Genomic DNA, 45,590 nt, shown 5'->3' on the forward strand with positions numbered 1-45,590 from the left:
TCTGAGGACCCTGCGCCTACTACGCGGCACTCGACGGGCACCTGCTCGCTACGGCGCAGGGTCCTCAGACCCCCTCTAAGATGTCCGAGTGGGTTCGCTGCTGATCGCCGGTACGACGTCCGACGCCGGGAAGACGACCGTCGTCACGGGGCTGTGCCGGTGGCTGGCGCGCCAGGGTGTGCGAGTGGCGCCGTACAAGGCGCAGAACATGTCGAACAACTCGATGGTCTGCGCGGACGGCACCGAGATCGGCCGCGCGCAGTGGATCCAGGCCGTTGCCGCGGGCGCCGAACCCGAGGCCGCGATGAACCCGGTGCTGCTCAAACCGGGCAGCGACCGCCGCAGTCACGTGGTGCTGATGGGCCGGCCGTGGGGCGAGCTGTCCGCGCGCGGGTTCCTGACCGAGCGTGCCGAGCTCGCCGCGGCGGCGTTCGCGGCGTACGACGATCTCGCGTCCCGGTACGACGTGGTGATCAGCGAGGGCGCGGGCAGTCCGACCGAGATCAACCTGCGGCAGTCCGACTACGTGAACATGGGCCTCGCGCAGCACACCAAGGCGCCGGTGGTCGTGGTCGGGGACATCGACCGCGGGGGAGTGTTCGCGTCGATGTTCGGCACCGTCGCGTTGCTCGACGCGGCCGACCAGGCGCTGATCAGCGGGTTCCTGGTGAACAAGTTCCGCGGTGACGCGTCGCTGCTGCAGCCGGGGATCGACATGCTCACGTCCGTCACCGGCCGGCCGACGTACGGCGTTCTGCCCTGGCTGCCCGATCTCTGGCTGGACTCCGAGGACGCGCTCGACATCCCGGTACGGCGTACCTCGCCGGGCGACCTGTTGACGATCGCGGTGGTGCGGTTCCCGCGGATCAGCAACTTCACCGACCTCGACGCGCTGGCGGTCGAGCCGACGAACAGCGTGTTCTTCACGACCAGCCCGGGCGAGGTCCGCGACGCCGACCTGGTGGTCCTGCCCGGCTCGCGCGCGACCAGCTCGGACCTGGACTGGCTACGCTCGCTCGGCCTCGCCGACGCGGTCGCGGCCCGGGTCGCCGCGGGCCGGCCGGTCCTCGGGATCTGCGGCGGCTACCAGATGCTCGGCACCACAATCTCCGACCCCCACGGCGTCGAAAGCAGCGTCGAACGCGGGGGCGGAGATGGCGTCGAAGGCGGTGGCGAGCGGCGCGGTCTCGGGTTGTTGCCAGTCGCAACGACCTTCGCGCGGGAGAAGACGCTGGCCCGTCCGGCGCCGACGGCGTACGAGATCCACCACGGCGTCGTCGACGTGATCGGGAACGCGGACGAGTTCCCCGGCGGCTGTCGGGTCGCCAACGCCTGGGGCACCATCTGGCACGGCCTCCTGGACGACGACACCGCCCGCCACGCCTTCCTCACCGAGGTAGCCACCCAGACCGGCAAACCGGCCCCCGACGGATCAATCTCCTTCGCCGCCCTCCGCGAGTCCCGCCTGGACCGCCTCGCCGACCTGATCGAAGAACACGCCGACACCAAGGCCCTCCTCCAACTCATCGAATCCGGCGCCCCACCCACCTCCTTCATCCCCCCGGGAGCCCCGTGAAAACGGTCCTGCATGAGTACCTCGAGTCGACCCGGGCGTTGATGCTCGCGAAGCTCGGCGGGCTGAGTGAGTACGACCGCCGGCGCCCGCTGGTCGCCTCCGGGACGAACCTGCTCGGCTTGGTGAAGCACCTGACCGGCATCGAGTACGTGTACCTCGGCACCAGCGTCGGCCGCCCGCCGGCCGAAGTGCTGCCCTGGGAAGCGGACGGTTCGGTATGGCAGGGCGCTGACCTGTGGGCGAAGCCGGAGGAGTCGACGGAGTACATCACCCGGCTGTATCGCGAGGCGTGCGCGCACAGCGATCTCTCGATCGCCGAGCTCGACCTCGAGCATCCGGCCGAGGTGCCGCACTGGCCCGAGGAGAAGCGCCGTACGACGTTCGGCGCGTTGCTGGTCCGGGTGGTCGACGAGACCGCACATCACGCCGGTCACGCGGACATCCTGCGGGAGCTGATCGACGGACAGGGCGGCAAGGACGCCGATCTGCTCGACGAGTCGGGCTGGTCGGAGTACTACGGAACGGTCCAGCGAGCTGCGGAGACGTTTCTGCGTGGATGAGTTCGAGCGGGTACGGGGGCGGTTGTTCGGGATTGCTTACCGGATGACTGGTACGGCGACTGATGCCGAGGAGATTTTGCAGGACGCCTGGTTGCGGTGGCAGGACGCTGATCGGGACGCGGTGCGGGATCCGGATGCGTATCTGGCGAGGGTTGTCACGAACCTCTCGATCAAGGTGTTGACGTCGGCGCGGGCGCGGCGGGAGACGTACGTCGGGGAGTGGTTGCCTGAGCCGGTGCTGACCGGGCGGGCCGAGTTCGACGCGCTCGGTCCGTTGGAGATCGTGGCGGAGCGGGAGTCGGTGTCGTTCGCGTTGCTGCTCCTGCTCGAACGGTTGACCCCGGCCGAGCGGGCGGCGTACGTGCTGCACGAGGCCTTCGCCTACGGGTACCGCGAGGTCGCCGCGCTGATCGGGACGTCGGAGGCGAACGCGCGGCAGCTGGCGTCGCGGGCGGGGAAGAAGCTTGCGGGAGAGCCGCGCCAGGAGCAGCCTGTCGATCGGGCGGGTTGGCGCAAACTTGTCGAGCGGTTCCTCGCGGCCGCGCGGTTGGGTGAGGTCGAGGAGCTCGAGAAGCTGCTGGCCGCGGACGTGATGACCCGCGCCGACAGCGGCGGGAAGGTGTCCGCGGCGCGCAACCTGGTGGTCGGCCGCAACCGGGTCGCGCGGTACGTGACCGGGGCGCTGCAACGGTTCGGCGCCGGCATCGAGGCGTACCTCGCGGAGGCGAACGGCGAACCGGCACTGGTTGCCGTCGGCCCCGACGGCGTGGTCGCGATCTGCTTCATCGGAACCGGCCCGGAGGGCGTGACCGACCTGCAGTTCGTGATGAACCCGGACAAGCTGGCGTTCGCCGCCACCCAGTTGTCACGGCTCCCGGGACCAACCGACTCCGAAACCTGACTTGACGACTGTGACAGTGGCACTGTCACAATAGCCGTCATGGGTCCACTCGCGGGCATCAAGGTGGTCGAGCTGGCCGGGATCGGGCCGGCGCCGTTCGGGTGCATGCTGCTCGCCGAGCTCGGCGCCGACGTGCTTCGCATCGATCGCCCCGGCGGCGGCATCTCGCTCGGCCCGCCCGAGCTCGACCTGGTGAACCGCGGCCGCCGCAGCACCGCCCTGGACCTCAAGCAGCCCGCTGCCGTCGATGTCGTACGCCGGCTTGTCGCGCAGGCCGACGTACTGGTCGAGGGGTTCCGGCCGGGGGTAGCGGAGCGGCTCGGGCTGGGGCCGGAGGACTGTCACGCGGTCAACCCGCGACTGGTCTACGGCCGGATGACCGGCTGGGGCCAGGACGGCCCGCTCGCGCACACCGCCGGACACGACATCGACTACCTCGCCCTGTCCGGCGCGCTGCATCTCATCGGCCGCTCCGGTGGCCCGCCGCAGGTGCCGGCGAACCTGCTCGGTGACTTCGCGGGTGGGTCGCTCTACCTTGTGATCGGCGTACTCGCGGCCCTGCACGAGGCACAGCGCAACGGGCGGGGGCAGGTGGTGGACGCGGCGATCGTGGACGGTTCGGCGCACCTGACGACGATGCTGCTCGGAGCGCTCGCGGCCGGATCCTGGCGGCAGGAGCGCGGGACGAACCTTCTCGACACGGGAGCGCCCTTCTACGACGTGTACGAAACGGCCGATCGCCAGTACGTCGCGGTCGGGGCGCTCGAGCCGCAGTTCTACGCCGAGCTGATCGACAAGCTCGGTCTCAACGCACCGGACCGCAACGACCCGGCGCAGTGGCCGGAGCTGCGGAAGGTCCTGACCGAGACGTTCCGGCAACGCACCCAAGCCGAGTGGACCGAGCTCTTCGACGGGTCCGACGCCTGCGTCACGCCGGTCCTCCCGCTCGCCGCCGACCACCCGCACCTCACGGCCCGCGGCACCTTCGTGGAGCACCACGGTGTCCGGCAGGCAGCTCCGGCGCCGCGCTTCGACCGTACGCCGACCAGCCTGGACCGGCCGCCCGCGCGACCGGGGGAGCACACCCGCGAGGCCCTGACCGACTGGGGCATCACCGACATCGACGACCTGCTGGAGTCCGGCGCCGCCGTGCAGCTCTGAGACCAGTCCTTAATCGAGAGAAGGCCGCCTGTGGAACGTCAGCTGTTCGAGCCCGATCACGACTCCTTCCGGGAGACCGCGCGCGCCTTCTGCGAGAAGGAGATCGTCCCGCACCACGACAGCTGGGAGGAGGCCGGCATCGTCCCCCGTGAGCTGTGGCGGGCCGCCGGCACCGCGGGCCTGCTCGGCTTCATGATGCCGGAGGAGTACGGCGGCGGTGGGGCGCGCGACTTCCGGTTCAACACCGTGCTGATCGAGGAGCTCACCAGGGTCCGCGCCAGCGGGGGTCGGGTTCACCATCCACACCGACATCAACTCGGCGTACCTGCTGGACTATGCGACGGCGGAGCAGAAGCAGCGCTGGTTGCCGGCGTTCTGCTCGGGCGAGACGATCACCGCGATCGCGATGACCGAGCCCGGGGCCGGCAGCGACCTGCAGGGCATCCAGACCACGGCGCGGCGCGACGGCGACCACTACGTGCTGAACGGCCAGAAGACGTTCATCTCGAACGGGATCCTCGCCGACCTGGTGATCGTGGTGGTCAAGACCGACCCGGACGCGGGAGCGCAGGGGATCTCGCTGATCGTCGTCGAGCGCGGGATGCCCGGGTTCGAGCGCGGGCGGAACCTGGACAAGATCGGGCTGAAGGCACAGGACACCGCGGAGCTGTTCTTCGACGACGTCCGGGTTCCGGCGGCGAACCTGCTCGGCGAAGAAGGTCAGGGCTTCATCTATCTGATGGAGAAGCTGCCGCAGGAGCGGCTCACGATCGCGGTCGTCGCCGCGGCTGCGTGCGAGAACATGCTCGACGACACGTTGCGCTACGTGAAGGACCGGAAGGCGTTCGGCCGTCCGATCGGCTCGTTCCAGAACAGCCGGTTCGTGCTCGCCGAGATCGCCACCGAGACGCAGATCGCCCGGGTGTTCGTCGACCGCTGCATTCAGGAGCTGAACGCCGGCACCTTGACCGTGGCCGAGGCCGCGATGGCGAAGTGGTGGACGACCGAGCTGCAGAAGAAGGTCGTCGATCGTTGCCTTCAGCTGCACGGTGGCTACGGTTTCATGACGGAGTACCCGATCGCGAAGGCCTACCTGGACACCAGGATCCAGACCATCTACGGCGGCACCACGGAGATCATGAAAGAAATCATCGGCCGGACGATGGGCGTGTAGTCGCAGGGGGCCGACGCAGGGGAACCGTCGCTCGGTGCGCACACGCGCTACGCCGCGACGGGTCCTGCGCCTGACCACCAGCCAGGCGGTGCGAGCGTCCTGGGCTGGTATCACCGTGTGCCGTGCCCAACCCCTCCAAGCGGCGCGGCAACACCTGGCGCCGGGGTCTTGGGCATGCCCGAACAGGCTCGCTCAGCGTAGACCGCCGAGCGGCTGAGCGCCACAGGTCGGGCCGCTCAGTTCGGGACCAGCGTCAGACGGCCTTGGACGACATCGTCCGCGACCGCGGTCAGGTGGCGGTTGTTGGCCCGCGCGTACGACCGCAGAATGCCGAACGCCGCCTGAACATCGATGTCCAGGCTGTGGCTGAGGAACCCCTTCGCCTGCTCGATCAGGATCCGGCTGTTCAGAGCGTACTGGAGCTGCTCGGTGACGATCTCCTGGCGGGCCAGCGCACGCTGGTGCACGATGCCGATGGTGGCCGCGTCAGCCAGCGCCTGCCCCAGGGCCACGGTGTCGGCATCCAGCTGGCCGGCAGACGTGCTCAAGAGATTCACCGCACCGAGCACGGTGTCGCGCAGCCGCATCGGCAGTGCCTGCACCGAGAGGTAGCCGGCGCCGACAGCGGCGGCGGTGAAGCGCGGCCAGCGGTCGCGGGCGTCCCGCAGATCCGGATGCTGGACCTGGCGGCCGGTGCGGAACGCGTCCAGACACGGGCCCTCGAGGTTCTGCAGCTGGGTGAGCTCGACCAGCCGGGCCTCTTCGGTGGAGGCCGCGACCAGGTTCAGGGCACCGTGGTGATCCGCGAGCAGGATGCCGCACGCCGACACCCCCACGACCTCGCTGCAGTGTCCCGCGAGCCGGTCCAGGAACTCGATGACGTCGAAGTCGTCGACGAGGGTGTCCGACAGTTCGATGAACACTTCGCGCACTCTACGGTTAGATATACTCATCAGTCCTCCTCCTGCTCTTGCTCGGGGTCTATCGGACGCGGCCCGTTCGGCGGTGGGTCACCGTCGGGAGCGCGGTCGTGGTTCAGGTGCAGGCGGTCGGCCATCACGTCGACAGCGACCGTGTGCAATGACAGACCATTGCTGTAGGCGTGGGCGCGCAGCCTGGCCAGCGCGTCGGTGACACTGATGCGCTGCTGGGAGGCGAGCCGGCCGGCAGCTTGGTGGACCTCGGCCCGGCGAGCGCTGAAGGCAGCCTCGATCACCTCGTCCAGATCCGCGTTGATGCCCTGGTGGTGGTCGAGGGCGAGCACGAACACGGCGTCGGCGAACACCAACCCGTCGGCCAATTGCTCAGCCTGCAGCGGTCCCGGTTCCCGGCGGTACACGGTGAGGACGCCGACCTTGGCCGCTCCGGCGGCGACCGGGAACGCGAAGACGCCGCGGATGCCCCGATCCGCACCCGCCGCTGCGAACGCGGGCCATCGCCGACCGGCCTCGGCCCCGGACAGGTCCGGTTCGAGCACCGGTGCACCGGTCTCGACCGCCGTACTGCTCGGCCCGTCACCCAACTCGAACTGGAGCTCGTCCAATTCGCTGATCGCCGGATCGGTGGCGAACACCGGCTCCGGCAATCCGTATCCGCGCGTCATCGCGAGCCCGGCGCCTGCCGCGGAGAGCGCCTGGCCGCAGGCCAACACGGCGTGCGCCAAGGACGGGGCCAGACCATCGCCGTCGCCGACGGACCTGATCGCCCCCCATACTCGCGCGCTGCGTTCGTGATCCACCCAATCCGTCCAGACTCGAACCGCCGCCGGGCGGAAGGTCCACTCCAGCGGCCGGATCGTCGAAGCAATGCCCATCGCGTCGCGCGCCATCCAGTAGTCGCTGTGCCGCGGCTTCAGGCCAGGGCGCTTGATCCGCCGGTCTCGCCGCTGACGACCGGTACCCGACGCTGCGATCTTCACTCGTCGGCCACCGGATCCTTGAGCGGCGGCACCTCCCCTTCGGAGACAAGTGCACTCACGCCGTGGGATCGGGACGCTGCAGTCCGTTTGTCGGTGGCGGTGGACCGTACTGCGTACCACTGGCTCACCAGGGCTCCTCCCGGACACGTCGCGGTGCGCGAGCCGTGGTCCGGGGCAGCGCGTATCCATCACTGTAGTCCTGTTGGCGGCCCGCTGCTCTCCCGGCGCGCAGGGCGGCGTGATTGACTGCCTCCAGGAGCCGAGGAGGTCGTCATGGGGATCGTGTCGCCAGGTTTCAAGGGCCGGCGCGGGGGTGGTGCAAAGCTGCCACCCGGGCAGTACCTGACGCGGGAGTTCCCGGTGCTGTCGGCCGGGCCGACGCCGCACATCCTGACCGACCACTGGGAGTTCACGGTCACGACGGAGACCGGGGAGAAGTACAGCTGGGACTGGGCGGCGCTGATGGCGTTGCCCGCCGAGGAGATCACCAAGGACATCCACTGTGTGACGCGGTGGTCCAAGCTGGAGACGACGTGGAAGGGCGTCCCGCTCGACGCGCTGCTCGCGGACGTCGAAACCGGCGCGGACTTCGCGATGGCGCACAGCTACGGCGGCTACACCACGAACGTGCCGCTCGACGACCTGCTCGACGGGCAGTCCTGGATCGCCTACGAGTACGACGGCGAACCGCTCGATCCAGAGCACGGCGGACCCGCACGGCTGCTCGTTCCGCACCTCTACTTCTGGAAGAGCGCAAAATGGGTCCGCGGCCTCGTGCTGTCCGACACCGAGGACCTCGGCTTCTGGGAGACCGTCGGCTATCACGAGTACGGAGACCCATGGAAAGAACAGCGATACGCGGGCGACTGACGGCGCGGAGGTCATGGCAGGTCGCCACGGTCGCCGACGTACGCCGGGAGACCGCGACGGCCCGCACGATCGTGCTCGACGTCCCGGACTGGCCGGGGCATCTCGCCGGGCAGCACCTCGACGTGCGGCTGACCGCGGACGACGGATACCAGGCGTCGCGGTCGTACTCGATCGCGTCGGCGTGGAACGGGGCGACGATCGAGTTGACCGTCGAGCAGGTGCCGGACGGCGAGGTGTCGCAGTACCTCGTCGAGGTGCTGCGAGCCGGGGATCCGCTGGAGATCCGGGGACCGGTCGGCGGATGGTTCGTGTGGAAGCCCGAGCAGCAAGGCCCGGTGCAGCTGATCGGCGGTGGTTCGGGCATCGTGCCGTTGCGGGCGATGTTGCGGGCAGCGGACGGGTCCGGGACACGCATGCGTTTGCTGTACTCGGTGCGGCGGCCTGATTCCGTGATCTACGTCGGTGATCTGAAGGAGCTGGCCGCGTCGGACGACGTCGACGTACGGCTGGTGTACACCCGCGAGGCGCCGGCCGGGGAGCCTCGGGTCGGGCGGATCGACGCGGACCTGCTCGAGCGGTACGCGTTCAGGCCCGACGAGGGCGCGACGACGTACGTGTGCGGACCGACACCGTTCGTGGAGACGGTGGCGGACCTGCTGGTGGCGGCCGGTCACGACCCGGCGAGCGTGAGAACCGAGCGGTTCGGACCGACTGGAGGCCGGCCATGAGCGATCCGGAATACCTGGACGGCAATGCCGCCGCGGGGGCGTTGAGCGAGGTGTTCGCCGTCGATATCACCACGGCGGTCACGCGGTGCGCGGAGTGCGGTCGGACCGGGGTGTTCGCGGATGTACGCCTGTACGTCGACGCCCCTGGCATGGTGGCGCGATGCACCGGCTGCGACGGCGTCCTCCTGCGCGTGGTCAGCACCCCGGACGACACCTTCCTCGACCTCCGCGGCCTCACCTACCTGCGAATCCCGAGCAGCCCAGTGTCCTCAACACACTAGTGCCGGACAGCCCTCGGGCGTAGGGTCCGAGCTGTGGACGTGCCCCGGACCCAGGCGCTGAACGGGCTGTTCCGGCGAGGGGTTGGCGGGTCGCGATGACATCGGAGTATCTGGATCGCTTGGCGGACTCGGATCCGTTGGATCTGTGGGAGTCCGGAGAACTGGCGGAGGCCCTCGTCGAGATCGATGATCTCGTCGCCGCGCGCCGACAGCCGGTCGGCGAGGCGAGGGTCCTCAGCATCCGGCTCGCAATCTACCGGCGCCGGCTAAACAGCGAACTGAGCCGACGCGCCACCCTCGGTCCGGGTGCCGGTCCGATCTAGGGCGTGTCCCGCCCGGGCGAGGCAGTGCGGACCGGCAGTCAGTGCCGTTTGCTCCGGGTCCGGCGGACCGTGTCGCGCTGGGTCTCGCCGACGGCGCGCTCGTAGGCCAGGACGAGACCCTGGATCGTGACCGGCTTGAACCGCTCGATCAACCGCTGGGTGTGTTCCGGCGGGCCCCCGGAGTCGCGGTAGTGCGGCCAGACCTTGGTACGGAACACCTCGGTCAGTTCCTCGGCGATGGCGCGGCCGTGTTCGGTGAAGATGCGACCGGCGGCCAGCACCGCCTCGACGGGCAGATCGAGGTCGAGCAGTTCGACGCCGAGGCTGAGATGCGCGGTCGCCACCTGGAACACGTCTTCGTCCGGCGTCGGTTCGACGACGCCGAGCGCGACCAGCATCTCGATGTCGTCGTCCGTCAGCTCGCGGCCGGTACGCCGGACCAGCGCCGCCCGATCGAGGGTTTCGGGCAGGTCTCGCATCCACGGCGTGAGCAGCGTCCGGTGCAGGGCGATGTCCTGTGGTGTCGCGTCGGACGGGATGCGCTCCAGATAGCCCTCGATGGCTTGCAGCGTGAACCCGTGGGCCTGCAGTTCACGGACCAGATCGAGTCGAGCGATGTGCTCCGGACCGTAGTACCCGATCCGGCCGCGCCGGATCGGCGGCGGGATCAGCCCGCGGCCCGCGTAGAACCGCAACGTGCGCACCGTCATGCCGACCCGCGCTGACAGCTCGTCCACCGTCAACGTCGCGTCCCCCGCCACCTCGGACATGGCGGAGATCATAACGAGTCCCCTTGACCATTGTGACAGCAGTACTGTCACAATCGAGCGCATGACCAGCGAAGCCTTCCTGTACGACGCGATTCGCACACCGCGGGGCAAGGGCAAGCCGACCGGCGCGCTGCACGAGGTCAAGCCGATCCAGCTGATCACCGGCCTGCTGCGGGAGCTGCGCACCCGCCATCCCGGCCTGGATCCGGCGACCATCGACGACGTCGTTCTCGGCGTGGTGACCCCGATCGGCGACCAGGGCATGGACATCGCGCGGACCGCCGTCCTGATGGCCGGCTACCCCGAAACGACCGGAGGGGTGCAGCTCAACCGCTTCTGCGCGTCGGGCCTGGAGGCGGTCAACCAGGCGGCGCAGCGGGTCCGGTCCGGGTGGGAGGACTTCATCCTGGCCGGCGGCGTCGAGTCGATGTCCCGGGTGAAGATGGGGTCCGACGGCGGCGCCTGGGCGATGGATACGGAGACCGCGCTGCAGACCGGCTTCATCCCGCAGGGCATCAGTGCCGACCTGATCGCCACGATCGACGGCTTCTCCCGGACCGACGTCGACGCGTACGCCGCCGAGTCCCACGCCCGGGCGGCGAAGGCCTGGGCGAACGGGTACTTCGCGCGTTCCGTCGTACCGGTGGTCGATCGCAACGGATTGCGGATCCTGGACCACGACCAGTTGGTGCGCCCCGGGACGTCGGTGGAGACGCTGTCCGGGCTGCCGCTGTCGTTCGCCGCGATCGGGGAGCACGGCGGGTTCGACTCGGTCGCCCTGGAGAAGTACCTGACGATCGAGCGGATCGAGCACGTGCACCACGCGGGCAACTCGTCGGGCATCGTCGACGGCGCCGCACTGGTTGCTATCGGCAACCAGAAGGCCGGCGAGGCGCTCGGTCAGGCGCCGCGCGGCCGGGTGGTCTCCGTCGGTGTCAGCGGCGCCGACCCGACGATCATGCTGACCGGCCCGGCGCCGGCCGCCCGGAAGGCGCTGGCCAAGGCTGGGCTCGAGGCCGACGACATCGACCTGTTCGAGATGAACGAGGCGTTCGCGGCCGCGGTCATGCACTTCATGAAGGATCTCGGCGTACCGCACGAGAAGGTGAACGTGAACGGCGGCGCGATCGCGCTCGGCCACCCGCTCGGGGCGACCGGCGCGATGCTGATCGGAACCCTGCTGGACGAGCTGGAGCGACGCGAGCTCCGCTACGGACTGGCCACCCTGTGCGTCGGCGGCGGGATGGGCGTCGCGACGATCATCGAGAGGCTTTCGGCATGACGAGCATGATCGAGTGGAAGAACGACGCCGGAGTCGTCACCCTGACGCTGAACGACCCGTCCGCGTCCGCGAACACCATGAACGACGCGTACGTCGAGGCGATGGGCCGGACCGTCGAGCGCCTGGTCGCCGAGAAGGCCTTGATCAAGGGCGTGATCGTGACGTCCGCGAAGTCGACGTTCTTCGCCGGCGGGAACCTGCAGCAGCTGTCGCAGATCCAGCCCTCGGACGCGGCGCAGGTGTTCGAGACCATCGAGGAGGTTAAGCGTCAGCTGCGCGCTCTGGAGACCCTGGGCGTGCCGGTCGTGGCCGCGATCAACGGGTCTGCGCTCGGCGGTGGACTGGAGATCGCGCTCGCCTGTCACCACCGGATCGTTGCCGACGACAACCGGATCGAGCTCGGCGTCCCGGAGGTGACGCTCGGCCTGCTGCCCGGCGGTGGGGGAGTGACCCGCACGGTGCGCATGCTCGGCCTGCAGGACGCGCTGATGAAGGTGCTGCTCCAGGGCCGGCGGATGAAGCCTGCGCACGCGGTGTCGGTCGGAATCGTCGACGAGGTCGTCGCTGCCGACCAACTCCTCGATGCGGCCCGGCGCTGGATCACGACGTACGACGGCGACGCCAAGCAGCCGTGGGACCGGGACGGGTACAAGATCCCCGGCGGTACGCCGTCCTCGCCGAAGCTGGCCGCGTTCCTGCCGGCCTTCCCGGCGAACCTGCGCAAGCAGCTGAAGGGCGCGCCGTACCCGGCGCCGCGGGCGATCATGAGCGCCGCGGTCGAGGGCAGTCAGGTCGACTTCGAGACGGCGTCCCGGATCGAGTCGCGGTACTTCGTCTCGCTCGCCACCGGCCAGATCGCGAAGAACATGATCCAGGCGTTCTTCTTCGACCTGCAGGCGATCAACGCGGGCGGTTCGCGGCCGGCCGACGTACCGTCCTGGCGCGCTCGCAAGGTGGGCGTGCTCGGGGCCGGGATGATGGGCGCGGGCATCGCGTATGTGTGTGCGAAGGCCGGTCTCGAGGTTGTGCTCAAAGATGTTTCCTTAGAGGCAGCTGCGCGCGGAAAGGAATACTCCGAGAAGCTGCTGGCGAAGCAGGTCGCGAAAGGCCGGAGTACGCCTGCCGACGTCGAGACGTTCCTCAGCAGGATTACGCCGACCAGCGACCCGAACGACCTCGCCGGCTGTGATCTGGTGATCGAGGCCGTCTTCGAGGACGTCGGGCTGAAGCAGAAGGTCTTCGCCGAGATCGCCGCCGTGGTCGAACCGGACGCGCTGCTCTGCTCGAACACCTCCACGTTGCCGATCAGCACCCTCGCCGAGGGCATCGACCGGCCGGACGACTTCATCGGCATGCACTTCTTCTCGCCGGTGGACCGGATGCCGCTGGTCGAGCTGATCGTCGGCGAGCAGACCGGCGACCGGGCGATCGCCCGCGCGTACGACGTCGTACGGCAGATCAAGAAGACGCCGATCGTGGTCGGCGACAGCCGGGGGTTCTTCACGTCGCGGGTGTTCGGCACGCTCGTGATGGAGGGCGCGGCGATGGTCGCCGAGGGGGTCGACCCGGTGCTGATCGAACGGGCCGCGACCCAGGCCGGGTTCCCGGCGCCGCCGCTGGCGATGCTGGACGAGATCACGCTGACGCTGCCGCAGAAGATCCGGGACGCGGCCCGCGCGGCCGGCGAGAGCGCCGGCGCGTTCGACGAGCACCCCGGGATGGCGGTCGCGGACCGTCTCGTGAACGAGTTCGACCGTCGCGGGAAGGCGGCCGGCGCGGGGTTCTACGACTACCCGGCGGACGGGCCGAAGCGGCTGTGGCCCGGTCTTTGGGAGCACTTCGCGCAGCAGGGCGACGTACCGCTGATCGACGTGCAGGAGCGGTTGCTGTTCGCGATGGCGCTGGAGACGGTGAAGTGCCTGGACGAGGGCGTGCTGCGCTCGGTGGCGGACGCGAACATCGGCTCGATCTTCGGCATCGGCTTCCCACCGCTGCACGGTGGTGCGTTGCAGTACGTCAACGCCTACGGGCTGAGCGCGTTCATCGACCGCGCGCGGGTGCTTGCCTCGACGTACGGCGACCGCTTCGAGCCGCCGGCACTGCTGGTCACGAAGGCGGCGGCAGGCGAGCTCTTCGGCTGATCACGAGGCGATATCAACTCCAGCAAACTCCACACATTCGAACAAAGAACAGCGCGTCCGGTCTTGCGCCGGGCGCGCTTTTGAGACATTGTTCTGGCACTTCTACAACGATTGACCTTGCGTCGAACGCTGTCGTTGTGTTGGACCCTGTTGTACCGTGTGCGAAATCGGAGATGCTTAACGTAGTTAAGTAACTCGGAACTCCTGGCGTCGTACCCCTGCGACGTCGCTCTCGGGAAGGTGGAATTCATGCCTGCTCATGTTCCGAACGCCGGATTGTCCCGGCGGGATCTGCTCAAGCGGACCGGTGGTCTGGCCGCGCTCGCCGCGCTGACCGCGGCCTGCGGCGGCAATACCGGCAGACCGTCGTCCAGCGGCGGCGGCGGAGGTTCGAAGGTCAACCTGTCGCAGTGGTACCACCAGTACGGCGAGACCGGGACCCAGCAGGCCGCGCAGAAGTACGCGAAGGCCTACACCGACGCGAACGTCTCGGTGCAGTGGACGCCGGGTGACTACGCCAGCAAGCTGTCGTCGGGTCTGCTGTCCAACAAGGGCCCGGACGTCTTCGAGAGCCAGCTGAACATCGGCATGGTGAAGAGCAACCAGGTGGTCGCGCTCGACGACATCATCGCCGACGTCAAGGACGACTTCCTGCCGGGCGACCTGGCCACGAACACCGTGGACGGCAAGATCTACGGCATCCGGATGATCATCGACCCGCAGGTCATCTACTACCGCAAGTCGCTGCTGGACAAGGCAGGCATCAAGCCGCCGGAGACCATCGACGACCTGATCGCCGCGTCCAAGGAGCTCACCACCAACAAGGTGAAGGGCATGTTCGTCGGCAACGACGGCGGCCTCGCGCTCGGCAGCCCGGCGCTCTGGGCGGCCGGCGGCGACCGGCTCACCGAGGACCACAAGCCCGGCTTCTCCGGTGAAGGCCCGGCCAAGATGTTCGGCAAGCTGCACGAGCTCTACGCCAGCAAGAGCATTCTGCTCGGCTCGCCGACCGACTGGACCGACCCGAGTGCGATCAACCAGGGCCTGTGCGCGATGCAGTGGATCGGCATGTGGGCGGTGCCGGGTATGCAGAAGGCGCTCGGCGACGACCTCGGCGTGATCCCGTTCCCGGCCCTCGACGCGTCGAACAAGCCGGCCGTGTACTCCGGCGGCTGGACGCAGTTCGTCTCTGCGAAGAGCCCGAATGTCGACGCGGCGAAGAAGTTCGTCAAGTGGCTGTGGATCGACCAGGCGGCCGACCAGGAGGACTGGTCGCTGAGCTACGGCTTCCACATCCCGCCGCGGAAGAGCGTCGCGTCGAAGGCGGAGAAGCTGCAGAAGGGTGTTGCGGCCGACACCGTGAAGCTGACCCAGGACTACGGCCACACCGACGACCCGGCCTGGACCCCGAAGATGGGTACGGCGTTCGGCGACATGCTGACGAACATCATCAAGAAGGGAGCCGACCCCGCCGCAGAAATCGCCAAGGCCGAGAAAACCGTCAACGACGAACTGTCGCGGTTGTTCGGATGAGTGCTCCGACGAAGACGTCCGACGGCCCCGCCACCGCTGGTGAGCGGCGGGGCCGATCGGCGAAAACCTCGCGGCAGAAGGGGATCGCCGGCACCACGTTGTGGTTCTGGGTGTTCGTCGGGCCGTTCGTGGTCGGTCTGCTGCTGTTCTCCTACCTGCCGATCATCTGGAGCCTGGTCCTCAGTTTCTTCGAGGCCTACAACACGGCGACGCCGTCGAAGTTCGTCGGGCTGCAGAACTACATCGACATGCTCACCGACCACAACTTCCTGTCCAGCCTGGGCACGTTCACGATCTTCGCGGTGTTCATCGTCCCGCTGACGTTCGTGCTCTCGCTGGTACTGGCGTTGCTGGTCAACCAGGTGAAGATCGCGCGGGCGTTCTTCCGGTCGGTGTTCTTCCTGCCGACCGCGTGCTCGTACGTCGTCGCGTCGCTGATCTGGAAGCTGTCGATCTTCAACGGTGTCCGGTTCGGTCTCGCGAACACGGTGCTCGGCTGGTTCGGTATCGACAACATCGCGTGGCTCTCGACGGTCTCGCCGCCGTGGTACTGGCTGCCACTCGTCACGGTCCGGTTGTGGCTGCAGCTCGGGTTCTACATGATCCTGTTCATCGCGGGTCTGCAGCGGATCTCGCCGACCCTGTACGAGGCGGCGTACGTCGACGGGGCGAAGCCCGGGTGGCAGGTCTTCCGCTACATCACGCTCCCGCAGCTGCGGGCGACGTCGGTCGCGGTACTGATCCTGAACCTGATCGCGGCGTACCAGGCGTTCGACGAGTTCTACAACCTGGTCGGCAACGTGAACTACGCGCGGCCCCCGCTGGTCTACCTCTACGGCATCTCGCTCGGGTCCATCCAGGACCTCGGTCACGGATCGGCCGGTGCGCTGATCCTGGCAGTGATCATCATGCTCGTGACGCTGCTGCAGAGCCGGCTCTTCGGCTTCGGAAAGGCGGGCGACTGATGGCGGTCTCCGAACGTACGTCGGGCACTCCGCAGCCGATCGGTTTCCAGCAGACCTCGCTCGGCCGGGTCGGGACGGTACTGCGCTGGATCGCGCTGACCATCGCGGTCGTGCTGTTCCTGCTGCCGTTCTACCTGATCGTGCGGAACGCGCTGTCCACCGAGGCCGACATCACCGCGCCGACGTGGACGTTGTTCCCGTCGCATCTGCAATGGGGCAACATCAGCGAGCTGTTCAACGACACGACGGTGCCGATGGCGAGGGCGTTGTACAACTCCGCGGTGGTCGGGATCCTCGGCACCGCGGGACAGTTGCTGCTGGCATCGATGGCGGGGTACGGGCTGGCCCGGATCCCGTACAAGCACGCCGACAAGATCTTCTACGCGATCGTCGCGACCCTGATGATCCCGGGCGCGGTGACGTTCATCCCGTCCTTCATCGTCGTGTCGTCACTCGGGTGGGTCTCGTCGCTGCGCGGCCTGATCATCCCGACGCTGTTCAGCGGGTTCGCGGCGTTCCTGTTCCGGCAGTACTTCCTCGGGTTCCCTCGGGAGCTCGAGGAAGCAGCCCGGGTGGATGGCGCCGGGTATTTCGGGGTGTTCTGGCGGATCGTCGTACCGAACTCCCTGCCGTTCTTCGCGGCGCTGGCGGCGATCACGTTCATCGGCAACTGGAACTCGTTCCTGTGGCCGCTGGTGATCGGCCAGGACTCGTCGTCGTGGACGATCCAGGTGGCGATGTCGACGTTCATCACCGCACAAACCATCAACATCCACGAACTGTTCATGGCCGTCGCGGTGTCGATCCTGCCGCTGGTGCTCATCTTCGCCTTCCTCCAGCGCTACCTCATCCAGGGCGTCACCCAGTCCGGCATCAAGGACTGACCCCAGCCGGCGGGGAGTCCACCAGGCTCCCCGCCCACCACCACCCCACCCCGCCAGCCGGGGTGGGCGTTGGTGTCGAGCGGAGGGTCACATAACTGCGGCGGTGCCTCAGGGCGCTGCTTGTTGCCGTGGGGTGCGTGGAGCGGTCGCGTGTGGGCGAGGTGGGGTTTGGGGAACTTTTGTGCCGCCTGGTGGCAATTAGTTTCCCTAGACCCGGGCAGGTGGCCGACACCGGCGGTGCGTGAGGTACGTCGGGCGTCGGTTGGCGTGGGCTGTGCACTCGACTTGTCGCGCCTTCGGCGGCGCGGACCGGTGCGTGGTGCAGGCGTGCATGGCGGAGTACCCGTCCGTGGGGTTCACGCGCGGACCGTGACCGCGGCAATGCCTTGGGGCGTTGCTTGTCGTTGTGGGGTGCGTGGATCGGTCGCGGGTGGGGTGGGTGAAAGTGGTTTGAAAGCGTTGTTTGGTGTGATTTGGGGAGTTGATCGGCGGGTGTCTGGCATGGATGCATCGTCGCTACTACTTGGGGAGATCACATGAGATTTACGCGCATCAGGAAACGCGGGGCTGCGGTGGTTATGGCGATGGTGGCCGCGGCGTTCGTTGTTCCGTTGGCGGCGCAGGTTCAGGCGCCGGCGCAGGCACAGGCGGCACCGAGCGGTACGGTCGGGACGACCGCGTGGACGCCGCAGATCTACCCGCTGTTCTCAGGTGAGTGGGTACAGCGGAACGTGTCGAGTGCCGATCGGAACACGGCGCTGGCTCTGTGCGCCGCGGCGCGGGGAATCGCCTGTGTTTCGGTTGGTCAGGGCGACGGCAGGCACAGCGTTTTCCACCTGTTCAAGTGCGATACGCGGTCGCTGTCCAACTTCATCAACGCGCTCGCGGTTCTGAATCATCAGACCAACAACAAACAGGTCCATTTCTGGGGACCCCATAAGTACGTCTATATCCCGGCGAACAACAGGATCACCCTGGTAGCGGACTCCGGGACGATCGACTTCAATCGTCTCGATATCTGCTGAGGGCACACACCTTCCCGGGCACGCTGATCATGCGTGCCCGGGTTGGATGCGTTTGTGGTGACGGCGCCTGGCTAGGTGAGCAGCGTTTGTAAGCAGTGGAGCGCCGCGGCTCGGCGAGCGGCTTGCCACTCGGGGCTTTTCTGCCAGTAGTAGTGGGACTCCGTCTCGGGGGCCAGTGCAACGATGTCGAATGCGGTCAGCGCCAAGTGGACCTGGTCCCAGGTCGGCAGCGGTGCTGATCGGTGTTCGGCGTACGCCGTCCAGAGGTGCCGGCGAAGGTCGCCGTACGAGCGTTCGGCGGCCCAACTCGCGCTGTCCCATTGGCTGCAGGTGAAGTCGACCAGGGGAGACAGCACGCCTCCGAACCCCCAGTCGAGAATCCCGGTCAACGTCCCGGAATCGTCGAGAAAGAGATGGTTCTCGTAGAGGTCGCCGTGGGCAAGGACCGGGTCCATCGCGTCGACGGCTTCGAGGGCATCGAGGAGCGTCGTACGTGCTGCCGGGCTGATGGACGCAGCGACTGACTTGGTGAGTTGTTCGGGGCCGCCGAGTTCGCGAAGCGGGGTGTAGCAGTCGGCCGCGGTCGGGGGCGCCGTGGGCGGTTCCGTCCAGGGGTTGGCCCAGAGGGGGCGCGGGACTCGGTCGAGACTGACGTCGTGGCACGCGGCGATTGCTGTGCCTAGCTGTTCCGCCAGAGCCTGCAGATGGTCGAGTGACAGGTTGTTGGGGATGGAGCCCGAGACTCGAGTGACGGCGAAGAAGGGGTACGGCGAGATTGCCGGCTCGTGCCAGCGGCCGAGGAGTTTGGGGACTGTTGGGTGGTCGATGGTCGCGTAGACGGCGCATTCGCGCTCGAGTTGCCCGACGATCGTGTGGTTGCGGGGGAACAGGAAGGCGCGGTTGTCTGCGAGGAGAACGTGCTTCGTGGCGCCGTCGAATCGTGGCTCGATCGGACCGTCCACCTTGCAGAGCTCTCGGAAGCGGTTGAGTTGGATCTGCACGAGGACAGCGGCGACGGCTTGTTCGTCATCCATGGCGCGCCACCGACGGGTGCGTTGTGCGCGGGAGTTTGGGCAACGGTCGTCTCCTGTCGACTGGCTGCGACTCGGTCGGCGTCGGCTCCATGAAGGGCTGGTACGGCGATGTGTTGCATCGTAGGCGCATCGAAGCTCGGCGGTTTGTGGAACCTTTTGGCCGTCTGGTGGGAATTAAGTTCCACAGAACTGGGTGGGCGGCCGGGGCTTTGGTTAGGGGCGGTCGGCGAGTTTTAGGTAGATGACGCCGGCGATGGTTACGGCTAACCAGAGGGCTTTGCTGGGGGTTAGGGATTCGTTGAAGAAGAGGGGGCCGAGGGCGGCGGTGCCGGCGGCGCCGATGCCTGCCCAGGTGGCGTAGCCGATGCTGACTTCGATGGTTCGGAGGGCGCGGCTGAGGGCCCACAGGGTGAGGAGGAAGAAGACGGCGGCTGCGACGGACCATGGCCAGACGGTGAAGGCGTGACTGCCGCCGACGGAGAGGGCGTAGCCGATCTCGAAGGTGCCGGCGAGGAGCAAGGTCAGCCAAGCGGTGCGGGCCGACTGCGGCACGGAGGCCGACTGCGGTGTGGTTGGCATGAGGGGAAGTCCTTTGTGGTTAGCGATGGTTAGGTGAGTTGGAGGCCTACGACGCCGGTGATGACCAGAGCTATGCCGATGGCTTTGTGCAAGGTGAGGCGTTGGCCGAAGAGGAGGGCGCTGAGGAGGGTGATGCCGACGCCGGCGAGTGCGGTCCAGAGGGCGTAGCCGACGCCGACGTCGAAGGTGAGGAGGGCGCGGCTGAGGAAGTACGTGCCGAGGCCGCCGGTGGCGAGGGTCGCGGCGGTCCAGCCGCGGTGGGTGAAGCCTTGGGCCTTGCCGGCGGAGATCGCGACGGCGATCTCGAACGCGACGGCGATGCCGAGGTACAGCCAGTGCATGAGATTCCTTCCGGGGAGCGTCTCCCCAGGGTGAAACTTCACACTGGTGTCAGATGCAAGACTGGGAGCCGACTCGGGAGGACACGTCATGCGGATCGGAGAGCTCGCGCGGGCGAGTGGCGTGAGCACGCGTTCCTTGCGGTACTACGAGGAGCAGGGACTCATCCGCTCGAGCCGCACGCCTGGCGGGTGGCGCGTTTTCGACGCGTCGATGGTCGAGCGGGTCGTGATGATCCAGCACCTGTTGGCGGCGGGGCTGTGCAGCGTCACGATCGGCGACCTGCTGCCGTGCCTGGAGTCGCCGCCCGAGGAGCGCACCGGCGTACTGGAGGTGTTGCTCGCGCAGGAGGTTCAGCGGCTCGAGGCGAAGCGGCGGGAGATCGACCGCGAGCTCGACGTACTCGAAGGTTTGCGGCGTGAAGTGAGTGTGCCGGTCACGCCTCGGTGAGCTGGTGCTGGCGGGCTGAACGCTGCGCGAGGACCGAATCGCGGGAGGCGTTCGAGTCGGCCAACGCGCGGGTGCGGGCGGCCGGCGTGAGGTGGTCGACGTAGACGGTCCCGGACAGGTGCTGGGTTTCGTGGATCAGGCAGCGGGCGAAGTACCCGGATGCCTCCAGCGTGAACGGGCGGCCGTCGACGTCGTACGCGTGCAGTGTCGCGCGGGCCGGGCGGGGGAGCGGTGCGTTGGCGCCGGGCACCGAGAGGCAGCCTTCGGTGCCGGACTGGGTGCCGAAGAGCGCCGACATGGTTTCGATCCGCGGGTTGAACGCGTGGCCGACGTGGCGGTCGCCGGACTCGTCGGTGAGGTCGTAGACGAACAGCTGGGCGTCGACGTCGACCTGGTTCGCGGCGAGCCCGCAGCCCTCCGCGATCCACATCGTGGTGAACATGTCGTCGATCAACCGCCCCCACCGCGCGGTGCCGAACTCGGTGACCGGCCGGCAACCGCGGTGCAGGATCGGTTCGCCGTACTCCGTGATGCGCAGCGGGCAGCCGCGGCGTACCTCGTCCGTGAGCTCGGGCAGACGGCGGCTCGGGCGGCCCAGGATGTACGTCGGCATGCAAAGACCGTACTCTGCAAAGTCCAGGCTTTGCAAAGCTCGGCATTAGGATGCGCTCTATGGCCGAGCACCGCAGTACGCCGAACCGCCGTGACGTCGTCCGCGCACACCCGCTCCGTGCAGCGCTTCTGGAGCTGATCGACCGGGACGGTACGACGACGTCCACGGTCGCGGCGCGGGAGCTCGGGGAGAGCACCGGGTCGTGCTCGTTCCACCTGCGGCGGCTGGAGGCGCTCGGCGTGATCGAGGCGGTTCCGGGCGCGGTCGGGCGGGTGAAGCCGTGGCGGCGGCTGCGGGTCGAGCAGGCGACGCTGAACCGGGAGCTCGAGGACACGGCGTACGCGAGCTGGCTGGCCGCGAAGACCTCCGACGACGAGGACTTCGCGTTCAGTGAGGTCGTCACGCTGGCGGACGGCGAGCTGGCCGAGCTGCGGGCCCGGCTGCATCGCGTACTGCGGGACTTCGTCGGCTCCGAGCCCACGTCCGGAACGCCGACCGCGGTGATCATCCGGGCGTTCCCGCTGCATCAGGACGACTAGGGAACCGGCCGCGGGGCTGCCGCGTCAGCGCAGTGGAAGACCAATCCGAGTACGGAGTTCCTATGGACCGCAACGCGACCCCGCACCTGGGCGAGGCCGGGCAACACCTCTGGCCGGACCACACGCAGGCGCCGAACGACCCGGTCTGGAAGGTCCACCCGCCAACCGCCCCGCGCCCTCCCCGCACAGCGAGCCGACTCGCCTCGATCGCTGGAGTCCTCGGCGTACTGACATTCGCCCTCGGCACCGCCCTGATGATCACGAACCGCTGAGCCCCTCCAGCCGGCGCCCCTCGGGCGTAGCCAGGGTGGTGGGGTTGGGGTGACGATGGAGGCACTCCATCGGACTCGGGAGGCGTACGTCGATGGCTGGGGATCCGTATCGCACGAGACAACCTACGAGTCATGAGCGGATGGCGGGCCGCTCGTGGGACGCGTCGTACCAGGACGGGCTCGCGCCGTGGGAGTTCGGCGGGCCGCAACCGGTCGTCGTCGAGCTCGCGGCGGCGGGTGCCTTCACCGGGTGGGTTCTGGACGCGGGGTGCGGCAGCGGCGACAACGCGCTGCACATCGCGTCGTACGGCGTACCGGTGTTCGGGGTCGACCTCGCCGAGACGGCGCTCGCTCGGGCGCGGGAGAAGGCCGTCGAGCGGGGGCTGAAGGCCGAGTTTGCGACCGCTGACGCGCTGCATCTCGAGGAGCTGGGCCGGCGGTTCGACACGATTCTCGACTGCGGCCTGTTCCACACGTTCGACGCGGCCGAACGTGATCGCTATGTGGCGAGTCTGACGTCGGTGGCCGAGCCCGGCGCGACGCTGTACGTACTGTGCTTCGGCGACGAGGACCCCGAGGGCGTTCCGCATCCGGTCAGTGAGGAGCTGCTGCGGACGTCGTTCGGTACCGGCTCCGGCTGGACGCTCCTCGCGGTCGAACCACGCCGGCTCGAGACCCGGATCCACGCCAACGGAGCGCCCGCCTGGCTCGCTACCGCCCGACGAAACTAAGCCATCGGGTGGCGTCTTTTCCCCGTACGGTCGACTCCATGCTGATCGTCACGCGGGAGCAGGCCGTCGCCTACCGGCTGCACGTGAATCGCCTCGTCGACCGGCTACCACCGGGTTCCCACGAACAGGCGGCGTACGTCGGGTTGCAGGACACCGCCCCTCGGGACGCACTGCTCGGGCTGCATGCTCGGATGGCCGACTGCGCGCCGTCGGACTGGGAGCATCCGTCGTTGATCCAGACATACAGTCCGCGAGCCGCGGTGTACGTGTTGCCGGCGCGGGACTTCGGGGTGTTCACGCTGGGACGGATGCCGCTCGATTCGCGGGCGATCGACGTACTCGCTGACGAGGTGTGTGAGTTCCTCGGTGGGCAGGAGCGGCGCGGGGCGGGGATCCGGGGGCTGCGGGCGGCGTGCGTCAGCGGGCGGATCGCTGTGCGGTGGAACACCACCTCGTTGTGGGTGCACGAGGTGCCACGGCCGGACCTCGACCTGGCCGAGGCGCGGGCGGAATTGTGCCGGCGGCATGTGCACTGCTTCGGGCCGACGACCCCAAAAACGTTGTCCTGGTGGTCTGGGTTGTCGCCGGACGACGCGCGGGCGGTCTGGTCGTCGGTAGCTGACGAGCTGGTCGAGGTGGACTTCGACGGTGTGCCCGGGTGGATGCTTCGCGCGGATGAGGAGTGCTTGCGCTCGGTGCGGGAGCCGCGTGGGGTTCGGCTGCTGGTGGCGCCGGATCTGCGGCTGTTCGGGCGGGATCGGGACGGGCGGTTCATCGCGCCGGGGCTGCGGGCGCTGACGCCGGCGGCCGACACGTTCCATCCGAACGGGGTGCTGGTCGACGGTCGGATCGTCGGCGCCTGGGGGCGCAAGGGTGGGCGGGTGAGCGTGCGGTTGTCGGAGACGCTCAGTGCCGCGGAGTACGACGTACTGCGGGCCGAGGTGGCGAGTCTGCCGGTGCGGGCGCCGTCGCTGTCAGTGCGATGAGTCGAGGGGTTTGCGATCGCTTCGGAACGTCGTGCGCAAACGATTGACGTCGATTTCGGGGACGTGGACCTCGACCAGGTCGAACGTTTGCTCAACGAGCATGCGGAGGGTTTCCGCGGCCTCGACCGGCGGCTCGGTGAAGACCGCGCGGGTGCGGCTCGCGAGCGACGCTGGAGCGAGCGGGAGTGTGCGTTCGATGGTGTCGAGGCGTTTGAACGAGAGCACGTGGCCGCAGTACCGGCCGTTGAGAGCGTGCAGGACGTTGAGCACTTGCGTGGCGACGCGCAGGAACTCGCGGGCGAGGAGCAGCGGGTTGTCCCGCTCGGCCAGCATCTGCCAGCGCCAGAACTTCTCGATGTTCCCGTTCCAGCGGATGACGGCTGTGGCGAGCTCGCGCGGATAGTTCGCCGCGCGTTCCTGCCAGCGCGCGACGAGTTCGGCGCGCGGGCCGAGTGCCTCGCCTGCGTCGACGATTCCTTGCAGCAGGTCGAACGCTGACTCGTCGGGCCGGCAGGAGACGAGTACGTCGTCCAGGGTCCGCTCGACGGTGCTCGTCGTCGTGTGCGTGACGTCGACCGTCAGGCCGTCCGGTCGCGGAGCGCCGAGGTACAGCTGATCGAGCCAAGGCGGCGGCGCATCCGCTGCGGACACCGCCCGTACGTCGGTGGCTCCTTCGGCGGCCGCGAGCCGTTCCGCGAGGGTGGGCGGGCGCTGCCAGAAGACTCCCACCTCGACATCGGACCAGCGGTCGGCGTCGCCGCGGGCGGTCGAGCCGCTCAGCATCACCGCGTCGACTCCGTCCGTGGCGGCGTACCGCTCGAGCACGGGCCGGATCATCGACCGGCGCCAGACCGCGGCCTGCGTGGGCGATTCCGGCGGCTCCATCAACGCAGTAGACCACGCAGCCGGTCGACCGATCGGGAACAATCGGCGACATGCGAGTTCCATCCACCTGTCCCTGCGGCCAGAACGCGCCGTACGACGCATGCTGCGGCCCACTCCACCGCGGCGCGACCACGGCCGCGACCGCCGAACAGCTGATGCGATCCAGGTACGCCGCTTTCGTGATGCACGACGCGGCGTACCTGCAGCAGACCTGGTCGCTGACCACCCGGCCGGCGTCCCTCGACTTCCCCGACCGCGAGTGGACCGGCCTCGAGATCCTGAACACCACCGGCGGCAGCGCGTTCCACACCGAGGGCACCGTCGAGTTCAACGCCCACTACACCACCAACGCCGGCCCAGGCGTCCAACACGAAAACAGCACCTTCACCCGCGAAGCCGGCCAGTGGGTCTACGTCGCGGCCCTCTGAACTGCCGGACCTAGAGCTCGCGCTGGTCCGCCTGGCGGGCGGGGGTCTGGGTCATGGTGGTGCGGTCGCCCTGGGCTGCTGCTGTGGGGCGACCGCTGAGGAGCGCAGAGTCGTTGGCGAATCTCGCCGTTTCGGCGGGGACCTCACGCTCGGGTGCGGGCGCATTGCTGTCGATCTCGCGGTCGATCTCGCGAGCGGTGTTGTTGACGGCTTCGTGGCCCGCGGCCCCGGCGGCTTCAGGTTCTGCATTGAGTGCCGCGCCGAGGTCCTGGCGGAAGGTCGAGGCGGTGAGGTCGCGGAGGAACTCGGGGGTGACCTCCTCAGATCCTGCGACGGATTCCACCATCGCGCTGAAACGCAGGTCGGGTGGTGTCTCGATCAGCTGGTTCACGCTCTCTTCCGCCGGACGCCAGGTTTCTCTGCCCTGGAGCTTCAGGGCGGTCAGGGCCCATAGGTCGCTCGGCCCGCGTTGTCCTGCTCGGTGACAGCGTTCTGGATCGGGACCCCCTCGGACGGCACCAGCTGGGCAGACTCCGAGCCGTTCCAGATCTCGCGGAGGTTCGTGCTGGTCCAGACCTGCGCGAGGCCCCTGTCGAGATGTCCTTCGTACCCCGCGATCCGATATGCGTCCGCTGGCAGCGGGCCGGTCAGCCGGGTGGCCTGCACGCCGACCTCGCCGGTCACGGCCATCAGGGCGTCCCAGCGCTCCTGGGCGTCGCCCCGGTCGGAGCTGACCTGGCCGCTGCGCGCGATCGCCTCGCGAACCGTATTGACCTGGGCCTCGGACAGGGCGATGTGTTCCGTCGCGTAGAAGGAGTTCGGTCCGCGCATCGCCTCCTTCCGGCGCGCTGCCTCGGTGTACTGCTCGTGCTCGGTGGCATTGCCGGTGACGACGACCTTGCTGTTCCAGCGCGCGGTCCGGTTGACGACCTGCGACTCACGGCCCGCGAGCTGCGCCTCATTCCTGGCGCGCTCTGACTCCCGGGTGGCGAGCTCCGACACGCGGTCGACGACGGATGCCACCCAGGCGTACTCGGGTGAATTGGCGTCAACCTGTCGTACGGTCACGCGGATCCTCTCGGAACGACTCTCGGTACTGGCGGTGACACTAGCAACCGAGAGTGTCGGGCCGACCGTGTTTCGCGACGACGACCCTGCTTCGGGGAACCATGAGCGGGTCCGCCGCGTCGGTGCGGTAGACGCCGCCCAGGCCAGGTGCAGCTTGTGCCTGGAAACCTCCGAGTGTGGAGCTCCGATGACCGAACGTCCGCCCGAACGGAATCACCAGCTCGCCCCGCACCAACCACCCGCCGGCTACTCGGAACCACCTGCCTCGGGCTATCCCCAGCCGCCTGGCTCCGGTTATCCGCAACCACCTGGTTCCGGTTACCCCCAGCCGCCTGGCTCCGGTTATCCGCAGCCGCCTGGCTCCGGTTATCCGCAGCAGCCGGGCTCCGGTTATCCCCAGCACCTGTGGCCGGAGCATGCTCAGGCCCGTGCTGCCGGGCCGGGTGGAGTCCCGGTCGCGGCCCCACGGGCGACGGGCTCGGCTGTGCTGGGAGTCCTCGCGCTGGTGCTCGGGTTCGCCGGGGTGGTCGCGCCTCTGCTCCCGTTCTCGAACCTCATCGACCGCTTCCCGATCCGGCAGTACCTCGCGTTCCCGTTCGCCGTACCCGCCTTGGCCCTCGCGATCGCGTGCCTCGCCGGCAACCGCCGCGGCAAGGCCGCGGCGGCGATCGGCATGATCTTCGCCGTCCTCGCCCTGATCGTCGGCGCGATCATGGTCTACAACTACGACTTCCGCAGCTGAAGCTCTGAACCCTGACTACTCCGCGATCGCGTACGTCGGTGTGACGATGGCGCGCGCGAGCGTGTGGAAGGCGAGGTTGAACGACACGACGGCCGGTGTGGCGTCCGCGTCCACGTCGAGGGCGTCGACGTCGATCGCGTGTACGACGAAGTAGTAGCGGTGCACCTGATCACCGGGAGGCGGGGCGGCGCCGCCGAAGTTCTTGGTGCCGAAGTCGTTGCGGACGTGGAAGGCGCCGTTGTCGAGGCGCTCCGTCGTACCGGCGCCGGTCGGGAGCTCGGTGACCGTGGCCGGGAGATTGACCAGGACCCAGTGCCAGAACCCGGACGGGACCGGGGCGTCGGGGTCGAAGCAGGTCACCACGAAGGCCTTGGTCTCCGCAGGGAACCCGGACCAGCTGAGCTGCGGCGAGGTGTTGCCGCCCGCGAACGCCTGAGCGTCTGCCAGCGGCTCGCCGTCGGTGACATCGGTACTGGTGACGGTGAACGAACCGGCCCGCGGCAGCAGGTCGTAGGGGTCCGGGGTGACGGGACGGTCGAGAGACATCTGTGATCCTCCGGGATCTCGCGACATGTGGTGATTCCGACACTACTGTCCAGATCCCGCTGGTCCGTCCTGGGGCACACGCTCGGGGATGCGAAGATCGGGTACGCCGGACCGCGCGCCAACCGCGCCGGCGGCGACGGATGGAGGACCCGGTGGAGGACCTGGTGGACGAGTACCTGGAGCGGATCGCGCCCGCGGATCCGGCCGCGATGCGGGCGGCCGAGGAGCGGCACGCCGTACTGACCAAGCCGGCCGGTTCCCTCGGCGTACTCGAGGAGCTGTCCGTGCAGGTCGCCGGGATGACCGGGACGTGCCCGCCCGCGGTGCCCAGCCCGGCCGTGGTGGCGGTGTTCGCCGCGGACCACGGTGTGCACGCGCAGAACGTCTCCCCGTGGCCGCAGGAAGTGACCGCCGCGATGCTGGCCAACTTCGCCGCCGGGGGAGCCGCGGTGAACGCGTTCGCGGCCAACAACGGCGTGGACGTCCGCGTGGTCGACGTCGGCGTGGCGACGCCCGTCGAGCAGCTCGACATCGTGCACGCCAAGGTTCGCCCGGGAACTCGGGACCTCTCGCAGACCGACGCGCTGACCGAGGACGAGGCGAAGGCCGCTGTCGCCGTCGGGTTCGACCTCGCGGACAAGCTGGTCCAGGAGGGCTACCGCTGCCTGCTGACCGGTGACATGGGGATCGCCAACACCACGGCCTCCGCCGCGTTGATCGCGACCTTCACCGGAGCGACAGCCGACGTGGTCACCGGCCGCGGCACAGGCATCGACGACGCCGCACTGGCACACAAGACTGGCGTCGTACGGGACGCGCTCGCGAAGCACGGCGTACCGGCGACTGAGCCGCTCAAGGCGCTGCAGGCGTACGGCGGTCTGGAGCACGCTGCTCTCGCCGGGTACATCCTCGGCGCAGCGGCCAACCGGGTCCCGGTGATCCTGGACGGCGTGATCGCCGGTGCGGCCGCCCTCGTCGCGCAGGCGTTCCACCCGGCCGCTGTCGACTACTGCGTCGCCGGCCACCGCTCGGCCGAGCCGGGACACGCGGTCGCGCTGAAGCAGCTCGGCCTGCAGCCGCTGGTCGACCTGGACCTGCGCCTCGGTGAAGGCACCGGCGCGGTGCTCGCCTATCCGATCCTGACCTGCGCAGTCCGTGCGCTCGCCGAGATGGCCACCTTCGAGGACGCGGGGATCACTTCGTGACGCATCAGTACCTGTCCGGCCTCGTTCTCGACGGGCGGCGCGTGGTGGTCGTCGGTGGCGGCGGGGTCGCCCAGCGGCGGCTGCCGCGGCTGCTCGAGTCCGGCGCGCTCGTCGACCTGGTGTCGCCGTCGATCACGCCGACGATCGAGGGTCTGCTCGGCAACCCGTCGCTGACGTGGATCGAGCGCGGATACCAGGCCGGCGACGTCGACGGCGCCTGGTACGTCGTGGTTGCCACCGACGACGCCGCGGTGAACGACCAGGTGTCGGCGGAGGCCGAGGAACGGCGGATCTTCTGCGTCCGCTCGGACGACCGCTCCCGCGCGACCGCATGGACGCCGGCATCCGGGCAGCACGACAACGTGACGATCGGCGTTCTCGGCGGTGGCGATCACCGCAAGTCGGCCGCCGTACGGGACGCGATCCTGGAAGGACTGCGGACCGGCGAGCTCGCGGCGCGCGAGGTGGATCGGCGACCGGGTGTGTATCTGGTCGGCGGGGGACCGGGCGATCCGGACCTGATCACGGTGCGCGGGCGGCGGCTGCTGGCCGACGCGGATGTCGTGGTGGCGGACCGGCTGGCGCCGCAGCAGTTGCTGGACGAACTGCACCCGGACGTCGAACTGTTCGACGCGGCCAAGCTGCCGCGCGGGCGGGCCGCGCAGCAGGAGGAGATCAACCGGATCCTGGTGGACCGCGGGCAGCAGGGCAAGGTCGTCGTACGGCTGAAGGGCGGCGACCCGTACGTCTTCGGCCGCGGCTTCGAGGAGGCGCTGGCATGCGCCGCGGCCGGGGTGCCGTGGACTGTGGTGCCGGGGATCACGAGTTCGATCTCGGTGCCGGCGGTGTCGGGGATCCCGGTGACGCATCGCGGGGTGACGCACGAGTTCACGGTGGTGTCGGGACACATCCCGCCGTCGCACCCGGACTCGCTGATCAACTGGGACGCGCTGGCCCAGCTGCACGGCACGCTGGTACTGCTGATGGCGGTGGAGAACCTGCCGGCGATCGCGGAGCGGTTGATCGCGGCCGGTCGCCCGGCGGAGACGCCCGCGGCGGCGATCGCGGACGGCACGCTGCCCGGTCAGCGGATGGTGACGTCGGATCTCGCGGGGATCGCCCAGGCGATGAAGGTCGAAGGAGTCGGCGCGCCGGCAATCGTTGTCATCGGCAACGTCGTGGAAGTTGCGGCGCAGGTCGCGGGCCACCGGGGCGCGGGCGAGGCCGGCGCGGACCAGGGCGCGGACAAGGGCGCGGACAAGGGCGCGGACCGGGGCGCGGACAAGAGCGCGGAGTCCGGTGCTGAGGCGGGCCTGGCGTGACCTTGGTCGAGGTGGCGGATGCCGCCGACGAGCGGCTCGCGGACTACGTGCAGCTGCGGGAGGTGAACCTGCGCCGTCTCCTCGAGGAGGAGCACGGCCTGTTCATCGCCGAGGGCGACAAGGTGATCCGCCGCGCGTCGGGCGCCGGCTTCGAGCCGCGGTCGTTCCTCCTCGCCCCGCGCTGGCTGGACTCGCTCCAAGACGTCCTCGAGCAATGGCCGGACAAACCCGTGTACGTCGTCTCGGAGGAGCTGGCCGAGAAGGTCACCGGTTTCCACGTGCACCGTGGCGCGCTCGCGTCGTACAAGCGCCGGGCCCCGGTGCCGCTCACCGAGCTGCTCACCACCGACGTACGCCGGATCGCGATCTTCGACGAGATCGTTGACCACACCAACGTTGGGGCCGGGTTCAGAGCGGCCGCTGCGTTAGGCGTCGGACTGGTGCTGATCACGCCGACCTGCGCGGATCCGCTGTACCGGCGCTCGATCAAGGTCTCGATGGGCACCGTCTTCCAGGTCCCGTGGACCCGTCTGCTGAGCTGGCCCGGCGACCTGCGGCACCTCCAGGACAACGGGTACGTCGCGGCCGCGATGGCGCTCACCGACGACTCGATCACCCTCGACGCACTCGCCGATCGCAAGGACGAGAAGCTCGCGCTGATCTTCGGCACCGAGGGGCACGGCCTGAAACCGCAGGTGCTGAACCAGGCCGACCTGACGGTCCGGATCCCGATGGCCGGTGGCGTCGACTCGCTCAACGTGGCGTCCTCAGCAGCCGTGGCGTTCTACGCGACCCGCTAAAGCGCTGGACGGCACTGATGTGATGACGTCATGCCGAAGGTAGTGCTGGTCACCGGAATGCAGGCCGCCGGGAAGTCGACGATCGCCCCGCTGCTCGCCGCGCGGATGGGTCCGCCCGCCGCGACCCTGGACGGCGACGTGTTCTACCGCGGTGTCGTCGCCGGCGCCGAGATCATGACACCGGACCCGTCGCCCGAGGCGCTGCGGCAGCTGCAGCTGCGGTACGACGCCAGCGCGCTGGTCGCGCAGCACTACGCGGACGCCGGATTCGACTTCGTCTGCAGTGACATCGTGCTCGGCGAGGACGTCGAGCGGTGGTTCGCGCGGCTGCGAGACGTCGAGACCTACCTCGTCGTACTCGTGCCGTCGGTGGAGTCGATCGTCCACCGCGAGCTCGGCCGCGGGGGCAACAACTCGTACCGCGACTGGGGCGACTCGCTGGAGGACGGCGTACGGGCGTTGCAGGCCGGACTGGACGACATTCCGCGCCGGGGCCTGTGGCTGGACACCACGGGACAGACCCCGGCTCAGACGGTCGATGCGATCGATCTGGAGAAGGCCCGCTGGTAGCTCAGGTAGCGGGGGTGTCCTCGTGGTCGTCGTCGTGCTCGACCATGGGCGACACCGGCCAGTCGGCGGGGTAGTCGGCCGCGTAGTCCTCGGCCTCGCCGAACAGACGCTTCTTGTACTTGCGGGACAGCCGGTCGCCGAACACCATGCCCTGAGTGTGGTCGGTCTCGTGCTGCAGGCAGCGGGCCAGCAGGCCGTCGCCCTCGTAGCTCACCGGCTGGCCGTTCTGGTCGACACCGGTGACCTTCGCGAAGTCCGGGCGGGCGCACTTGGTGAACGCGCCGGGCAGCGACAGGCAGCCCTCGTCGCCCTCGTCCAGGTTCCGGTCCTTGCCCTCGGGCACGTCGAGCACCGGGTTGCACACCACGCCCTGGACGTGGTTGCCGGACTTGTCCGGGCAGTCGAACACGAACAGCTGCAGGTCCACGCCGACCTGGTTCGCCGCCAGGCCGACGCCCTCGGCCGCGTTCATCGTCGCGACCATGTCGGCGACCAGCGTCTGCAGCTCGGCACCGAAGTCGGTGACCGGCTGATTGACCCGGTGCATGACCTCTTCACCCCACCGCGTGATGGGCCGCACCGACCCGTTCCCAGGCAACGTAGACATGCCGGAAAGTTTAGGACAGCCGGGCGGTCGTCACGGACGGCCACCCGGCTGACGGTCCTACTTGGCGTTGACCTCGTCGCGCCAGGCGACCCACTCGCGGAGGAGGCCGAGGTCGTAGTCCGGGCCGGAGGCGTGCACCGTGAAGAGGCGGGTGCCGACGTCGAGCAACTGCTTGCCGATGTCCTCGGGCTTCTTGTCGCCGACGCCGACCGAGCGCTCGATCTCGCCCGGGTCGCGGCCGATCGTCTTGCAGTGCTCGTCCAGTACGGCGTGCTTGTGCGCGATCGTCTCGGCGTCACCGAAGCCGTGCCAGATGTTCGCGTGCTGCGCGACCAGCTTGAGCGTCTTCTTCTCGCCGCCGCCGCCGATCAGCACCGGGATGTCCCGGGTCGGCTTCGGGTTCAGCTTGGCCCAGCGCTGCTCGATCCGCGGCAGTGCCTCACCGAGGGCGTCCAGCCGACCGCCCGCCGTACCGAACTCGTAGCCGTACTCGTCGTAGTCCTTCTCGAACCAGCCGGAGCCGATACCGAAGATCAGCCGGCCGTCGCTGATGTGGTCGACCGTCCGCGCCATGTCGGCGAGCAGGTCGGGGTTGCGGTAGGAGTTGCAGGTGACCAGGGCGCCGATCTCGACCCGCTCGGTCGCCTCGGCCCAGGCGGCCAGCATGGTCCAGCACTCGAAGTGCAGGCCCTCGGGCTCACCGCTGAGGGGGTAGAAGTGATCCCAGTTGAACGCGACATCGACGCCGATCTCCTCGGCCGCGGCGACGGTACGCCGGATGTCGGCGTACTGCGCGTGCTGGGGCTGGACCTGCAGACCGATCCGTACCGGAAAGGCGCCGTACGGACGGTCAGGGGACTCGGAAGCTGTCATGCCCAGATCCTAACCCCCGTTTCGGAGGCTCCTCCGGATAGGTGCGTTCTCGGTGGGAAGTTGGTCGGCGTAGACGGCGGCCCAGTCGCCGAGTGCTCGGATCGGGACGAGGAGGTCCCGGCCGGCGGTGGTGAGCGAGTACTCGACGCGCGGCGGTGCGTCGGCGTTCCGCTGGCGCTCGACGAGGCCGTTGTGCTCGAGGCGGCGCAGCGTCTCCGTGAGGACCGATTTCACGTTGGCGCGACCGGCGACCGCCGAGGCGATCGATCGCGCCGCACCGGGCGTGCAGGTGGTCAAGGCGTTCAACCTCGCCGCGGACTCGGTGTGGCGAAACCCACCGCCCGGGCTGGGCGTCCCGCTCTGTGGCGACGGCGATCTGGAACAGGTGAGGGAGTTGGTCCGAGACCTCAGGTGTACGCCGGTGTTCGCGGGCGGACTCGACCGCGCGAAGTTGCTGGAGGCAACCGCAGCGCTGGCGATCGGGATCTGGGTCGGCGGTGGCGACGTACGGGCGATGTTCCCGGCGCTAGCCGACGCCTTCGGCACGGTGCTGCCGGGCTAGCCGCAGGCTCCACGTCGGGAAGAGCAGGTAGGTCCCGGCCCAACTCAGCCCGGCGACGAAGGCCCAGGGCGGCGCACTGTCCATGTCGTCGAGACCGATCAGAATCCCGGGGAGGCCGACCAGGCCGAGCAGCATCACTACACCGGGCAGGATGCCGCGGACGCCGATCAGCCAGATCCCGATCAGCGCGAAGCCGAGGCTCGACCACAGCCCGGCGAGGTAGAAGCCGGTGACGCCGGTCAGCACGAGCACCGTGCCCACGACCGTCAGCGCAGCCCCGGCCGCCGCGGCTGCGAGCAGGAGGCCACGCCGGACCATCGCCGAGCCGATGTCTTCCTGCTCCGGTATCGGTGCGAGCAGGCATCGGGCGAGGACGAGACTGAGGACGCCGAGGACCGCGTTGCCGACGTCGTTGAAGACCCCGAAGGGCTCTCCGGCGGCGTAGAAGACGAGCAGGCAGGCGCAGGTGGTGAAGCCCACGATGCTGTGGGCTCTCGCCACCGGTGCCAGGCTGGTTTCAGCGCTCACCCTTGGATGATCGCGCAAACAGCTGGTTCAGGTCAGCTTGCGGGATCTGGTCGGCGGCGAAGGTGATCGTCCCCTTCGTCACCAGCTCCTCCGCGCTCCGGCGGACGAACCCGAGCGCGGCCCGCGCGATGCTGCCGCCGAGGCTGATCCGGGTGACGCCGACCGATTGCAGATCCGGGACGGTGAGGGTGGAGGTGCCGAGCCCGAGGACCACGTTCAGCGGCCCGTCGATCTCGGTGACCAGCGTGCGGATGGTGTCGAGGTCGTTGACGCCCGGGACGTACAGGCAGTCCGCGCCGGCCGCGCGGAAGCGGTTCGCACGGTCGATGGAGTCGGCGAGCGTGGTCGGCGTACGCAGCAGCTGTCCGTCGGTGCGTGCGGTCAGGACGAACTCCGGGCCGGCCGCCTCGCGCGCCGCGACGATGCGGTCGACCGCGAGCTCGACGTCGTACAGCTCGTGCCCGTCGTAGTCCTCGATGTTCCCGCCGGCCAGGCCGGCCTCGCGGGCCAGCGCGATGGTCTCCGCGACCCGCGCCGGCGCGGCGCCGTACCCGTCCTCGAGGTCGCCGTTCACCGGTACGGCGCTGGCTGCGGTGATCTGGCGGACGCGGTCGAACATCTCCTCCCGCGACACCGCCGGCGCCCCGTCCGGCAGCGTGTGGTCGCCCTTCGCCAGTGAGAACGCGATCCCGGCGCTGGTGGTCGCGATCGCCGGGAACCCGGCCGCGGCGAGGATCACCGCGCTCCCGGCGTCCCACGCGTTCGGCATCACGAAGCGGTCGGAGTGCAGCTCGCGGAAGGTCATAGCCCGAGTCTGGCACTCCGACGCTTCGGTGCTCACCGAATGATCAGCCGACCTAGGTCACCTTTGACGCGGCGGCCTGGTCGAGAAGCCACAGGGTGCGGTTCTGGCCCTTCGGCCGGGCGGCCGGGACGTCTCCTTCGGCGAGAGCCGTCGCGACCGCGTCGGCCTTGTCGTTGCCTGCGACCACGAACCAGACCTCACGTGTCCGGTTGAGCAACGGCAGAGTCAGGGAGATGCGCGTCGGCGGTGGCTTCGGCGAATCGTGCACCGCGACCGCCGCCGGGTCCGTGACCGCGAGCTGCGGGTACCCCGGGAACAGCGAGGCCACATGGCCGTCCGGACCGACCCCGAGCATCAGTACGTCGAACGTCGGCGAACCCGCCGCTTCCAGCTCGGCCGCATACGCCGCCGCGGCCACCTCGGCGCCCTGACCGGTATCGGCGGGCATCGGATGCACCCGGGCCGGGTCGACGTCCAGCGCCGACAGCAGCGCGTCGCGCGCCTGTGTCTCGTTGCGGTCCGGGTCGCCGTCCGGCAGGAACCGTTCGTCACCCCACCAGAACTCGACCCGCCGCCAGTCGACCTCGACCCGCGCCGGCGACTCCGCGACCGCACGGAACACCACGCCGGCTACCCGCCCGCCGGTGAGCACGACCTGCGCGACTCCGCCTTCGCTCTGGGCGTCGGTGACGGCCGTGATCAACCGGGACGCCACCGAGAACGCCAGGTCGTCGGCATCGGAATGGATCAACAGCTCCGGATCGACAGTCATCGCTTCGCCACCCGCTTGCTCCCAGCAACCTTCTTGGCCACGGCCTTCTTGGTACCGGTCTTCTTGGCGGAAACCTTCTTGGTTGTCGTTTTGGCGGGCGCTTTCTTCGCGGCAGCGGACGGCTTCTTCGCCTCCGCCACCTTCTTGCCCGCCGCGGTCACCTTGGCCGCGGTCGACTTCCGCGCCGTCGCGTCGACGGTCTTCTCGGCCGCGGGCATGCTGTCCCGTTCGACCATGCACGCCAGCGTCTTCGCGTACACGTCGTCCGGGTCGAGCCGCCGCAGCTCCTCGCTCAACAGCTCGGACGTCGTACGCCGCTTCAGCGCCACCGGCCGATCCGGCTGCCCCGGCACGCTGAACGTCGCCACCGCACCGTCGGGCCGTGTCAACGCGATCGGCCCGGACGGAGTGAACAGCCGTACGGCGGTCACGCCCGGACCGCGCGAGTTGCGCTGCTCCACCGGCACCTTCAACCGCGACTGCAACCACGCGGCCATCAGGTCCGCGCTCGGGTTGCCCTTCGCCGCCGCGACCTCGGCCCCGGTGACCTTCGTCGGGTACTGATCCAGAGCGGCCGCCATCAGCGCGCGCCACGGCGTGAGCCGCGTCCACGCGAAGTCGGTGTCACCCGGGGCGTACCCCTCGGCCCGTGCCGAGTAGTCGATCGATGCGCGTCGGGTCGCCGCCGAGTCGGTTACCCGGCGCCGGCCCAACCGGCCGAGCGGGTCGTCGGCCGGCACCTTCGGGCCGCCACCCGGCCACCAGACGATGACGGGGGAGTCCGGCAGCAGCAGGGGCGTGATCACCGACTCGGGAACCTTCGCCAGCTCGCCGTGCAGCCGCAGCAGCACCGCCTCGCCGGGGATGCCCTCACCGACCCGCACCTCGGCGTCCAGCCCGGACGCGCCCCGGCCGGGCCGCAGGATTGCGACGAGAACGCGGGACGGGTGCTCCCGACCGGCCTCGTTCGCGGCCTTCATCGCGTCGTGGTGGGACGCCTCGTCGACGACGACCACGATCGTGCCGACCATGCCCATGGCCGGCGAACCCGCGTGCCGGCGGGCCTGTACCAGTGCCGATGCGACGCCGCTCGACGTCGTGTCGGTCAGGTCGATGATCATGGCCGCCTCCAGGCACGTCCGTCGCGGGCGAGCATCTCGTGTGCGGAGTCCGGGCCCCAGTGACCGGACGCATACTGCTCCGGCTTGCCGTGCCGGGCCCAGTAGTCCAGCACCGGGTCGAGGATCTTCCAGCCCAGCTCGACCTCGGTGTGCTGCGGGAACAGCGGCGGGTCCCCGAGCAGTACGTCGAGGATCAGCCGCTCGTACGCCTCGGGCGAGGACTCGGTGAACGAACCGCCGTACGCGAAGTCCATGTTCACGTCGCGGATCTCCATCGACGTGCCGGGCACCTTGGCGCCGAAGCGCACCGTGATGCCCTCGTCCGGCTGGATCCGCAGCACCAGTGCGTTCTGACCGAGCTCTTCGGTCTCGGTCTTGGTGAACGGCAGGTGCGGCGCGCGCTTGAACATCACCGCGACCTCGGTGACGCGACGGCCGAGCCGCTTGCCGGTGCGCAGGTAGAACGGCACACCGGCCCAGCGCCGGGTGTCGACGTCGACCCGCAGTGCCGCGAAGGTCTCGGTGGCCGAGTCCTCCGGGATGCCGTCCTCCTGCAGGTACCCCTTCACCTTCGTGCCACCGGCCCAGCCGGCCGCGTACTGCCCGCGGGCCGAGTGCAGGTCCAGCCGCTCCGGCAGCTGTACGGCGTTCAGCACCTTCTTCTTCTCCTGGCGCAAGGACCAGGCGTCGAAGCTGACCGGCTCCTCCATCGCGACCAGTGCGAGCAGTTGCAGGAGGTGGTTCTGGATCACGTCCCGGGCGGCGCCGATGCCGTCGTAGTACCCGGCCCGGCCGCCGATGCCGATGTCCTCGGCCATCGTGATCTGCACGTGGTCGACGTAGTTGCTGTTCCAGATCGGCTCGAACATCGCGTTCGCGAACCGCAGCGCGAGGATGTTCTGGACCGTCTCCTTGCCCAGGTAGTGGTCGATCCGGAAGACCGACTCGGCCGGGAACACCGACTCGACCACCTGGTTCAGCTCACGGGCGCTCTTCAGGTCGTGACCGAACGGCTTCTCGATCACCACCCGCCGCCACGAGCCGGGATGCTCGTCGGTCAGCCCGTGCTCGGACAGCTGCCGCACCACCTCCGGGAACAGCCCCGGCGGGATCGACAGGTAGAACGCGTGGTTGCCGCCGGTTCCGCGGGTGACGTCCAGCTCGTCCACGGTCTCCCGCAGCCGCTCGAACGCCACATCGTCGGTCAGGTCACCCGGCACGAACCGGAACCCCTCGGAGAGTTGCTGCCACACCTCCTCCCGGAACGGTGTCCGGGCGTGTTCCTTCACCGAGTCGTGGACGATCTGGGCGAAGTCCTGGTTGGTGTAGTCGCGACGGGCGAACCCGACCAGGGCGAAACCGGGGGGCAGCAGCCCCCGGTTCGCCAGGTCGTAGACCGCCGGCATCAGCTTCTTGCGAGCCAGGTCGCCGGTGACGCCGAAGATCACCAGGCTGCACGGCCCGGCGATCCTCGGCAGCCGCCGATCCTGCGGATCGCGCAGCGGGTTCACCGGTCCGGCCGGCTCTTCGTTGAGCTCAGCGGTCATTGGCCGCATCCCTTCGAGATGTCGAGCTACTTGTCGGAACTTATCGGAGCCGGAACTTATCGGAGCACGGACAACAGCTGCTGTACGCCGTTCGCCACGTCCGTGAGGTGCAGCCGCAGTACCGGCCGGCCCCGCTCCGCGAGCACCCCGGCGTCACCGGCGGCCTGCGCCGAGATCAGCGTGCCGAACGTGAACGGACGGTCCGGGATCTCCACGTCCTGCGGGTGCGCCCCGGTGATCTGCAGGAACACGCCCTCCGGGTGACCGCCCTTGTGGTACTGGCCGGTCGAGTGCAGGAACCGCGGGCCCCAGCCGAAGGTCACCGGGCGACCCGTCTTGGTCGCCAGGCCCGGCCGGACCGCGAGCAGGTCGGCGTCCCGCTCGGAGTCGAGGTACGCCATCACTGCGACGTACCCCTTCTCGTCGAGCGTGCCGAGCAGCGCGTCCACCGCGCCCTGCAGCGAGTCGACACCGTCGAGCAGACCCTGGGAACCACGGACCTCGACAGCACCTTCGGTGAAGGCCGCCGCCTCAGGCTCCGGCTGCGCGTCGAGCAGACCACGCGCCGCCTTCTTGGCGCTCTCGACGTCCGGCTGGTCGAACGGGTTGATGCCGAGCAGATAGCCGGCCACCGCCGTCGCCACCTCCCAGAGCAGGAGCTGCCCGCCGAGCGAACCCGACGTCAGAGCCGTCGGTACGCCGCTCGTCGCCTTCTCGGCCAGCAGCGCGTTGGTGAGGTCGGCTGCCTCGCTCGTCAGCTCCGGAGCGGTCGCCTCGACCGCGACCGGGAGGACTCCGGTGCCGTTCTTGCCGGTGCTCTCCGCGATCAGCTGCTCGGCCCAGTCCGGGAAGCCGACGATGCCACCACTCCCAGGCCCGTCGGCCGTGATGATCGCCTTGTCCCGGCCAGCGCTCGCCGCGAGCACCGCACCCAGCCACAGGGCCGGGTTGTCGGTGGAGTCGGCCTGCAGTTCCGCAGCGGCCTCGGCGGCCTGGTCGAGCAGTTCGGCGATGTCGGCGCCGGCCAGACCGGACGGCACCAGGCCGAACGCGGTCAGCGCGCTGTACCGGCCGCCGACGTTCGGGTCGGCGAGGAAGGTCTTGCGGTAGCCCTCGTCCGCCGACAGCTTCTCGAACGGCGATCCCGGGTCGGTGACGACGACGATCCGCGACGCGGCGTCGATGCCCGCGTCGGTGAACGCCTTCGCGAACGTCCGCCGGTGGCTGTCGGTCTCGACCGTGCCGCCGGACTTGCTGGACACGACGATCACGGTCTTCGACAGGTCACCGGCCAGCGCGCGGCCGACCACGCTCGGGTCCGTCGAGTCCAGCACGACCAGCTCGACACCGGCCGTCCGGGTGATGACCTCGGGGGCCAGCGACGAGCCGCCCATACCGGACAGCACGATCCGGTCCAGGCCCTCGGACCGCAGGTCGGCCTGCAGCGCCTCGATCTCGGCCAGCAGCGGCCGCGAGGTCTCGTGCAGGTCGACCCAGCCGAGCCGGATCGCCGACTCGGACTCGGCGTCCGGGCCCCAGATCGTCGCGTCCTTCGCGGCGATCCGGGAGGCGATCTTCTCGGCGACCAGCTTGTCGACGACCTCGGACCAGTCGCCGTTCTGGGTGTTGACCTTCGGTGCGCTCACTTGGCGGCCGCCTTGAGGGCCGTGGCAACGGTTTCCTGCAGCTCGGACCAGGAGGCCTCGAACTTCGCGACCCCTTCGTCCTCGAGCAGTTGCACGACCTCGTCGTACGAGATGCCGAGCTTCTCCAGGTCCTCGATCACCTTGCGGTCACCCGCGTAGTCGCCGCGGACGGTGTCACCGGAGAACTCGCTGTGCTCCTCGGCCGCCTTGATCGTTGCCTCGGGCATCGTGTTCACGACACCCTTGGTGACCAGGTTGTCGACGTACAGCGTGGGGGAGTACGACGGGTCCTTGGTGCCCGTGGACGCCCACAGCGGGCGCTGCGGCTTGGCGCCGACGGTCTCCAGCTCGCGCCAGCGGTCGGTGTCGAAGATCGCCTCGTACGCCTCGAACGCGAGCCGGGCGTTGGCGATCGCGGCCTTGCCCTTCAGCGCCTTCGCCTCGTCGGTACCGATCGACTCCAGCCGCTTGTCCACCTCGGTGTCCACGCGGCTGACGAAGAACGACGCCACGCTGGCCATCTTGGTGACGTCGTGGCCGTTCTCGACGGCCTGCTCCAGGCCGGTCAGGAACGCGTCCGCGACCGCCTTGTAGCGCTCGAGGGAGAAGATCAGCGTCACGTTCACGCTGATCCCGGCGGCCAGCGTCTGCGTGATCGCCGGCAGTCCCGCCTTGGTGGCCGGGATCTTCACGAACACGTTCTCGCGGCCGACGATGTCCCACAGCTGCTTGGCCTGCTCGACCGTCTTCGCGGTGTCGTGCGCGAGGGTCGGCTCGACCTCGATCGAGACCCGGCCGTCCTGGCCCTCGGTGTCGTCGTACAGCGGCTTGAACAGGTCCGCGGCGTCCCGGACGTCGTCGGTGGTGATCACGCGGATCGCCTCGTCGACCGAGATGCCCTGAGCGGCGAGGCGCTCGACCTTCTCGGCGTACGCGTCGGCGTCCGAGATGGCCTTGGCGAAGATGGTCGGGTTCGTGGTCACACCGACCACGTGCTTGTCCTCGATCAGTGCCTGCAGGCTGCCGCTGGCCAGCCGCTCACGGGACAGGTCGTCGAGCCAGATGGAGACACCCGCGTCCGCGAGTGCTTTCAAGCGATCGTTCATAACTCCGATGCCTTCTTCCGGAATGTTCTGTTGTGGGTGTCGTCAGCTGGCGTCGGCCGGTCCGACCGGCCCGGCGGCCGCGCGTCCGGGCGGGACACCCGGACCGCTGATCTGTGCGGCGGCGGCGATGCTGTCCTTGGCGGCCTGGACGACCGCGTCGGTGGTGATCCCGAACTCGTCGTACAGGGTCTGGTACGCCGCGGAGGCGCCGTAGTGCTCCAGGCTGACCGAGCGGCCGGAGTCGCCGACAATGTCGTGCCAGCTCTGCGCGATCCCGGCCTCGACCGAGACCCGGGCGCGGACATCGGCCGGGATGACCGACTCGCGGTACGCGTCGTCCTGCTCGTCGAACCACTCGCGGGAGACCATCGACACCACGCGGGCGTTGACGCCCTCCTCGGCCAGCTTGGCGCGGGCCTCGACGGCGAGCTGCACCTCGGACCCGGTCCCGATCAGCACCACGTCCGGCGTGCCTTCGGTGTCGAGCAGCACGTACGCGCCCTTGTGGACGTTCTCCGTGGTCGCGTAGCCGTCCGTACCGCGCGGGAAGGTCGGCACGTTCTGACGGGTCAGCACCAGCCCGGCCGGCCGGTCGGTGTGCTCGAGGATGGTGGCCCAGGCGGCCGCCGTCTCGTTCGCGTCACCGGGCCGCACGACGTCCAGGCCCGGGATCGCCCGCAGCGCCGACAGGTGCTCGATCGGCTGGTGCGTCGGACCGTCCTCGCCGAGGCCGATCGAGTCGTGCGTCCAGACGTAGGTGACCGGCAGCTGCATCAGCGCGGCCAGCCGGACCGACGGACGCATGTAGTCCGAGAAGACCAGGAACGTCCCGCCGTACGGGCGGGTCAGGCCGTGCAGGGCGATGCCGTTCAGCACCGAGCCCATGCCGTGCTCGCGGATCCCGAAGTGCAGGACGCGGCCGTACTCGTCGCCCTGGAACTCCTTGGTGGAGTACTCCGCCGGGATGAACGACGGCTGGCCCTTCGGGGTGGTGTTGTTCGAGCCGGCGAGGTCGGCCGAGCCGCCCCACAGCTCGGGCAGCTCCGGCGCCAGCTTGGTCAGCACCTCGCCGGACGCGGCGCGGGTCGCGACACCCTTGGCGTCGGCGTCCCAGCTCGGCAGCGCGTCCTTCCAGCCGGCCGGCAGCTCACGCTTCGACAGCCGGTCCAGCAGCGCGGCGCGCTCGGCGTTCGCGGCCTTCCACTCGTCGAACTTCGCGGTCCACTCGGCCTCCTCGGCCTTGCCCCGGTCGAGCGCCTCGCGGGTGTGCGCGATCACGTCGTCGGCGACCTGGAACGTCTGCTCCGGGTCCCAGCCGAGGACCTTCTTGGTGGCCGCGACCTCGTCGGCGCCGAGCGCCGAGCCGTGGATCTTGCCGGTGTTCTGCTTGGTCGGGGCCGGCCAGCCGATGATCGTGTGCAGCCGGATGAAGCTCGGCTTGTCGGTGACCGCCTTGGCCGCCTCGAGGGCGTCGTACAGCGCCTGCACGTCCTCCTCGTAGCCGGTGCCGCCGTTGGTCCAGTCGACGTCCTGGACGTGCCAGCCGTACGCCGCGTAGCGGGCCGCGACGTCCTCGGAGAACGCGATGTCGGTGTCGTCCTCGATCGAGATCTTGTTGGCGTCGTAGATCACCGTGAGGTTGCCGAGCTTCTGGTGACCGGCCAGCGAGGACGCCTCGGCCGAGACACCCTCCTCCAGGTCGCCGTCCGAGGCGATCGCGTAGACCTGGTGGTCGAACAGGCTCTCGCCCTTCGGCGCGTCCGGGTCGAGCAGGCCGCGCTCGCGGCGGGCCGCCATCGCCATGCCGACCGCGTTGCCGACGCCCTGGCCGAGCGGGCCGGTCGTGGTCTCGACACCCTTGGTGTGCCGGTACTCCGGGTGGCCCGGCGTCTTGCTGCCCCAGGTCCGCAGCGCCTTCAGGTCGTCCAGTTCGAGGCCGAAGCCGGCCAGGTAGAGCTGGATGTACAGCGTCAGGCTGGAGTGGCCCGCGGACAGCACGAACCGGTCGCGACCGGCCCAGTGCGCGTCCGCCGGGTTGTGCCGCATCACCTTCTGGAACAGCAGGTACGCCGCCGGCGCGAGGCTCATCGCCGTACCGGGATGTCCGTTTCCGACCTTCTCGACCGCGTCCATCGCGAGGACCCGCACGGTGTCGACCGCGCGCTGGTCGAGCTCGGTCCATTCAAGCTTGGGGCTGGTCTTCTCCGTCACGCCGGCGGCGCTCCTCTCGATGGTGGCTTCTGGGTCCGTCACCCAGGATGAGCCTACTGTGGCGAACTCTCTCCACTGCACACTGCTCAACTACGTGTCAACTGTCCGGCAACTCTGCCTGTTCCCCAACCGGCGGGGCCGCATCGGAGGGGGGTGGCAGAACCCTCCTACGGGGCGTCGTAGACTGCTGAACCGTCAGCGCCGGATCTCCGGCGTCAACCCAGATTGTTCGAGGTGTTCGTGACGGCCGTCGACCCGCGTCCCGCCGCGACGACGTCGTACCCGACGCCGCTGCCGGACGCTACCGCTGTATCAGCTGCAACGGTGAGTCCGTCGGTGCGCGACGTGGTGAAGGCGTACGTCGGTCTGACCAAGCCGCGCATCATCGAGCTGCTGCTGATCACCACCGTGCCGGTGATGTTCCTCGCAGCCGGTGGCGTGCCCGGGCTGCAGGTCGTGGTGGCCACCCTGATCGGCGGTGTACTCGCCTCCGGCAGTGCCAACACGATCAACTGCGTCCTCGACCGCGACATCGACGAGCAGATGCGCCGGACCCGGCGCCGCCCGCTGCCGCGGCACGCGGTCAGCCCGCGCTCGGCGACGATCTTCGGCGTCGTCCTCGGTGTGCTGGCGACGCTCGAGCTCGGCTTCTTCGTGAACTGGCTCTCCTCCGGCCTGGCGCTGGCGGCGAACCTGTTCTACGTCTTCGGCTACACGATGGTGCTGAAGCGCCGTACGGTGCAGAACATCGTCTGGGGCGGGATCGCTGGCTGCTTCCCGACCCTGATCGGCTGGACCGCGGTCACCGGCGAGCTGGCCTGGCCTCCGGTCGTGCTGTTCCTGGTGGTGTTCTTCTGGACACCGCCGCACACCTGGTCGCTCGCGATGCGGTACCGCGAGGACTACGCATCGGTCGACGTGCCGATGCTCCCGGTGGTCGCCACCCCGGTCCAGACCGCCCGGCAGATCATGGCGTACTCAGTGATCATGGTGATCACGTCGCTCGCGCTGTGGCCGATCGCCGACACCGGCTACGTCTACGGGCCGGCCGCGATCGTGCTCGGCTTCGTGTTCCTGCGCGAGGCGCGCCGATTGTTGCTTCGGGCCCACACCGGCGCCGACGGCGCGGCCCTGAAGCCGATGCGGCTGTTCCACTTCTCGAACATCTACCTGGCCCTGCTGTTCATCGCCGCCGCGATCGATCCCCTTCTGCACTGAGCGTTGCCGCGTCACCGCGCGGAGTCCTCCCGTTGACCATTTCGTGACCTCATGTTCCGATGGGGTGGTCTGCGGAGGGGAAGCCGTGGTCGGGGGAGACGGGAGTCTCAGGGGGTTTCACAGTGGGGGTACGAACACGCATTGCCGCGGTAGCGGCGCTCGCGCTCGCAGGTTCGGTGCTGGTCGCCGGGCAGGCCGACGCGCACAGCAGTCCGTCGAGCCTGAAACCGGTGGCGACCAAGCTGAACGGGCCACGCGGCGTCTCGACGTTCGAGAACAAGGTCATCTACAGCGTGAGCAGCGGTGCTGTGTACGCGACCGATGGCCACAGGACCTGGAAGCTCGGCACCGTGCCGGGCGCCAACGGGTTCGCGCCGGCGATCGACACCAGTAAGCGCGGTGTGACGTACGCGCTGACGGGTGCCGGTGGTGAGCCGGGCCAGCCGCCGGTGCCGGGGAGCTCGACGCTGTACCGGTTGCGCTACGGGAAGTCACCGGTGAAGATCGCCGACATCGCGGCGTACCAGAAGAAGGACCCGGATCCGTTCGACCTGGAGAAGAACCCGACCGACTCGAACCCGTTCGGTGTCGCCGCGCTCAACGACGGCACGGTCCTGGTCTCCGACGCGGCCGGCAACGACCTGCTCCGGGTCTGGCCGAACGGTCACATCAAGACGGTCGCGCGGTTGAAGCCACGCGTCGTCGCGATTCCGCCGGGCCTGCCCGCCAAGGGCCCGGACGGCAGCCCGATCCCGCCGGCCGGTACGCGGGTCCCGTCCGAGGCCGTCGCGACCTCGGTGACCGTCGGTTCGGACGGCTACTGGTACGTCGGTGAGCTCCGCGGCTTCCCGGCGACACCGGGGACGTCGCAGATCTGGCGGATCAAGCCGGGCTCGTACAACGCGGTCTGTGACCCGACCAAGCCGAACCGCGGCAACTGCAAGCGGTACGCCGACGGCTACACGTCGATCGTCGACCTGGCCGGCGGCCCGCGCGGGACGCTCTCGGTCGTCGAGCTGGCCAAGATCAGCTGGCTGAAGTTCGAGCTGTCGGGCAAGCCGCAGATCGGCGCGCTGATCCTGCAGTTCCAGGGCCGGAACCACAAGGCGACGTTCCGCAAGGAACTGGTCAGGAACCAGCTCACGCTGCCGGGCGGCACGGCCTTCAACCGATGGGGTCAGCTGTTCGTCTCCGCACCGGTGATGGGCACTGGCGCCGTGTACAGAGTGAAGTACTGAGTGAAGTACTGATCGGTCAGGTCATTCCGCTTCCGGAATGAGAACACTGGCGAGAGCGACCCCGCGCGTGCCCGGTAGCACGTAGCGGTAAGGCGCCAGTAACGAGGTGTTCCCGCTCATCAACGCGGGCAGGTACCCCTAGGCGACGTAAAAAA

At 69.0% G+C, this 45,590-nt stretch carries 50 protein-coding genes and 1 pseudogene; 29 read left to right on the forward strand and 22 right to left on the reverse strand.

Going from position 1 to position 45,590, the window contains the following annotated elements; genetic code table 11:
- Window positions 1-88 precede the first annotated feature (88 nt).
- The 5 genes and pseudogenes from ACWGID_RS39055 (at window position 89) to ACWGID_RS39075 (ending at window position 5,372) form a co-directional block, all read left to right on the forward strand.
- The gene (locus tag ACWGID_RS39055) at window positions 89-1,576 is read left to right on the forward strand and encodes a cobyric acid synthase (RefSeq protein WP_452204427.1); all 1,488 of its coding nucleotides are present in this window, start codon (window positions 89-91) and stop codon (window positions 1,574-1,576) included.
- A complete protein-coding gene (locus ACWGID_RS39060) occupies window positions 1,573-2,136 on the forward strand; it encodes a DinB family protein (RefSeq protein ID WP_452204428.1) in 564 nt (187 codons plus the stop codon). Before ACWGID_RS39055 ends, ACWGID_RS39060 begins: the two co-directional genes overlap by 4 nt.
- Entirely contained in the window at window positions 2,129-3,037 is a 909-nt protein-coding gene (gene sigJ, locus ACWGID_RS39065; RefSeq protein ID WP_452204429.1) for an RNA polymerase sigma factor SigJ, read from the forward strand. The genes ACWGID_RS39060 and sigJ overlap by 8 nt, the downstream gene beginning before the upstream one ends.
- A 39-nt stretch (window positions 3,038-3,076) precedes the next feature.
- Window positions 3,077-4,198 carry a CaiB/BaiF CoA transferase family protein gene (locus tag ACWGID_RS39070; protein ID WP_452204430.1) on the forward strand — a complete coding sequence of 374 codons (1,122 nt, stop codon included), beginning with the start codon at window positions 3,077-3,079 and terminating at the stop codon, window positions 4,196-4,198.
- 30 nt (window positions 4,199-4,228) lie between these two features.
- Window positions 4,229-5,372, forward strand: a pseudogene (locus tag ACWGID_RS39075) (acyl-CoA dehydrogenase family protein).
- Window positions 5,373-5,608: 236 nt separating this feature from the next.
- Here ACWGID_RS39075 and ACWGID_RS39080 read toward each other — a convergent pair.
- Window positions 5,609-6,295 (reverse strand): GAF and ANTAR domain-containing protein, encoded by a 687-nt coding sequence (locus ACWGID_RS39080; protein ID WP_452204431.1) that lies wholly within the window; start codon window positions 6,293-6,295, stop codon window positions 5,609-5,611.
- Between the two features lie 29 nt (window positions 6,296-6,324).
- Complete coding sequence (locus tag ACWGID_RS39085; protein ID WP_452204432.1) at window positions 6,325-7,290, reverse strand: GAF and ANTAR domain-containing protein; 966 nt, start codon at window positions 7,288-7,290, stop codon at window positions 6,325-6,327.
- 273 nt (window positions 7,291-7,563) lie between these two features.
- Between ACWGID_RS39085 and ACWGID_RS39090 the strand changes: the two genes are divergently transcribed.
- From ACWGID_RS39090 to ACWGID_RS39105, 4 genes are all read left to right on the forward strand, one after another.
- Window positions 7,564-8,160, forward strand: coding sequence for a sulfite oxidase-like oxidoreductase (locus ACWGID_RS39090; protein ID WP_452204433.1), 597 nt, complete (start codon window positions 7,564-7,566; stop codon window positions 8,158-8,160).
- Entirely contained in the window at window positions 8,130-8,888 is a 759-nt protein-coding gene (locus ACWGID_RS39095) for a ferredoxin reductase (RefSeq protein ID WP_452204434.1), read from the forward strand. Before ACWGID_RS39090 ends, ACWGID_RS39095 begins: the two co-directional genes overlap by 31 nt.
- Complete coding sequence (locus tag ACWGID_RS39100) at window positions 8,885-9,169, forward strand: DUF6510 family protein (protein WP_452204435.1); 285 nt, start codon at window positions 8,885-8,887, stop codon at window positions 9,167-9,169. The genes ACWGID_RS39095 and ACWGID_RS39100 overlap by 4 nt, the downstream gene beginning before the upstream one ends.
- Window positions 9,170-9,264: 95 nt before the next feature.
- On the forward strand, window positions 9,265-9,492 hold the full coding sequence (locus ACWGID_RS39105) for a hypothetical protein (protein ID WP_452204436.1): 228 nt from the start codon (window positions 9,265-9,267) through the stop codon (window positions 9,490-9,492).
- 38 nt (window positions 9,493-9,530) lie between these two features.
- Here the strand turns inward: ACWGID_RS39105 and ACWGID_RS39110 are convergent, their stop codons facing one another.
- Entirely contained in the window at window positions 9,531-10,262 is a 732-nt protein-coding gene (locus ACWGID_RS39110; protein WP_452204437.1) for a MerR family transcriptional regulator, read from the reverse strand.
- A 61-nt stretch (window positions 10,263-10,323) separates the two neighbouring features.
- On the opposite strand from ACWGID_RS39110, the gene ACWGID_RS39115 reads away from it, so the two are divergent.
- The 6 genes from ACWGID_RS39115 to ACWGID_RS39140 all read left to right on the forward strand — a co-directional run bounded on the left by ACWGID_RS39115 (window position 10,324) and on the right by ACWGID_RS39140 (window position 18,092).
- Entirely contained in the window at window positions 10,324-11,544 is a 1,221-nt protein-coding gene (locus tag ACWGID_RS39115; RefSeq protein ID WP_452204438.1) for an acetyl-CoA C-acetyltransferase, read from the forward strand.
- A 5-nt stretch (window positions 11,545-11,549) separates the two neighbouring features.
- Window positions 11,550-13,685: a 3-hydroxyacyl-CoA dehydrogenase NAD-binding domain-containing protein gene (locus ACWGID_RS39120; RefSeq protein ID WP_452204478.1), complete on the forward strand. Its 2,136-nt coding sequence runs from the start codon at window positions 11,550-11,552 to the stop codon at window positions 13,683-13,685.
- Between the two features lie 249 nt (window positions 13,686-13,934).
- Window positions 13,935-15,218 (forward strand): ABC transporter substrate-binding protein, encoded by a 1,284-nt coding sequence (locus tag ACWGID_RS39125; RefSeq protein WP_452204439.1) that lies wholly within the window; start codon window positions 13,935-13,937, stop codon window positions 15,216-15,218.
- Window positions 15,215-16,183, forward strand: a complete 969-nt coding sequence (locus ACWGID_RS39130; protein ID WP_452204440.1) for a carbohydrate ABC transporter permease — start codon at window positions 15,215-15,217, stop codon at window positions 16,181-16,183. The genes ACWGID_RS39125 and ACWGID_RS39130 overlap by 4 nt, the downstream gene beginning before the upstream one ends.
- Complete coding sequence (locus tag ACWGID_RS39135) at window positions 16,183-17,067, forward strand: carbohydrate ABC transporter permease (protein WP_452204441.1); 885 nt, start codon at window positions 16,183-16,185, stop codon at window positions 17,065-17,067. Before ACWGID_RS39130 ends, ACWGID_RS39135 begins: the two co-directional genes overlap by 1 nt.
- A 536-nt stretch (window positions 17,068-17,603) precedes the next feature.
- Window positions 17,604-18,092 carry a hypothetical protein gene (locus tag ACWGID_RS39140; protein WP_452204442.1) on the forward strand — a complete coding sequence of 163 codons (489 nt, stop codon included), beginning with the start codon at window positions 17,604-17,606 and terminating at the stop codon, window positions 18,090-18,092.
- 71 nt (window positions 18,093-18,163) lie between these two features.
- Here ACWGID_RS39140 and ACWGID_RS39145 read toward each other — a convergent pair whose 3' ends face one another.
- The 3 genes from ACWGID_RS39145 to ACWGID_RS39155 all read right to left on the reverse strand — a co-directional run bounded on the left by ACWGID_RS39145 (window position 18,164) and on the right by ACWGID_RS39155 (window position 20,046).
- Window positions 18,164-19,126 (reverse strand): phosphotransferase family protein, encoded by a 963-nt coding sequence (locus ACWGID_RS39145; RefSeq protein WP_452204443.1) that lies wholly within the window; start codon window positions 19,124-19,126, stop codon window positions 18,164-18,166.
- 213 nt (window positions 19,127-19,339) lie between these two features.
- On the reverse strand, window positions 19,340-19,705 hold the full coding sequence (locus ACWGID_RS39150) for a DMT family transporter (protein ID WP_452204444.1): 366 nt from the start codon (window positions 19,703-19,705) through the stop codon (window positions 19,340-19,342).
- 29 nt (window positions 19,706-19,734) lie between these two features.
- Entirely contained in the window at window positions 19,735-20,046 is a 312-nt protein-coding gene (locus ACWGID_RS39155; RefSeq protein WP_452204445.1) for a DMT family transporter, read from the reverse strand.
- A gap of 88 nt (window positions 20,047-20,134) precedes the next feature.
- Between ACWGID_RS39155 and ACWGID_RS39160 the strand changes: the two genes are divergently transcribed.
- Window positions 20,135-20,494, forward strand: a complete 360-nt coding sequence (locus tag ACWGID_RS39160; RefSeq protein WP_452204446.1) for a MerR family transcriptional regulator — start codon at window positions 20,135-20,137, stop codon at window positions 20,492-20,494.
- On the opposite strand, the gene def (ACWGID_RS39165) is transcribed toward ACWGID_RS39160, so the two are convergent.
- Window positions 20,481-21,107, reverse strand: coding sequence for a peptide deformylase (gene def, locus ACWGID_RS39165; RefSeq protein WP_452204447.1), 627 nt, complete (start codon window positions 21,105-21,107; stop codon window positions 20,481-20,483). The genes ACWGID_RS39160 and def (ACWGID_RS39165) overlap by 14 nt on opposite strands.
- A gap of 59 nt (window positions 21,108-21,166) precedes the next feature.
- Here def (ACWGID_RS39165) and ACWGID_RS39170 point away from each other — a divergent pair, with 59 nt between their 5' ends.
- The 4 genes from ACWGID_RS39170 to ACWGID_RS39185 all read left to right on the forward strand — a co-directional run bounded on the left by ACWGID_RS39170 (window position 21,167) and on the right by ACWGID_RS39185 (window position 23,635).
- Window positions 21,167-21,646: a winged helix-turn-helix domain-containing protein gene (locus ACWGID_RS39170; RefSeq protein ID WP_452204448.1), complete on the forward strand. Its 480-nt coding sequence runs from the start codon at window positions 21,167-21,169 to the stop codon at window positions 21,644-21,646.
- Between the two features lie 62 nt (window positions 21,647-21,708).
- A complete protein-coding gene (locus ACWGID_RS39175) occupies window positions 21,709-21,918 on the forward strand; it encodes a hypothetical protein (RefSeq protein ID WP_452204449.1) in 210 nt (69 codons plus the stop codon).
- Between the two features lie 140 nt (window positions 21,919-22,058).
- Window positions 22,059-22,649, forward strand: a complete 591-nt coding sequence (locus ACWGID_RS39180; protein WP_452204450.1) for a class I SAM-dependent methyltransferase — start codon at window positions 22,059-22,061, stop codon at window positions 22,647-22,649.
- 38 nt (window positions 22,650-22,687) lie between these two features.
- On the forward strand, window positions 22,688-23,635 hold the full coding sequence (locus tag ACWGID_RS39185) for a DNA glycosylase AlkZ-like family protein (RefSeq protein ID WP_452204451.1): 948 nt from the start codon (window positions 22,688-22,690) through the stop codon (window positions 23,633-23,635).
- Here ACWGID_RS39185 and ACWGID_RS39190 read toward each other — a convergent pair.
- On the reverse strand, window positions 23,624-24,520 hold the full coding sequence (locus tag ACWGID_RS39190) for a hypothetical protein (protein ID WP_452204452.1): 897 nt from the start codon (window positions 24,518-24,520) through the stop codon (window positions 23,624-23,626). The genes ACWGID_RS39185 and ACWGID_RS39190 overlap by 12 nt on opposite strands.
- 50 nt (window positions 24,521-24,570) lie before the next feature.
- On the opposite strand from ACWGID_RS39190, the gene ACWGID_RS39195 reads away from it, so the two are divergent.
- Window positions 24,571-24,948 (forward strand): YchJ family protein, encoded by a 378-nt coding sequence (locus ACWGID_RS39195; RefSeq protein ID WP_452204453.1) that lies wholly within the window; start codon window positions 24,571-24,573, stop codon window positions 24,946-24,948.
- Between the two features lie 10 nt (window positions 24,949-24,958).
- Here the strand turns inward: ACWGID_RS39195 and ACWGID_RS39200 are convergent, their stop codons facing one another.
- Both ACWGID_RS39200 and ACWGID_RS39205 read right to left on the reverse strand, forming a co-directional pair.
- Window positions 24,959-25,339, reverse strand: coding sequence for a hypothetical protein (locus tag ACWGID_RS39200; protein WP_452204454.1), 381 nt, complete (start codon window positions 25,337-25,339; stop codon window positions 24,959-24,961).
- 50 nt (window positions 25,340-25,389) lie between these two features.
- A complete protein-coding gene (locus ACWGID_RS39205) occupies window positions 25,390-26,016 on the reverse strand; it encodes a hypothetical protein (protein ID WP_452204455.1) in 627 nt (208 codons plus the stop codon).
- Window positions 26,017-26,203: 187 nt separating this feature from the next.
- Between ACWGID_RS39205 and ACWGID_RS39210 the strand changes: the two genes are divergently transcribed.
- Window positions 26,204-26,758: a hypothetical protein gene (locus ACWGID_RS39210; protein ID WP_452204456.1), complete on the forward strand. Its 555-nt coding sequence runs from the start codon at window positions 26,204-26,206 to the stop codon at window positions 26,756-26,758.
- A gap of 15 nt (window positions 26,759-26,773) precedes the next feature.
- Here the strand turns inward: ACWGID_RS39210 and ACWGID_RS39215 are convergent, their stop codons facing one another.
- Window positions 26,774-27,304 carry a YbhB/YbcL family Raf kinase inhibitor-like protein gene (locus tag ACWGID_RS39215; RefSeq protein ID WP_452204457.1) on the reverse strand — a complete coding sequence of 177 codons (531 nt, stop codon included), beginning with the start codon at window positions 27,302-27,304 and terminating at the stop codon, window positions 26,774-26,776.
- 152 nt (window positions 27,305-27,456) lie between these two features.
- On the opposite strand from ACWGID_RS39215, the gene cobT reads away from it, so the two are divergent.
- From cobT to ACWGID_RS39235, 4 genes are read left to right on the forward strand one after another with little or no spacing between them, the layout of a single operon-like run.
- Complete coding sequence (gene cobT, locus ACWGID_RS39220; RefSeq protein WP_452204458.1) at window positions 27,457-28,509, forward strand: nicotinate-nucleotide--dimethylbenzimidazole phosphoribosyltransferase; 1,053 nt, start codon at window positions 27,457-27,459, stop codon at window positions 28,507-28,509.
- The gene (cobA, locus tag ACWGID_RS39225) at window positions 28,506-29,831 is read left to right on the forward strand and encodes a uroporphyrinogen-III C-methyltransferase (protein WP_452204459.1); all 1,326 of its coding nucleotides are present in this window, start codon (window positions 28,506-28,508) and stop codon (window positions 29,829-29,831) included. Before cobT ends, cobA begins: the two co-directional genes overlap by 4 nt.
- Window positions 29,828-30,631 (forward strand): TrmH family RNA methyltransferase, encoded by an 804-nt coding sequence (locus tag ACWGID_RS39230; RefSeq protein ID WP_452204460.1) that lies wholly within the window; start codon window positions 29,828-29,830, stop codon window positions 30,629-30,631. Before cobA ends, ACWGID_RS39230 begins: the two co-directional genes overlap by 4 nt.
- 30 nt (window positions 30,632-30,661) lie before the next feature.
- On the forward strand, window positions 30,662-31,201 hold the full coding sequence (locus ACWGID_RS39235; protein WP_452204461.1) for an AAA family ATPase: 540 nt from the start codon (window positions 30,662-30,664) through the stop codon (window positions 31,199-31,201).
- A gap of 1 nt (window position 31,202) precedes the next feature.
- Here ACWGID_RS39235 and def (ACWGID_RS39240) read toward each other — a convergent pair whose 3' ends face one another.
- From def (ACWGID_RS39240) to ACWGID_RS39250, 3 genes are read right to left on the reverse strand one after another with little or no spacing between them, the layout of a single operon-like run.
- Window positions 31,203-31,808 (reverse strand): peptide deformylase, encoded by a 606-nt coding sequence (gene def, locus ACWGID_RS39240; RefSeq protein ID WP_452204462.1) that lies wholly within the window; start codon window positions 31,806-31,808, stop codon window positions 31,203-31,205.
- Window positions 31,809-31,865: 57 nt separating this feature from the next.
- Window positions 31,866-32,681: an LLM class F420-dependent oxidoreductase gene (locus ACWGID_RS39245; RefSeq protein ID WP_452204463.1), complete on the reverse strand. Its 816-nt coding sequence runs from the start codon at window positions 32,679-32,681 to the stop codon at window positions 31,866-31,868.
- 9 nt (window positions 32,682-32,690) lie between these two features.
- Window positions 32,691-32,915, reverse strand: a complete 225-nt coding sequence (locus ACWGID_RS39250) for a winged helix-turn-helix transcriptional regulator (protein ID WP_452204464.1) — start codon at window positions 32,913-32,915, stop codon at window positions 32,691-32,693.
- Here ACWGID_RS39250 and ACWGID_RS39255 point away from each other — a divergent pair.
- Complete coding sequence (locus ACWGID_RS39255; protein WP_452204465.1) at window positions 32,899-33,243, forward strand: hypothetical protein; 345 nt, start codon at window positions 32,899-32,901, stop codon at window positions 33,241-33,243. The two genes, ACWGID_RS39250 and ACWGID_RS39255, sit on opposite strands and share 17 nt — an antisense overlap.
- Here the strand turns inward: ACWGID_RS39255 and ACWGID_RS39260 are convergent.
- Genes ACWGID_RS39260 through tkt form a run of 8 tightly spaced genes read right to left on the reverse strand, consistent with a single transcriptional unit; the run spans window position 33,208 to window position 42,979 of the window.
- Window positions 33,208-33,771, reverse strand: coding sequence for a hypothetical protein (locus ACWGID_RS39260; RefSeq protein ID WP_452204466.1), 564 nt, complete (start codon window positions 33,769-33,771; stop codon window positions 33,208-33,210). The genes ACWGID_RS39255 and ACWGID_RS39260 overlap by 36 nt on opposite strands.
- Window positions 33,761-34,576 (reverse strand): isocitrate lyase/PEP mutase family protein, encoded by an 816-nt coding sequence (locus tag ACWGID_RS39265; RefSeq protein ID WP_452204467.1) that lies wholly within the window; start codon window positions 34,574-34,576, stop codon window positions 33,761-33,763. The genes ACWGID_RS39260 and ACWGID_RS39265 overlap by 11 nt, the downstream gene beginning before the upstream one ends.
- Window positions 34,577-34,628: 52 nt before the next feature.
- Entirely contained in the window at window positions 34,629-35,348 is a 720-nt protein-coding gene (pgl, locus tag ACWGID_RS39270; protein WP_452204468.1) for a 6-phosphogluconolactonase, read from the reverse strand.
- The gene (locus tag ACWGID_RS39275) at window positions 35,345-36,469 is read right to left on the reverse strand and encodes a glucose-6-phosphate dehydrogenase assembly protein OpcA (RefSeq protein ID WP_452204469.1); all 1,125 of its coding nucleotides are present in this window, start codon (window positions 36,467-36,469) and stop codon (window positions 35,345-35,347) included. Before ACWGID_RS39275 ends, pgl begins: the two co-directional genes overlap by 4 nt.
- The gene (gene zwf, locus ACWGID_RS39280) at window positions 36,466-38,016 is read right to left on the reverse strand and encodes a glucose-6-phosphate dehydrogenase (protein ID WP_452204470.1); all 1,551 of its coding nucleotides are present in this window, start codon (window positions 38,014-38,016) and stop codon (window positions 36,466-36,468) included. The genes ACWGID_RS39275 and zwf overlap by 4 nt, the downstream gene beginning before the upstream one ends.
- A gap of 56 nt (window positions 38,017-38,072) precedes the next feature.
- Window positions 38,073-39,662 carry a glucose-6-phosphate isomerase gene (locus ACWGID_RS39285; RefSeq protein WP_452204471.1) on the reverse strand — a complete coding sequence of 530 codons (1,590 nt, stop codon included), beginning with the start codon at window positions 39,660-39,662 and terminating at the stop codon, window positions 38,073-38,075.
- A complete protein-coding gene (gene tal / locus ACWGID_RS39290) occupies window positions 39,659-40,768 on the reverse strand; it encodes a transaldolase (protein WP_452204472.1) in 1,110 nt (369 codons plus the stop codon). Before tal ends, ACWGID_RS39285 begins: the two co-directional genes overlap by 4 nt.
- Before the next feature lie 42 nt (window positions 40,769-40,810).
- Window positions 40,811-42,979: a transketolase gene (gene tkt / locus ACWGID_RS39295; RefSeq protein ID WP_452204479.1), complete on the reverse strand. Its 2,169-nt coding sequence runs from the start codon at window positions 42,977-42,979 to the stop codon at window positions 40,811-40,813.
- Window positions 42,980-43,219: 240 nt separating this feature from the next.
- On the opposite strand from tkt, the gene ACWGID_RS39300 reads away from it, so the two are divergent.
- Both ACWGID_RS39300 and ACWGID_RS39305 read left to right on the forward strand, forming a co-directional pair.
- Window positions 43,220-44,197 (forward strand): heme o synthase, encoded by a 978-nt coding sequence (locus ACWGID_RS39300; RefSeq protein ID WP_452204473.1) that lies wholly within the window; start codon window positions 43,220-43,222, stop codon window positions 44,195-44,197.
- Between the two features lie 122 nt (window positions 44,198-44,319).
- Window positions 44,320-45,435, forward strand: a complete 1,116-nt coding sequence (locus ACWGID_RS39305; protein ID WP_452204474.1) for a ScyD/ScyE family protein — start codon at window positions 44,320-44,322, stop codon at window positions 45,433-45,435.
- The last annotated feature ends 155 nt before the right edge of the window (window positions 45,436-45,590 follow it).

This window comes from Kribbella sp. NPDC054772, assembly GCF_053611945.1.

Coding starts and splice junctions, on each gene's coding strand:
- ACWGID_RS39210 (WP_452204456.1), top strand. CDS start 26,204: ATGACCGAACGTCCGCCCGAACGGAATCACCAGCTCGCCCCGCACCAA.
- ACWGID_RS39105 (WP_452204436.1), top strand. CDS start 9,265: ATGACATCGGAGTATCTGGATCGCTTGGCGGACTCGGATCCGTTGGAT.
- ACWGID_RS39130 (WP_452204440.1), top strand. CDS start 15,215: ATGAGTGCTCCGACGAAGACGTCCGACGGCCCCGCCACCGCTGGTGAG.
- ACWGID_RS39110 (WP_452204437.1), bottom strand. CDS start 10,262: ATGTCCGAGGTGGCGGGGGACGCGACGTTGACGGTGGACGAGCTGTCA.
- ACWGID_RS39100 (WP_452204435.1), top strand. CDS start 8,885: ATGAGCGATCCGGAATACCTGGACGGCAATGCCGCCGCGGGGGCGTTG.
- ACWGID_RS39215 (WP_452204457.1), bottom strand. CDS start 27,304: ATGTCTCTCGACCGTCCCGTCACCCCGGACCCCTACGACCTGCTGCCG.
- ACWGID_RS39120 (WP_452204478.1), top strand. CDS start 11,550: ATGATCGAGTGGAAGAACGACGCCGGAGTCGTCACCCTGACGCTGAAC.
- ACWGID_RS39265 (WP_452204467.1), bottom strand. CDS start 34,576: ATGACCTTCCGCGAGCTGCACTCCGACCGCTTCGTGATGCCGAACGCG.
- pgl (WP_452204468.1), bottom strand. CDS start 35,348: ATGACTGTCGATCCGGAGCTGTTGATCCATTCCGATGCCGACGACCTG.
- def (WP_452204447.1), bottom strand. CDS start 21,107: ATGCCGACGTACATCCTGGGCCGCCCGAGCCGCCGTCTGCCCGAGCTC.
- ACWGID_RS39125 (WP_452204439.1), top strand. CDS start 13,935: ATGCCTGCTCATGTTCCGAACGCCGGATTGTCCCGGCGGGATCTGCTC.
- ACWGID_RS39140 (WP_452204442.1), top strand. CDS start 17,604: ATGAGATTTACGCGCATCAGGAAACGCGGGGCTGCGGTGGTTATGGCG.
- ACWGID_RS39175 (WP_452204449.1), top strand. CDS start 21,709: ATGGACCGCAACGCGACCCCGCACCTGGGCGAGGCCGGGCAACACCTC.
- ACWGID_RS39155 (WP_452204445.1), bottom strand. CDS start 20,046: ATGCACTGGCTGTACCTCGGCATCGCCGTCGCGTTCGAGATCGCCGTC.
- ACWGID_RS39145 (WP_452204443.1), bottom strand. CDS start 19,126: ATGGATGACGAACAAGCCGTCGCCGCTGTCCTCGTGCAGATCCAACTC.
- ACWGID_RS39180 (WP_452204450.1), top strand. CDS start 22,059: ATGGCGGGCCGCTCGTGGGACGCGTCGTACCAGGACGGGCTCGCGCCG.
- ACWGID_RS39070 (WP_452204430.1), top strand. CDS start 3,077: ATGGGTCCACTCGCGGGCATCAAGGTGGTCGAGCTGGCCGGGATCGGG.
- ACWGID_RS39275 (WP_452204469.1), bottom strand. CDS start 36,469: ATGATCATCGACCTGACCGACACGACGTCGAGCGGCGTCGCATCGGCA.
- ACWGID_RS39095 (WP_452204434.1), top strand. CDS start 8,130: ATGGAAAGAACAGCGATACGCGGGCGACTGACGGCGCGGAGGTCATGG.
- ACWGID_RS39185 (WP_452204451.1), top strand. CDS start 22,688: ATGCTGATCGTCACGCGGGAGCAGGCCGTCGCCTACCGGCTGCACGTG.
- ACWGID_RS39160 (WP_452204446.1), top strand. CDS start 20,135: ATGCGGATCGGAGAGCTCGCGCGGGCGAGTGGCGTGAGCACGCGTTCC.
- ACWGID_RS39235 (WP_452204461.1), top strand. CDS start 30,662: ATGCCGAAGGTAGTGCTGGTCACCGGAATGCAGGCCGCCGGGAAGTCG.
- ACWGID_RS39195 (WP_452204453.1), top strand. CDS start 24,571: ATGCGAGTTCCATCCACCTGTCCCTGCGGCCAGAACGCGCCGTACGAC.
- ACWGID_RS39245 (WP_452204463.1), bottom strand. CDS start 32,681: ATGACAGCTTCCGAGTCCCCTGACCGTCCGTACGGCGCCTTTCCGGTA.
- def (WP_452204462.1), bottom strand. CDS start 31,808: ATGTCTACGTTGCCTGGGAACGGGTCGGTGCGGCCCATCACGCGGTGG.
- ACWGID_RS39150 (WP_452204444.1), bottom strand. CDS start 19,705: ATGCCAACCACACCGCAGTCGGCCTCCGTGCCGCAGTCGGCCCGCACC.
- ACWGID_RS39090 (WP_452204433.1), top strand. CDS start 7,564: ATGGGGATCGTGTCGCCAGGTTTCAAGGGCCGGCGCGGGGGTGGTGCA.
- tal (WP_452204472.1), bottom strand. CDS start 40,768: ATGAACGATCGCTTGAAAGCACTCGCGGACGCGGGTGTCTCCATCTGG.
- ACWGID_RS39190 (WP_452204452.1), bottom strand. CDS start 24,520: ATGGAGCCGCCGGAATCGCCCACGCAGGCCGCGGTCTGGCGCCGGTCG.
- ACWGID_RS39135 (WP_452204441.1), top strand. CDS start 16,183: ATGGCGGTCTCCGAACGTACGTCGGGCACTCCGCAGCCGATCGGTTTC.
- zwf (WP_452204470.1), bottom strand. CDS start 38,016: ATGACCGCTGAGCTCAACGAAGAGCCGGCCGGACCGGTGAACCCGCTG.
- ACWGID_RS39170 (WP_452204448.1), top strand. CDS start 21,167: ATGGCCGAGCACCGCAGTACGCCGAACCGCCGTGACGTCGTCCGCGCA.
- ACWGID_RS39115 (WP_452204438.1), top strand. CDS start 10,324: ATGACCAGCGAAGCCTTCCTGTACGACGCGATTCGCACACCGCGGGGC.